Origin of the sequence: Parabacteroides sp. PM6-13 (genome assembly GCF_029892605.1) — a bacterium.
In the GTDB taxonomy this organism is placed as follows: Bacteria; Bacteroidota; Bacteroidia; order Bacteroidales; family Tannerellaceae; genus QVMG01.
In genome coordinates, this window is record NZ_JARXWF010000018.1 from 1 (window position 1) to 56,250 (window position 56,250).

Below are 56,250 nucleotides of genomic sequence, written 5' to 3' on the forward strand. Positions count from 1 at the left end.
CGATGTCATCGACAATGGAGATGCGGTAGGGATAACGAAAAAGAGCCGTATCCAACGTAATCACCTCCGCCTGTAGGTGGATCTCTTCGGGGAAAATGATCTCTTCCCCGGAATGGCGACCTCCTCCGGAGGCGCAACTGCCCAAAAAGGCCAAAAATAGCAGGAATAAAATGGGTTGTTTCATAGGGTGATTAAGAAGCTGTTTTGAATTTTATGAAATAATTTATTATTGGGCAAAGGTAAATGTGATTTGACAAATTGTCAAAAACGCGGGAGTATTTTTCCAAAAACGTAGGGGTATTTAAAATTAGTCCCGCGAGTAACACTTTTTAACGTATCATATTGTAAGGCAAAAGGGCGGTTTTGCTTACATTTTGTATTTGGGTGTTTTTGGGGGAAAGGAGAAGGGAGAAGGGAGAAAGGAAGAAAGGGAGAAAGGGTTGGCACAGGTGGCGCTGGGGTTATATTCAAATTGGAGGAAAATTGAAGATTTTACAACCATAAAGAATATAAAAGTAGTGACAAAATTTCTCCTCCTTAGCAAAGGAGGAGTACGGCGAGGTACGAGCCGGGAGGTGGTTTGATCTTATGTATATATGTCTATTTGCCAACAACATACCATACACAAAAAGTTACGCCAAACCACCTCCCCCTCTCTGCGTTCGGGTACTCCTCCTTTGCTAAGGAGGAGAAATTTTGATACTATTTTATCACTAAGAAACCTCCCTATCTTCCAAAATTTGATTTCAAAAGCGAGCGCAGTGAGCGGCCGCAGGCCTCTCTTTTGCCGGCAGTTTCAACTGCCGGTTGATGAAATTCCGACCTGTCCGGATACCGCTCTGGGTTTTAACCTGCTTAAAAGCAGTATGGCAGGGGTTGAAACCCACAGAGGTAAAGGCTTTGCCTACATCTTAAAACCGTTCGATAAATCGAACGGCAAAAGAGAGGCCTATGGCCACTCGCTGCGCTCGCTTTGGAAAATCTTCCCATCTTACAAAATCTGAAGACGCCCCCTTCTCCCTTCTCCTTTTTCCTTTCTCCTCGTTCCTTTCTCCTCGTTCCCTCGTAAATCTTCCGCCAAAAGCTGCTCGCCATCTTGTCGGCAAAAAGGATGAGATAACCGAATAATTTATATAAATTTGCCGTAAAATAAAAGTCAATGAGTATAGAGGTTAAAGAAGTCACTACACGGAAGGAACTAAAAGACTTTGTGAAATTTAATATCGATTTGTATAAAGACAACGCCTATGCGGTGCCTGAGTTGATATCGGATGAAATGGAAATTCTGGACAGGAAGAAAAATCCGGCATTCGAAGTGTGTGATGCTATTTGTTTTCTGGCCTATAAAGAGGGCAAAATCGTTGGGCGAATCGCGGGCATCATCAACCATCCCAGCAATGAGGTGTGGAAAGAGAAAAACGCGCGTTTTGGCTTTGTTGATTTTATCGATGACCCGGAAGTATCAGCCGCATTGTTTGCTGCCGTTGAGAAGTGGGCGCTATCGAAAGGCATGGAGGCGTTGCATGGCCCGTTGGGCTTCACCGATATGGACAACGAAGGCATGTTGGTGGAGGGTTTCGACCAGTTGAGCACCATGGCTACGATCTACAACTATCCCTATTATCCCGAGCACATCGAGCGCCTGGGCTTTGTGAAAGACCAGGACTGGCATGAGTTCAAGATCTATATCCCGGAGGAGGTACCCGAAAAGCATCTGCGCATTGGGGAGCTGGTGAAAAAGAAATATGGGCTCCAGGTAAAGAAATTCAAGAATGCCAAAGAGGTGATGCCTTATGCGCAAAAGATATTCAAGGCATTGAATGCTGCCTTTGCACCGCTCTACGGGTTTGCACCGCTGACCCAGAAGCAGATCGATTATTATGTCGCTAAATATATCCCCCTGCTTCGCTTCGAGTTGGTCACGGTTATTCTCCGTGAAGAGGATGATGAGGTGGTCGGGTTCGGTATTTCGCTGCCCAATATGTCGAAGGCCTTGCAAAAAGCGAATGGGCGTATGCTGCCGTTTGGCTGGTTTTATCTGTTGAGAGCATTGATGTCGAAGCCTAAACTGGTCGACCTCTACCTGGCCGGTGTGTTGCCCGAATACCAGAACAAAGGGGTGAATGCCTTGTTGTTTAATGACCTGATCCCGATTTATAAACGCTTAGGCGTGCCCTATGCCGAAAGCAATCCGGAACTGGAGACCAATAGCGCCGTACAGGCACAATGGGACTATTTCCGCAAAGAACACCATAAGACGCGGCGGGCATATATAAAGAGAATGAAGAATAAAGAATGAAGAATCAAAGATCGCTTAACCGAAGGCGTAAAAGCAATTAAGAGTGAATATTTTTTATGAATGAATTGAATGACATGTTGCAGAACGAAACTGCGTACAATGATGAAGATATAAAAACCTTAGACTGGATGGAGCATATCCGCCGGCGCCCCGGTATGTATATCGGTAAACTGGGCGATGGCAGTTATGCGGACGATGGCATCTATGTCTTATTGAAAGAGGTGCTCGATAACTCCATCGACGAATACATGATGGGCTACGGGAAGACGATCGAGGTGACCATAGAAGAGGGCACCGTTGCCGTGCGCGACTATGGGCGCGGTGTGCCCTTGGGCAAGGTGATCGACGTATCCAGCAAAATGAATACAGGCGCCAAATACGATAGCAAAGCATTCAAGAAATCGGTCGGTCTGAACGGGGTGGGTATCAAGGCGGTCAACGCGTTGAGCAGCTATTTCCAGATCACCAGCTACCGCGATGGCGAAGGGAAGCAGGCGGAGTTTAGCCGGGCGATCCTGACCGAAGAAAAAGATATTAAGCATACCGAAGAGAGTAATGGCACGATGACCTACTTCGTGCCCGACAAAGAGATCTTCCGCGACTACCAATACAAAGAGGAATTCATTGAGAATCTATTGAAAAACTATGTATTCCTCAATTCCGGCTTGACAATCCTCTTCAATGGGAAGAAGTTTTATTCGCGCAATGGGTTGGTGGATCTGTTGAACGAGAATATGACCACCGATGCCCTCTATCCGATTATTCACCTGAAGGGGGAAGACATCGAGGTGGTGATCACGCATAGCAACCAGTACGGAGAGGAGTATTATTCGTTTGTCAACGGGCAACATACCACGCAGGGCGGGACACACCTTTCGGCCTTCCGCGAGTCGTTGGGACGCGTTATCAAGGAGTATTACACAAAAAACTTTGAATATTCGGATATCCGCGCGGGTATCGTGGCGGCTATCAGCGTGAAAGTGGAAGAACCGGTCTTCGAGAGCCAGACGAAAACCAAATTGGGTTCCAAAGATATGGGGCCGCAAGGGCCGACGGTGGCTAAGTTTATCGGCGACTTTATCAAGAAAGAGCTTGACAACTACCTGCATAAAAACCCGGATACCTCGGAAGCGATGCTGAAGAAGATCACGGAATCGGAGAAGGAGCGCAAAGCGATTGCGGGTGTCACCAAACTGGCGCGTGAACGAGCCAAGAAGGCAAGCCTGCACAACCGGAAGCTGCGCGATTGCCGTTTGCACCTGAACGATGCGAAGGGCGACAAGAAAGAGGAGACCTGCATCTTTATCACCGAGGGTGACTCGGCCAGCGGATCGATCACCAAAAGCCGTGATCCGAACCTGCAGGCGGTGTTCAGCTTGCGTGGGAAGCCGCTTAATAGCTTCGGACTGACCAAGAAGATCGTCTACGAAAACGAAGAGTTCAACCTGCTTCAGGCAGCACTCAATATCGAAGAGGGCCTGGAAGGGCTGCGCTACAATAAGGTGATCATTGCCACGGATGCCGACGTGGATGGGATGCATATCCGCCTGTTGTTGATCACCTTCTTCCTGCAATTCTTCCCCGACCTGATCAAAGGGGGGCATGTGTATATCCTGCAAACACCTTTGTTCCGCGTGCGCAATCGCCAGAAGACCTGGTATTGCTATTCGGAAGAGGAACGCCAGGCGGCGATCAAGGCAGCGGGCAAGAATCCGGAGATCACCCGATTCAAAGGGTTGGGTGAGATATCACCGGATGAGTTCCGCAACTTTATCGGACCCGATATGCGCCTCGACCCCGTTACCATGAAGAAAGAGGACTCCGTAAAAGATATGCTTGAGTTCTATATGGGCAAAAACACCATGGAACGCCAGGTGTTTATCATCGATAACCTGGTTGTAGAAGAAGATATAGCATGATTAAACGTATCGCGCTTTTCCCCGGCACATTCGACCCGTTCACCGTTGGACATCAATCCCTGGTGAGACGGGGGCTGGAACTGATGGATGAGATCATCATCGCCATTGGCATCAATGAGAAGAAGCAGACCTACTTTCCGTTGGAAAAGCGGTTGGAGGGTATCGAAAACTTATACCGGGAGGAACCGCGTGTCCGGGTGATGTCATATGATTCGCTGACGGTCGACTTTGCCGAACAGGTGGGCGCCCGCTTTATCCTGCGCGGAATACGGACGGTAAACGATTTTGAATACGAAGAAAGTATAGCCGATGTGAACCGGAAACTCAGCGGAATCGAAACATTCCTGCTTTTCACCGAACCGGAACATACCCATATCAGTTCGAGTATCGTGCGCGAACTGTTGCATTACGGAAAAGACATATCCATGTTCGTCCCGAAAGAGACCGGACTTTATTGACCATTTAGGAATAAGAAAAATGAAGAGAATCGTATGTATGTGCCTATTGGGCGCCATGGCTTTTTCGGCCTTGGCCCAGAACCAGAATAATATGAATGCGCGTAAGCTGCAACTGGCCCTCTACGCTATTTCCAATCTATACGTCGATCCGGCGGATGAGAAGAAATTGGTAGAGGATGCCATCGTGGGCATGCTGGAGAAACTGGATCCCCATTCCAACTACATGGATCCGGAAGAGACCAAAGAGATGACGGAACCTTTGCAGGGCAATTTCGATGGCATCGGCATTCAGTTCAATATGTTGACCGACACGCTGTATGTGATACAGGTGATTCCCGGCGGACCGTCGGAGAAGGTAGGGCTGATAGCGGGCGACCGGATCATTCTGGTTAACGACACCTTGGTGGCCGGTGTGAATATGAAAACCAACGATATCATGAAGCGCCTGCGGGGAAAGAAAGGCACGGAGGTGACGGTCGACGTACAACGTGGACGTGATAGTGAATTGTTGAAGTTCCGCATTATCCGCGATAAGATTCCGGTGTACAGCCTGGATGCTGCCTATATGGTCGATAAGACCACCGGGTATATCAAGTTGAACCGCTTTGCTCTTTCATCGATGGAGGAATACAAAGAGGCTTTCGCTAAACTGCAGAAGAAAGGCATGAAGGATTTGATCCTGGACTTGCAGGGCAATGGCGGGGGATACCTGAATGTGGCGATCGACCTGGCTGATGAATACCTGGATAAAGGTAAACTGATTGTCTATACCGAAGGCAACCAACAGCCCCGTGAAGAGGGAAAAGCAACCCCTCGTGGCGACTTTGAGCAAGGGAAACTGGTTGTTCTGGTCGACGAGGGATCGGCATCTGCCAGCGAAATCGTAGCCGGTGCGATCCAGGACTGGGACCGTGGTGTGATTGTGGGGCGTCGTACGTTCGGCAAAGGATTGGTGCAAAAACCTATCCCGCTGCCCGATGGTTCGATGATACGCCTGACCGTATCCCGCTATTTCACGCCGGCCGGTCGTTCGATTCAGAAACCCTATGAGAATGGCAAGGGCGAAGACTATGCCCACGACCTGATCGACCGCTATAACCGGGGCGAGCTGATGAGTGCCGACAGCATTCATTTCCCGGACTCGATGAAGTTTACCACCTTGGTAACCGACCGCGTGGTGTATGGCGGCGGTGGCATTATGCCCGATATCTTCGTGCCGGTCGATACGACCAAGTCATCACTCTATCACCGCAAGGTGGTGGCTGCCGGCCTCGTCAACCGGGTGGCTATGAACTACCTGGATGAGAACCGCAAGGAGATGACGCGTAAATACAAAGACTTCAGTGTGTACAAAAAGGAGTTTGTCGTGCCGCAGCGTATGATCGACGAATTGATCCGGCTGGCCACAGAAGCAGATATCGAGTACGACGAGGAGCAATTCAACCTGGCCAAGGAATTGATCACCCTGCAGCTAAAAGCCTTGGTTGCCCGCGATATGTATGAGATGAACGAATATTTCCAGATCATCAACGACGAAAACGATAGTCTCCAGGCTGCCCTCCGACTTATTCATGAGGAAGGGGCGTATCAAAAAACGCTTGGCAATGATTAATTGTTAATTATTAATTATGAATTGGAACGAAGTGGAAATCGCTTAGCCGAAGGGAAAGATCAAATATCTATTTCTGCTCCTCTCCCCTCCTTTTGAGCAGTTCCAAAACGTAAACAAATAATTAATCATTAACCATTAACAATTAATAATTAAGATGTTCACTCTCTTCCTTACTTTCGCCAAAATTGGCCTGTTTACGATCGGTGGAGGCTACGCGATGCTTCCATTGATCGAGCGTGAGGTGGTGCGCCGCGGGTGGATCACACAGGAGGAGTTTATCGATCTTTTCTCGGTGGCCCAGTCGCTCCCGGGCGTTTTTGCTGTCAATATATCCATCTTTGTGGGGTATAAGATACGGCGGTTGCCGGGCGCTATGGTCTGTGCCCTGGGTACCATTTTGCCCTCTTTCCTGATTATATTATTCATCGCGCTCTTCTTCACACGCGTAGCCGACAATGAGATCGTCGAGCGAGTGTTTAAAGGCATACGTCCGGCGGTGGTGGCGTTGATTGCCGTGCCGGTGATTACCACGGCTCGCACGCTTGGATTGAAGGGGTGGATATTGCTTATTCCGGTGATTGCCGCGTCACTGATCTGGCTGGCAGGCTTCTCGCCTGTCTGGATTGTTTTGGCTGCCATACTGGGTGGTCTGGGGTATACCTTCCTCATCGGGGAGAAAATAAAGAAACATTGATATGATCTGGTTGGAACTCCTATATGTCTATTTGAAGATCGGCCTCTTTGGTTTTGGCGGGGGCTATGCGATGCTCTCGCTTATCCAGGCGGAGGTGGTCGATAAATATGGCTGGATCAGTCTGCAGGAGTTTACCGATATTGTCGCCATCTCCCAGATGACACCCGGCCCGATTGGCATCAACAGCGCCACCTATATCGGTTATACGGCGATCCATAACGCGGGTTATTCCATGTCGGTCAGCGTGCTGGGCTCGGCATTGGCCACCTTTGCCGTATGCCTTCCTTCGTTTATCCTCGTATTGGTGATCTCCTATTATTTTGTGCGCGTGAAGAACAACAAATATGTGGAAGCGGCTTTTGTCGGATTGCGCCCGGCTACGGTCGGCCTGATAGCGGCTGCCGCCCTGATGCTGATGAATCACGAGAACTTTATCGACTACAAGAGCTATATTATCTTCGCTGCCGCCTTTGGAATGACCTGGAAATTAAAGATTCATCCGATCCTGATGATCCTATTGGCTGGGGTGGCTGGACTGGTTTTATATAGTTAAGAATTAAGAGAAGCGTACACATGCAAGAAAAAATAGATCTCCCTGCCGATTTCGTGAAACGGATGAAAGAGCTGTTGTCGGATGAGTTTCCGGCTTTTGAAGAGGCATTGAATGATGCCTCGCCTGTCAGTATCCGGATCAATCCGGACAAACAAGCTCAAATGCCTGATATGAAACGGATTCCCTGGACAGAAACGGGGTATTACCTGCCTGAGCGGCTCTCGTTCACCTTTGATCCCTTGTTTCATGCCGGGACCTACTATGTGCAGGAGCCCTCTTCGATGTTTCTGGAGCAGGCGATCCGCCAATGGGTCGACAGGCCGGTCTGCTGCCTCGATCTTTGTGCCGCGCCGGGCGGAAAATCGACACACCTGGCAGCAGTCCTACCCGAAGACAGCCTGTTGGTCAGCAACGAGGTGATCCGTAGTCGCAGCCATATCCTGGCGGAGAATATAGCCAAGTGGGGGAATCCAAACTCCATCGTCACCAACAACGACCCCGAAGAGATTGCACGGTTGGGCGCCTTGTTTGATGTGATCGTAGCCGATGTGCCCTGTTCGGGCGAAGGCATGTTTCGCAAAGATCCGGCCAGCATAGCAGAATGGAGCGTGGCAAACGTGGCCCTTTGCGCTGCCCGGCAACGACGTATCGTAGGAGATATATGGGAGGCGTTGAAGCCGGGGGGACTGTTAATATACAGCACCTGCACATACAACACGGAAGAGAACGAAGAGAATATCCATTTCTTTGCGGAAGAGCTGGGCGCCGAATGTCTGTCGCTTACTATTCCTGAGGCGTGGCAGGTGACAGGTGCCTTGATCCACGACCATCCGGTCTACCGTTTTCTGCCGCACAAAACCCAAGGAGAGGGATTCTTCCTGGCCGTTATGCGTAAGCCGGAAGGCGATCTTCCTGCCCGTCGCCCGGCCAAAGGGAAAGAAAAAAGAGAGAAAAACAATGCCCGTCAAGCCATTCCTCCCCAGGTGCGGGAATGGATAAACGATATTGAAGCGTTTGAACTGCATATAAATGGAGACATTATCCGGGCTGTTCCGACGGCTTATAAAGAAGAGATTCAATTACTAACGTCCAAACTACGAACGATCTCCGCCGGCATAACCCTCGGAGAGGTGAAAGGGAAAGATATTATTCCGGCGCATGCCCTGGCACTAAGCGTCAGACAAAACAAAAACCTCTTCCCGATCACGGAGGTGAGTTGGGAAGAGGCTATCGCTTATTTAAAAAAGGAAATACTTGTATTGCCACCCGAGGCGGCGAAAGGTTATCACCTGATCAGCTACAAAGGCCATCCGTTGGGTTTTGTAAAGAACATCGGCAACCGGGCCAATAATCTCTATCCCCAGGAATGGCGCATCCGTAGCGGGTATATACCCGAAGAGATCAGACTCTTTCCAGCGTAGCTTTGAGGAAATCCCACACTTTGGCTACACTCGGGATATTCACACGTTCATCGGGTGAATGCGGGAATTCCAGATCAGGACCGATCGACACCATATCCATCGTAGGATAAGCCCCCTGGATAATACCACATTCCAGGCCGGCGTGCATCACCTTCACGGCAGGTTTCCGACCGTACAGCGCTTCGTAGGTCGCTTGCATGGCCTGCAGGATGGGTGAATTGATGTTGGGTTGCCAGCCATTGTAAGCACCGCCCTCTTCTACGCGGGCACCTGCCAGGGCAAAGACACTCTCCAGGCTGGAGCATACGGCGGCTTTTCTTGTTTCGGAAGAGCTGCGTACCAATATTTTTACTTCGATCAAACCTTCGGACGACTTCACGATGGCCAGGTTGGAAGAGGATTCTACCGTTCCCGGGAAATCGCTCAACATGCTCAAGACGCCGTTGCGGCATCCTACAATCGCGTTGATCAACGCATCCTGTATCTCTTCAGGGATAAGCGTCGTCGGCAATTCCACCTTCTCAGCGGCAAAAGAAACACCGTCTTCTACGCCTGCAAATTCCGAACGATAAAGATCCTGGTAGTCGGAAACCAGTTCCCAGAACACATCCGCCTCGTCTTCAGGCAGGGTCACAATAGCAAAGGCCTCGCGTGGGATCGCATTGCGCAGCGAACCACCATCGACCGAAGCCAGACGAACACCGTAGTCCATCACCGCCTCTTTGAGAAAACGGAACAACAGCTTATTGGCATTGGCTCTGCCCAGGTGGATATCCACGCCAGAGTGTCCGCCTTTCAAACCGGTCAGGCTCAGCTTCACAGCGACATCACCTTCCGGGATATATGGATCGTCTTTGTATTGGAATGATATATTCAAGTCGGCGCCACCGGCACATCCGACAAACAGTTCGCCCTCTTTTTCCGAGTCGCAGTTGATCATCGTTTCACCCTTCAGGAATCCGGGTTTCAATCCGAATGCGCCATCCATGCCTACCTCTTCATCGACGGTAAACAAAGCCTCTACCGGACCATGCGTCAACGAGTTGTCAGAGAGTACCGCCATCGCATAAGCGGCACCGATGCCATTGTCGGCACCCAACGTTGTATCGCGGGCGGTTACCCAATCGCCATCCACATAGGCGTCGATCGGATCTTTGCTGAAATCATGTGCCACCGAAGAGTTTTTTTGAGGCACCATGTCTAAGTGCGATTGCAAGATAACGGTTTTACGCCCCTCCATACCCGGAGTGGCCGGTTTACGAATCAATACATTACCGACTTCGTCCTGCAGCGTTTCCAAGCCAAGGCTCTTACCGAAGTCAACAACATAACGGGTTACAGCCTCCATTTGTCCTGTCGGACGAGGGATTTGTGTTAAGTCATAGAAGTAACCCCATACATGTTCGGGGGATAGATTTTTGATTTCAGCTGACATAAAAGTTCTCTTTAATGGTTTATATTGAACAGAGAGAAACTCTGTTACGCTTGTGTTTTATCATTATTCTTAATCAGAGGCAGAAACAGTATAGCTGCCAAGCCACATAAGCCGGTCCAGGCGGTCTGGATCGTATGCACCACCGCAGCAAAAGCAGCGGCATCGGTCTCTGCTACATTAAACAATACCAGGGTGGAGATGACCATAAAGTGCCAGGGGCCGATTCCGCCCTGCACAGGAATCGCCACGGCAATGCTGCTCATCGTAAAAGCAATCAATCCTTTGTGGAATCCCAGGTCGCGCGTAAAGTCAAACGCATAGAAGGTCACATAGAAATAAAGGAAATAGCAGGCCCAGATAATCACTGTCTGCACAAGAAATTTCGATTTATCCTCCAATAACCAAATGCTCTTTACGCCCTGCCATACGTTTTTCAGCATATCTTTCGCACGGCGTACCAGCGAGAAATTGCTCATATATTTGAACACAAACCAAACGGCGGCAATCACGATTAACAGGCAAACATATACCCAGAGCGAGGTAAAGATGGAATGGAAACTATCGAGTAGTTCCGGATTGCGTGCAGAGAAGTTCGTAAAGAAACTCAGGTTTGAAAAGAAAAGAATAAACGTAATCAGCCCTACTACCACGACATCACTAATGCGGTCGATCAACAGGGTTCCGAACAGCTTCGTAAAAGGGATCTTATCGTATTTGGTGACCACGCCACAACGCCACACCTCGCCCATACGCGGCAAGACAAGATTGACAGCATAGGTACCCAAGACAGCCACGACAGCACGCTTCTTACTATGAGGCGCCTTCAGGGAATCGATCAATAAACTCCAGCGCAAACCACGAAAAACATTGGCAAGCAAACCAAAGAGAAGAGAAAAGGCGATCACTTCATAACGAACACCACGGCGTATCACTTCCCAAATTGCTTTGATATCCATATTGCGGTAAATCAACCATAACAAAAGGCCCCCAAATACCAAGGGTATAACAATCTTTAGTGAAGTGCGCAATGTACTCTTTAAATTCATTCGAGCAAGGTTGTTATTAGATTTTGTTGTACTTTTGTACGCCCGCAAAGATAAACATTATATTTGAATACAAACATTTTACTCCCAAAAGAGCAATGAGAACGGTCAAACCCAAAAAGTCACTCGGACAACATTTTCTCAAAGATATGCAGATTGCCCGTCGCATTGCAGAGACACTGGAGAACTATAAAGAACAGCCTGTTTTGGAGATCGGACCGGGCATGGGCGTACTCACTCAATTCCTGTTGGAAGAGGGACACGATCTGACAGTGGTGGAGCTCGACTGGGAATCGGTCGACTACCTGCGGGAACATTTCCCGGCACTCGAAGGAAAGATTCTGGCAGACGATTTCCTGCAATTGGATTTAAGCCGCCTTTTCGATCGTCCTTTTTGCGTGATTGGCAATTACCCCTATAACATCTCCAGCCAGATATTCTTTAAGGTACTCGATTACAAAGACATTATTCCCTGCTGTTCGGGTATGATCCAGAAGGAGGTAGCCGAACGGCTGGCCGCCGGCCCGGGAAGCAAAACATATGGCATTCTGAGCGTACTGATACAAGCCTGGTACGATGTGGAATATCTATTTACGGTAAGCGAGCAGGTGTTCGACCCACCCCCAAAGGTAAAAAGCGCCGTCATTCGTATGACGCGCAACGAACGAACCAGCCTGGGTTGCGACGAGAAACTCTTTAAGACAGTGGTGAAAACCTCTTTCAATCAACGAAGAAAAACCCTTCGCAACTCTATGAAACCACTGTTGGGAAAAGATTGTCCGGATTACGCGTTGCCTATTTTCGACAAACGCCCCGAGCAACTATCCTTTGAACAATTTATCGAACTAACAAAAATAGCGGCAGCACACCTTGCTACCACACGCGATGAGCAATAGCTGTCTCTTCTAAATTTACGTAAAGCGATGATTGAACTAACAAAAGAATTCCTCGAAAACGTTGAACGGCTGATAGCCGATAAAGACGAGAAGCAGATCAAAGCGATTCTGGAAGAATTGCACCCTGCGGATATCGCCGAAATATATGAAGAATTGAATCTTCAGGAAGGTGCTTACCTCTATCCGTTGATGGAAGAGGATACGGCAGCCGAGGTATTGATGGAGCTCGACGAGGATGCCCGTCATCGCCTTTTGCGCGAACTGCCACCCGAACTGATCGCGCGTCGGTTTGTGGACAACCTGGAGACCGACGACGCCGTAGATCTTATCCGCGAACTGCCGGAAGAGAAACAGGAAGAGGTGCTCTCGCATATTGAAGACGTGGAGCAGGCAGGTGATATTGTCGATCTGTTGAAGTATGATGAAGACACTGCCGGGGGGTTGATGGGTACGGAGATGATCGTGGTGAACGAGAACTGGAGCATGCCCAAATGTATCGAAGAGATGCGCCTGCAAGCGGAAGAGATGGATGAGATCTATTATGTCTATGTGATCGACGATGATGAGCGCCTTCGCGGTGTCCTTCCGTTGCAGCGACTGATCACCAACCCTTCGGTTTCGAAGATCAAGCATGTGATGAAAAAAGATCCGATTGCCGTACACGATAACGACAGCATCGAAGAGGTGGCGCAGGCTATTGAAAAGTATGACCTGGTAGCTCTGCCGGTTATTGATAGCATCGGGCGGCTGGTTGGACGCATCACCATCGACGACGTGATGGATGAGATACGCGAACAACACGAGCGTGACTACCAGTTGGCGTCCGGTATCTCGCAGGATGTGGAGACCTCCGATAATATATTCCAGCAAACAGCTGCGCGTCTTCCCTGGCTTCTGATCGGTATGATTGGCGGACTGGGCAACTCGGTTATCCTCGGCGGGTTTACAAACAGCATCGCTTCGAATCCGAAGGTAGCTCTCTTTATTCCGCTGATCGGGGGAACGGGGGGGAATGTCGGTATACAATCGTCGGCTATCGTGGTGCAAGGTCTTGCTAACAAATCGCTCCGGCCGGAGAATATCTGGACACAGGTACTGAAGGAATCGGTCGTTTCACTGATCAACGCCAGCATTATCAGCCTGGTGGTTTTCATCTATAACTTCTTCACACTGGGCGACCGCGTCATCACGACCTCCGTATCGCTTAGCCTTTTTGCCGTCGTGATGTTTGCCAGTTTGTTTGGTACGCTGGTTCCTATGACGCTCGAAAAATTGAAGATTGATCCCGCCTTAGCGACCGGACCGTTTATCACCATTACGAATGACATTATCGGTATGATGATCTATATGTTTATCGTCGCCTCGCTGACAGGTGTCATTTAAGAGGTACCCATCTATCTACAAATTATAACCACCAACCGCTTTTTAGTAACAAAAATGAAGTAAATTAACAAAATAAACGATACATTTGCAACTGAAATTCAAGATTTGCTCACAAGATAACAAAAAATAGCATGAATTACTGGCAAAAAGATATCGAGACCATGGATCGCGATAGCCTGGACAAGCTGCAAGTGGAACGTTTGAAAAAGACCATCGCCCAAGCAGCTAATTCTCCTTTCTACAAAAAGCGGTTTGCGGAGAAAGGGATAACACCCGATTCTATTCAGTCATTGGAAGACCTGAAGAAACTACCTTTCACCACCAAAGACGATCTGCGCAACAATTACCCCTTTGGCTTGGCGGCTATTCCCCTGAAGGAATGCGTCCGCCTGCATTCATCCAGTGGAACGACCGGCAACCCGACCGTGGTGCTTCATTCCGCCAAAGACCTGGAGGAATGGGCTAATCAGGTGGCTCGTTGTATGTATATGGTAGGCTTGCGCGATACGGATGTGTTTCAGAACACCTCGGGCTACGGTATGTTTACCGGAGGATTGGGCTTCCAGTATGGCGCCGAGAAACTGGGAGCGCTGACCGTTCCTGCGGCAGCCGGAAACTCCAAACGCCAGATAAAATTCATCAAAGATTTCGGAACGACCTGCCTGCATATTATCCCCAGCTATGCCTCGCGCCTGGCGGAGATCATGTATGAAGAGGGGATCGATCCCAAACGTGACACCCAACTGAAAACGATCTGCATCGGAGCCGAACCACATTCGGAAGAACAACGCTTGCGCATCGAACAGTTATTGGGCGTCAAGGCGTACAATTGCTTCGGTATGTCGGAAATGAACGGGCCGGGCGTTGCTTTTGAATGTCAGGAGCAGAAAGGTCTGCATATATGGGAAGACTACGTGATTGTGGAACTGGTAAATCCGGAGACCTTGGAACCCGTTGCGGAAGGCGAAACCGGCGAATTGGTATTGACAACAATCAACCGGGAGGCGATGCCGCTTATCCGCTATCGCACGCGCGACCTTACCTCGCTGATCCCGGGCGCTTGTGCCTGCGGACGTACTCACAAACGCATCACCCGCTTCAAAGGACGTAGCGATGATATGATCATTCTCAAAGGGGTGAACCTCTTCCCGATCCAGATCGAAACGATCCTGATGCAATTCCCCGAGTTAGGAGGTAATTATCTGATCACACTGGAAACAATCAAAAACAGTGACGAGATGCTTATCGAAGTAGAACTGAGCGATCTCTTCACCGATGATTATAGCGTATTGCAACGTCTGACCAAGACGATCACCCGTCAATTGAAAGACGAGCTACTTCTCACACCACGTCTGAAGCTGGTAGCCAAAGGCTCTCTCCCTGTACAGGAAGGCAAAGCGGTACGAGTGAAAGACTTGCGTAAGTTAAACTAAACAACAATTATGAATTATGAATTATGAGAAAGAGCTCAGGAATGCATAATTTATAATTCATAATTCATAATTCATAATTCATAATTAACATGACAGTCCATCAGATCTCCATCTTCTTAGAAAACAAATACGGGAAACTAACAGAGGCGCTTGCCCTGTTGGGTAAGGACAATATCCGTATTATTGCCTCCACCATTGCCGACACAACGGAGTATGGCATCATGCGTATGATCGTGAGTGATCCGCAAAAGGCCTACACGATCTTCAAAGAAAACAATGTATCGGCCAACCTGACAGATGTATTGGCCATTGCGACCGATTCACACGCGGGCAGCTTTGCCGAAACGATTTGCCATTTCACACAGGCGGGCTTAAGCATCGAATATATGTATAGCTTCTCAGTGAAAGAGAAAGCGATACTGGTGTTGCGCACCAACAACCGGGAGACGGCACGTGAAGTGATCCGTCGGCAGAACCTCGGTTATATCTGTGAAAGCGATTTGATTAACCTTTAACACAAGTAAAATATGTTTGGCATAAATGATCCGGGCATTTGGATCGCCTACCTGATGGCGATCGGTTGCGTGGTGTTTTCCGTTTGGTTCGGAATAACCCATTGGAATAAAGAGAGTGATGACAATGATAACCCTGAAGAACCGGAAGCATGAGTAATTTAGTATTAGGCATTATTGTCATCATCTATATGTTCCTGATCGCCTTGTTTGGCTATATCGGGTATAAACGCACCAAAGACGCGAGCGATTTCCTATTGGGAGGCCGCAAAACCAATCCGATCGTTATGGCTTTGTCCTACGGGGCTACCTTTATCTCCGCTTCCGCTATTGTCGGGTTCGGGGGTTATTCGGCCACCTTCGGGATGGGTATACAATGGTTATGTATGCTGAACATGCTGATGGGGGTGATTGTCGCCTTCATCTTCTTCGGACGCCGCACCCGGAAGCTGGGTGCGAAGCATGGTGCCCGTACCTTCGCGCAGTTATTGGGATTGCATTATAAGTCGCGCACCATACAGGTATTTATCGCGGCGATCATCTTTATCGGTATGCCGCTCTATGCCGCCGTGGTAATGAAAGGGGGCGCTGTCTTTATCGAACAGATCTTCCAGATCGACTTGGATCTAGCATTGCTTATATTTACCCTGATTGTAGCCGCTTATGTGATTACCGGCGGTTTGAAGGGAGTGATGTACACCGATGCGATGCAGGCGTTGATTATGTTTTCCTGCATGGCCTTTATGCTCTTCTGGTTCTACCAGACATTGGATATGGGCTTCACCGAAGCCAACCGTGAACTGACCGCCCTGGCGCCTCACGTGCCGGAGCGCTTCAAAGCATTGGGACATCAGGGATGGACAGCCATGCCGATGGCGGGATCTCCGCAATGGTACACCTTGGTTAGCTCATTGATCCTGGGGGTTGGTATCGGATGTCTGGCACAGCCGCAATTGGTGGTTCGCTTTATGACGGTAGAAAGCACCAAGCAATTGAACCGCGGCGTGATGATCGGCTGCCTGTTTATCTTCTTCGTCGTAGGTGTTATCTATCATATCGGGCCTCTTTCCAACCTTTATTTCTGGGAACACGACGGCAAGGTGGCGGCAGATATGGTGAACGATATGGACAAGATCATCCCGTTGTTTATCGACCGAGCCATGCCCGACTGGTTTGGAGCGGTCTTTATGCTCTGCATCCTGTCGGCAAGTATGTCGACCCTGAGCGCGCAATTCCATACGATGGGAGGTGCTTTCGGTGCCGATATATTCCCGAAACTGGGACGCCGCAAAGGGGAGAATTCCTCGATCGGCGTACGTACCGGTGTGCTTTTCGCCATCCTATTGAGTTATATCATCTGTTATGTGCTTAGCGCAAACATCATTGCCCGTGGGACAGCGCTCTTTATGGGTGTCTGCGCGGCTACCTTCCTGCCGGCCTACTTCTCGGCCCTCTATTGGAAAAAAGCTACCCGCCAGGGGGCTTTAGCCAGTTTAGGTGTCGGAGCGTTTGCCAGTATCTTCTGCATGGTCTTCCTGCATAAGGCGGAAGCAGCACCGATCGGCTTGTGCAACTGGCTGTTTGGCAAAGAGGTATTGATCGATGTCTACCCTTGGTTCGCCATCGACCCGATCGTTTTCGCCCTGCCTCTATCGGTTCTTACGATTATTATCGTTAGCCTCACAACACAAAGAAAATGATGAATTATGAATTATGAATTATGATTTGACCTGTCATCTCATAATTCATAATTCATAATTCATAATTTATTTAAGGAAGTTGTCCATCACTTCCGCATGCTCTTCCAAGCTCTGAAGCAGCTTGAATTGTGCTTTGGTGCGCACCAGGTTATGCTCCGGATAATGAATTTTGTAATAGGTATCGCCGTTGATGTAGTCGGTCAGGAAACGAACTGTCTGCATATAGGTGAGCAAACGTCCGCCATAAGCCAATAAGGATATTTCCAACGGAGTCAGGAATGATCTTGCTTTCTCCAGATATCCTTTCGCGTATGCCTCAAAAACAGGCAGGTTCACCCCTACCCGATCCAGATCCTTGTCGTCTTCCGCCCCGGTATTCGCACCCGTACGGATGAAATCCCCAATATCAGAAAGCACGAATCCCGGCATCACGGTATCCAGATCGATCACGCAAAGCACTTTCCCATCCTCGTCGAACAGGATATTATTCACCTTCGTATCGCAATGGTTCACCCGTTTCTTCAATTTACCCTCGCGATAAAGTTCTTCCTGGATGCACATCGCCTTGGCACGTTTCTCGATCTCTCCGATCAACTCCTGCACATCCGCCACACGACCGGCCGCATCTACCGCAACAGCCTCGCGGAATTGCTGCAGGCGAAACTCCATATTGTGGAAATTGGGAATGGTTTCCCCTAAAGCGCCTTCCGGGATATCGGCCAACATCGACTGGAAATCGCCGAAAGCCAGCCCTGCCTCGTACGACTTCTCCGGTGTTACCTCTTCGTAGCTCTTGCTATTGGCAATCAACAGACAGACACGCCAGTAGCTATCACCATCGAAATAATACAGTTTATCGTCTTTGGTCGGCAGGAAGGTCAATACCTTACGATCGATATCCATCTCCCCTCTCCCCTCCAGCTTCCGGCGGATATGGGTCGTCACGATATGGATATTCTGTTGCAACATATCCACATTCGTAAAGATCTGATGATTGATCCGCTGCAGGATATACTTCGTTTGCCCGTCGTCGGTAGTTACTTTCAAGGTGTCATTGATATGTCCGTTTCCAAACGGTTCGGCATTCACCGCCTTCCCCTCCAGCGGAAACTGGTCGAGGATCTGTAAGAGTTCTTCTTTTGTTTTCATGTATTTTAGTCTTTAGCATTTGGTCGAATAACAATGACAAAGATAGTTTTTTTAGTCGAGAGAGAATACCGTTAAGTGTTTTTTGGGAACGATAGCCCAAATAAAACATTACCCCCAAAGAGCCGAATTGCTGTTTAAATCGTCCGCAATGGTGGTGAATGCTGTAATCAGCTTATAATCTTTCTCCAACGAAGCCACTAATTTCTTTGTAGAGCTATAATAATTCAGATAGGGCTTTGAGACGGTTATCATAAACTGATGTCCATATAATTCAATGCGTAAACGTCTCGTTATATCTTCCGGCAAAGAGATCAACACGTTTCTTATCGGTTCTGTTATAACCTCCCAGACTTCGGCAAACTCATCATCCGGCACCGGCGTATCAGAGGGCTCCTTTGCGGATTCCAGCAGTTGATCCTCATTCTTTTTCACCAATGCAGGAACCCAGACTGTTATCCGCGTATCATAACGCTTGGCAATATTTGCGACAAACATAACCCCCAGGAAAACCACATCATCAGGATCCTCCATATCTTTCGCTTTTTTCGTTGCTCTAATATTCGCAATAGAATAAAACGCTTTCCCGACAGATCCCTCTATTAATTCAAAGCTATTGTATTTGTCGTAATCGGTCAGGGAGGTATTCTGATTGGCTACATTTTCGGGGATTCCTTTACGCGCTTTATAGGCTCCTTCCCCCAGCAAGCCATTTAAGATCGTCGGAATGACCGTACCCGATATTGCCCCGTCCGTTTTCCGAAAAAAATAACTCAGAAAAACTTCGGTGATAACGAACACACCTCCTAATATAATAGAATTGAATGCCTGATCAGCCAAACACCCAATGATTACACAAATAAGCATCAGCGAATATAAAATACTTCTGCGGATTAATCTTCTCCGTTTCTTTTTATCCTGTCGAGCTTCAAATTCTTGTAAGGGTTGCTGTACTAAGAGCATCAGCTCGTCAAAAGTCGGTTTCGTTTTCATGATTTTATTGTTTTCAGTTAGTAAGTCAGAGTTTGTTGAAAGCAAATGTAAAAAAATATCACAAAAAAAAGAGGTTTTGGCCAATAAAACCAAAACCTCTTTTTTATTGTATGTTACCGACTGTTATGCCGGCAAAGACAAATCAATCAATTATTTCTTGTTGCGGTTGCCATAACGGCTCATGAACTTATCAACACGTCCGGCGGTGTCAACCAATTTAGCTTTACCGGTATAGAACGGGTGAGAAGTATTGGAGATTTCTATTTTTACCAATGGGTAAGTAACGCCATCGATTTCAATAGATTCCTTTGCATTGATCGTTGAACGAGTGATGAATACATCTTCGTTTGACATGTCCTTAAATGCAACCGGACGATAGTTTTCAGGATGAATACCTTTTTTCATTGCTTTATATCTGTTTAATTTATACTTCTGTTTTTAGCAGTCTGGTAACCGGTAAATTGGGTTGCAAAGGTATCGATTCCATTTGAACAAACAAAGAAAAGCGATTTATTTTTTCTTTACTTCCTGATTTTGTGTTATTTTAATGGTTTATTTTATGTTATATGACATGTTTTTAGCGTGATTCTTCTTATCTTTGTTCCAGTTTTTAAATCACCAACATAATAATCATACTACAATGGTAAGTTACAAAGATTTAGGTCTTGTGAACACAAAAGAAATGTTCAAAAAGGCTATGGAAGGCAAATACGCTATTCCTGCTTTCAATTTCAACAACCTGGAGCAAATGCAAGCAATTGTTCAGGCGGCAGTAGAAACCAAATCTCCCGTGATCCTTCAGGTATCAAGCGGCGCGCGTAAGTATGCCAACCAGACTCTTCTCCGTTACCTGGCTGAAGGAGCTGTTGCCTATGCAAAAGAATTGGGATGTGAACAACCGCAAATCTGTCTGCACCTGGACCATGGCGACTCTTTTGAACTTTGCAAAAGCTGTATCGATACCGGTTTCTCTTCTGTGATGATCGACGGTTCTCATCTTTCTTATGATGAAAACGTTGCCCTGACCAAGAAGGTAGTTGAATATGCTCACCAATTCGATGTAACAGTAGAAGGCGAATTAGGCGTATTGGCTGGCGTGGAAGACGAAGTAAGCTCTGACCACCACACCTACACCGAACCGGACGACGTGGTTGACTTCGTTACCAAAACCGGTTGCGACTCTTTGGCTATCTCTATCGGTACCTCTCATGGAGCTAATAAATTCACGCCGGAACAGTGTACCAAAGACGAGAACGGCAACCTGGTTCCTCCTCCATTGCGTTTCGACATCCTCGAAGAGATCGAAAAGAGAATTCCTGGATTCCCTATCGTATTGCACGGTGCTTCTTCTGTTCCACAGGAAGAGGTAGCTACCATCAACCAATATGGCGGTGCTATGAAAGACGCGATCGGTATTCCGGAAGAACAACTGCGCAAAGCAGCCGCTTCTGCCGTATGTAAGATCAATATCGACTCTGACAGCCGCTTGGCTATGACTGCTGCTGTTCGTGAAGTATTAGCAACCAAACCGGGTGAGTTCGACCCACGTAAATACTTGGGTGCAGCTCGCGACAACGCGAAGAAGCTCTACAAGCACAAAATCGAAAACGTGCTTGGCTCAGGCAGCAAATGCTCTTGCCAGGGTTAATCCGAATCAGGATATAAACGTTATTAAGATAAAAGCCCGTGAGCGATCTCACGGGCTTTTTTATGTTTTGGCGTTGTTTATTTCTCGATACGGATACGGGCATCCACCGCAAACAATCCTTTTTCGGTTGAAAGCAACGGATTGATATCCATCTCCTTAATCTCTGTCGCAAAACGAAGCATTGTAGAAAGGCGCACAATAATGTCGGCATACTGCTGCTCATCGACCCCTTTCTGCCCGCGTGTTCCTTTGATAATATCGTATCCACGTAAAGAACGAATCATCGAGAAGGTCTCTTCATAGGAAAGCGGAGCCAAACCATAAGAGACATCTTTCAATACCTCTACGAAAATACCTCCCAAACCGCAAAGCACCACATGCCCGAAGCGCTCTTCATATTTCGCTCCCAGGAACAATTCCTGCCCTTTCAGCATCGGCTGGATAAGAATACCTGTTACCTCCGGCAGTTTCATCATCCGATCGATCTCTAACAACAGATGCTCTTCACTTCGAATGTCCAAAGCCACCCCGCCGATATCGCTCTTATGCACAGGGCCTACCACCTTGGCAACCACCGGATAACCCACCGTTTTCGCAAAAGCAGTCAATTCTTCCCGATCCGACGAAGTAAACTCTTCCGCTAAAGGGATATTGGCAGCTTTCAATAATACGCGCACATTCTCAGGGCTCAAATAGCCATTCGGCAGCGTGTCGATAATGCGACGTATCTCCGGTATATCCACGCCATACAGCTGAATATCCGCGCCTGCCGGCTTGGGCGTATTGATAATCCGGGAAAGCGCCGCTCCCAGGGTCACCTCATCCGAGAAGTTCACATGTCCCTTCTTCACAAAGGCTTTCGTTTCGGGACCTGCCGTAACGATAGAAGGAAGAACCGGTAAGATCGGTTTTTTACATTCTTCCATCTTCTTATGCAACACTTCATAGGCGTCATACACCTTCACCAGTCCCGGGTTACCGAAGATAACCATCATCTGATCGATCTGATCGAGCCTATGTTCGCAAAAATCGATGGCTGCTGCCAGGTGTTCCGGTGTTCCCGTTCCGACAATATCGATCGGGTTGCCCACGGCCGCTCCGGGGAAAAGCTGTGATTTGAGTTCAGCTGCCAATTTTCCTTCGATAGGAGGCACGTTCAGATCACCTTTCGACAAGGCGTCGGCCAGCATCACCGCCGGTCCGCCGGCATGCGTAATGATCGCGCAATTCTTGCCCTTCACCTCTTTCAGGGTAAAGATACTGGCGACCGTGGTCAACTCCTCACGGCTGTAACAGCGCACAATACCCGCCTTACGGAACAAGGCCTCCACCGCTGAGTCCGAACTGGCAATCGCTCCGGTATGCGACGAAGCGGCACGCTGTCCGCTATCGGTGCTTCCCGACTTGATAGCTGCGATCTTACATCCTTTGCGTATCAACGAAGAGGCATGGAACAACAATTTATCAGGATCTTTCACCTGCTCGATATAAAGCATCTTTATTTTGGAGGAGAGAACCGGATCAAAGGTCTTGTCCATATGGGCCAATACCTCTTCCACCCCAATCTGTTTGGAGTTACCCACCGTCCATACGGAAGCGAAACGCAAGCCTTTGGGCAACGCCGATTCCATAATAAAGAGAGCCGTTCCGCCCGAACTGGAGATAAAATCAACTCCTTCAGGGTGAAACTCCGGAACAGGCCGGGTGAACACCCCATGGTAGTTCACATTCATCACACCGATACAGTTGGGACCAATCAGCGAGGCTCCTCCCCTATTGGCAGCTTCCAACATCTGGTTTTCAAGCACAGCCCCCTCTTTGGTCTCTTCACCGAATCCGGCAGAGATCACAATGATGGATTTCACATTTTTCTGGTTTACCAATACATCGACTGTTTCCGGACAGGCTGATGCCGGAATAGCCACGATAGCCAGATCGGCTTCCGGCACTTCGTTGACCGACGGATAAGCTTTGATGCCCTGTACATCCGCCTCTTTCGCGTTCACCGCGTAGATCGTTCCTTTATACTTCCCGTCTAATAAGTTGCGCATCAGACGGCCACCCGGCTTATGCACATTGTTGGATGCCCCAACGACAATAATGCTTTGCGGGTTAATTAATCCTTGGTTAATCATATCATTTTGCTCGTTTAGATAGTTCGATATGGGACAAATATACTATTTTCTTTGTCAAAAGAAGCGTTTTTAACCCGTTTTATATCCATTCTGTCAGATGTTAAAAAACACAGATGATAATCACCAAGCAAAAGGCAGTCTTGATTTTCATTTTGTAAGTAAAAAGCCTATTTTCTTTACAAAACAATATAGTCAAAAGAGAGATCGATCGATTGAACCGCTACATAAACAGAATCAGAATCAGCTGGGCGGTGATCACCCGCGTAAACATCGAGAGGGGGTAGACCGTGGCATAGGAGACAGCGGGTTCATCGCCTTCGACGGTGGAATTGGCAAAGGTGAGCGCCATCGGGTTGGCCATACTTCCGCAAAGCATGCCCACATTCTGCGCGTAATCGAGACGGAACAGGCGGGAAGCGGCTATGCCGACCAGCATCACAGGCACCACGGTCAAGGCAAACCCCAGGGCAATCCAAAGAAGTCCTTCCGGGCGAAAAACGGTTTCAAAGAAATGCGCTCCCGAGTCGATACCCAAGCCCGCCAGGTAGATCACAATGCCCAACTGCCGCAACATCAGGTTGGCACTCATGGTGGTGTAGGTTGCCAGATGCAAACGCGGTCCGAAGGCTCCCATCAGAATACCCACGATGATCGGCCCACCGGCAATACCGAGCTTCACCGGCATACTGATGCCCGGCAGGCTAATCGGAATGGCTCCCAATACGACACCCAACGTAATACCGATAAAAACAGCCAAGAGGTTGGGACTATCCAACCGTTTGACCTCATCGCCCAGTATCTTCCCCACGTTCGCCACTGCTGCCGCTTCACCGACAATGGTCAGGCGGTCGCCAATCTGCAAACGCAAATCGCGGGAGGCCAACAGATCGATACCGGCACGGTTCACCCGGGTGATATTGATACCATATAGATTGCGTAGGCGCAATGTGCCGAGCTTCACCCCGTTTACCTTCTCCTGGGTCACCACGATGCGCCGCGACACCAGCTTGCGATCCACCGCGTCCCAGTCGATATCCTCCCGGTTCCAATCCGCGCTCTCCTGCCCGCCAAACAGGGCACGTATGATATCCAGATCCTCTTTGGAAGAGATCACGAGCAAATGATCACCTTCGTGCAGTTGGGTCTCCGAGGTCGGAATGCTGACACTGCCATCGCGCCAGATACGGGAGATCACAAATTTCAGCTTACCCGAACGCATCACCTCCTGAATACTCTTCTCGTAAATCGCCGGGTTAGACACATTAAACTCCGTCACCGTCGCTTTGGGTGCTTTTTTCATTTTATTTTTTTCCGCCTCCTCTTCAGAGAAAAACATTTTTTTCAGAAAGACAATCGCCAAGATAACCCCTACGACTCCCAGCGGATAGGCCACCGCACAGCCCAATGCCATCTCGGTCACACCCCGCGCATTCTCCGGCTCCAGCTGATAGAGCGTTTGCTGGGCAGCCCCCAGTACAGGCGTATTGGTCACCGCCCCGGACAGAATACCAACCATAGTCGGCAGCGAAACAGAGGTGATTTTACTAAAAAGAATAGTCAATAACAATCCAAGGAAGATAACACTCAATGCCATCAGATTGAGTTGCATACCCCCCTTCTTGAGCGAGCCGAAGAAACCCGGCCCGACCTGTAAGCCTAAGGAATAAACAAAAAGAATGAGTCCGAAGCTCTGAGCGAAATAGAGCATATTCTTGTCGACCGTCACCCCGAAATGCCCGGCAATGATCCCCGCGAAAAAGACAAAGGTAATGCCCAGCGAAATACCAAATATCTTCACCCGAGCAAACAACAACCCTACCGCCGAAACCAACGACAAGGCCACAACCGCCTGCAACATAGGCGAATCAAACAGCGAAGCCAATATATTCTCCATCCTTAGTGTTCTGTGTTAGAGGGTGTAAAGATACGCAAAAAGGGCTATCCTTTCGGATAGCCCTTTTAAATTATATTGATAAATGCCTATTACCAACCCGGGTTTTGAGCATTTTTCAAATTCGGATTCAATTGAATATCAATACTCGGAATAGCCCATACGAACTTATCAGCTCCCGCAGCTACCTGTTTGTCTTTGTTGCCGGGAATAACAGCATCGTCTTTTTGCGCTGCCCCTCTACTCAGAGGCATATTCCAACGTTTCAGGTCAGACAAGCGAACACCTTCTCCCATTAACTCTTTGGTACGCTCCTCTTTCACAGCGTCCAAACTTAATGCACTTATTTCTTCCAACCCACGTGCTACTCTCAGTTCATTTAAACGTTTCAAGCCTGCTGCGTTTGAATTATGAACGGCGGCTTCTGCTACGATCAGGTATAATTCAGCCGATCTGAATAACATCGGATAATGTCTGGTATCACCGGATGCTGAGAAACGAGTGGTCCGGGGGTATTTATTGAACACATAAAGATCTGTATATACGGCAGCCTCAATTTGCACATCGGCATTCAATAAATAAGCAGCTTTACGGTGGTCTCCATCACCATACAGATCAACAACCCATTGTTCCGGCAGATAATCAGGCATATATGTCTTTTCACTATTAGAATAAGAGGTATAGTTTCCATTTGTATTCATACCTTCTTTTACCTCATCACCATATAGATGCATGATGATTTCCGTTCCTTGATCGTCTACCCACAAGGCAACAAAATCTTCCTCTGTTGTTGTTAACGGATATTTGCTCGAAGAAATCACTGACTCGGCAGCAGTTATCGCCTTATCCCATTGGTGGGTATAGAGGTACATTCTGGCTTCAAAAGCGGTTGCTGCATCGGGAGTAAAACGCATATTCGATCCACCGGCCAATGCGGTGGCAGTCGCTTTATCCCAGTCTACTTTAGCAAACTGAGCTTTTGCAGCAGCTATGTCGGCAAAGATTTGATCATATACCTCTTGAACAGAAGAGCGAGGCGGTTTATTATCAATATCAAATTCTAATAAGACGGGCACACCCGGATCGCTGGCAGCTGATGCCGGTTCGTAATCTTTCGCAAATCTTTCAATCAATCTGGAATAAGCAATAGCCCTCATCATGTATGCTTCTCCTAAATACTGCGCCATCAAATTTTCTTCACTTTCATTTTCAAGGGTGACCGTTTCGTGATTGGCAATGATATTATTGACATTGGTTATAAGCAGATAGGCAAATTCCCATTGAGCTTCCAGGTCATAGTCAGTGGAATTGAAGTTATCCCAGCTATAAGGAAGTCCATATCGGTTACCATACGAGAGTGTCGCGTGGAAAATATCTGATTGTATATCCTGGGTCATCATGTGGCGGCCATACGTTCCAGCTCTAAGTATAGAATAGGATCCGTCAGTCAGTTTTCTAACGTCAGACACCGTTTGCATCCCCTGTGACAATTCTATTTCAGAATAAGGGAAGCGATCCAGATCACAGGAATTAAATCCCAATGATACAGCTGCAGCCGTTAGTGTAATTAATATAATCTTTTTCATATTTGTCAATGTGTTTAGTAATTAAAATGTTAACTCCACTCCTATAGAGAATTGTTTCGTATTCGGATTTACTCCTAATGTCAGGTTGTTATCCACCTCAGGGTCTGGTCCGGTGTAGTTTGTAATGGTAAACAAGTTACGAGCAACACCATAAATCCGGGCTCCACGAATAATACCTGTTTTATTCAACAGGGATTTCGGCAGGTCATAAGCCAGCGTTAAATTCTTCAAGCGCATAAAAGATGCATCTTCAATCAGTCTGGAGTCAAACTGTGTAAATTGGTATTGCGTACTTGGGAATCTTGTCTGATCTCCTGGTTGTTGCCAGAAATCATTCACCACTCTTGATTGATTGAAACCATTGAAAGACTGCGGGTTTTCGAAGAAATATTTATCATTATTAATCAAATATTTACCTAACTGATACGTAAAGTCTGCTTGCAATGATAAACCTTTGTAACCTACATTGAAACCGATACTACCCTGTACAGGAGCGTAATATTTCTTGCCTGTATTCTGAATAGTAGCGTCGCTCATCGATGTTGAGACCCTATTCGGATCTTTAGTCGGCACCGTTGGGTCTTCTCCCGCCAGATACCATTGAGGCTGTCCTGTTTCTGAATTTACACCAGCCCAGATAGGATAAGCAAAAGATACCGGATTGCCTACTGACCAATAAACACCATAGTTTGGCATATACCAATATTGTCCATCATTGGTTGCTTCCGGGAATAATTGGGTAATTTCCTGTTTGTTATAACCAATTCGGAAATAGGGGCTAAAATTAAAGTCGCTTGTCTTCACTACATCGGCATCAATAGAAACTTCAATCCCTTTATTGTTCAATTTAGCCGTATTTTTCATTACTTCCGATACCCCAGAGGTATAAGGATAAGGTACAGCTACCAACACATCTGAGTTGTTTTTGTTATAGAACTCCACTTCGACTTTTAAACGTTCATCAAACAGACCGGCATCAACAGCAACAGTAAATAATGCCTGTTTTTCCCAACCCATATACGGATTACCTACTTTAGAAATGGCCCAACCGCTGCTTTTCATATAGTCGGCATTGAATGAAGCATTCGCATAATAGTTTTCATAACTAGTGCCAAGCAAGGAATAATAGGCATAGTTATCACCGATATCGGAAATACCCTGTGTACCGTATGAACCCTTAATATCAAGATGTGATAAGAAATCTACACCATCCATAAAAGCTTCTTCTTTCATTTTCCACATAGCTCCGACGCTCCAGAACATACCGCTACGATTATCCTTCGGGAAGCGCGATGTTTGGTCATTACGCAAAGAGAAATCCAAGAAATACCTATTGTTGTAATTGTATTCTGCGCGTCCGAAGAAAGATAAATAGGCATATTCCGTTTTGGTAGAACTTACCTCTTGAGCAGCTGTCGTATGACTCAACAATGTCAGGCGGTCATCCTGTAGACCTTCGCCATATCCATAGAAACGGCTATAGTAATATCCGATCCATTCGTGTCCTCCCAAAACGGAGAAATTATGAAGTGAATTGATCTTCCATTTATATTCAGCCGTATTGGTGAATGTGAAAGTGGTTGCGCGATAAAAGTCTTCTTGTATATATCCATTATTCGGAGCACCTGCATAAGACGGTAATCTTTTTTGTGTAACACGTCTGTCATATACATCTGTCGCTAACTGAGTTCTGATTTTCAGATTTTCAATCGGATTTAACTCAAGGAAAGCATTTCCGTTCAAGGTTATCCTATTATTGTCATAGGGGTTTTTGTCTGTTAAATAGGTGGTAGAGTATCTGTTCCATCCGGGAATCAATCCATAATACTCCTCACCGTTTTCGTCGTACGGTGTGTAGAAAGGTTGCGCCAACACCGCTATACCACGGTTCGTACTATTTGTTCCGTAAGGACTTGATTCTGATTCGTCAAATCCACCCCCTAAATTCATACCAAAAGTCAACCAGTCAGTCAGGCGTCCGCTCATATTTGCTCTGACGGTGTAACGATCATATTTTGAACGAGCGGCAAGACCTTCTGAGCTGAAGAGACCAACAGAGGTAAAATAATTCAGTCTTTCGTTTCCTCCTGAGATCGACAAACTGGTTTCATACGTCGGAGCACTGTCTTTATAATAATATTTTCTCCAGTTTGTATTATTATGACCGTATGTGCTTTCAATGCGATCCGCTGTAGCTTCTGACTGCAATCCGGATTTTCTCCAGAATGCTAATAACTCAGATGTACTCATCAGGCTATCGAAAAATTCTGTATTAGCCATGCTGCTACTGGTGTATTGTCCTCTAAGGGTAATGGTTGGTTTAATGTCTTTACCTCTGACACCTTTTTTCGTTGTGATCACAATCACACCATTTGCTGCGCGAGCTCCATAAATAGAGGTCGCTGATGCATCCTTTAATACGGAGATCGATTCAAAGTCGGAAGCATTCATCGCCATAACAGCAGAAGAAGTAACAGGAGCTCCATCCATGATATACAAAGGAGCCGTACTGGCTTCCAGGGATCCGACACCTCTAATCTTAATCGTAGAAACCTGGCTAGGTTCTCCGCTGGAGGTAAACACCTGCATACCAGCAACTTTCCCTTGCAAAGCATCGAAGACATTGGCTGTCGGCTTGTTCTCTATGACCGCTTTATCGACCACGGCTACAGAACCAACCACCGTTCCTACTTTCTTTTCTGAGCCATAACCTACTACGACTACGGCATCCAAAAGCTGAGAAGCTGTGTTTAGCACTACTTTCATGTTGTTGCGGGCAGGCAGTTCAGCGGTTTCCATCCCTAAATAAGAGATAACCAATGTAGCTCCCGTTGAGGCTACAATCGAGAATTTCCCGTCACTGTCCGTAATTGTACCTGTATTGGTACCTTTTACCTGAACCGTAGCCCCAATAACCGGTTCACCATCTTCTGCCGAAGTAACCGTACCGGTCACACTGCTAGTCTGAGCGTTTGTAATTCCTATCCCCATCACGAGGCATAGGAGTAAATAAGTCAATTTTTTCATCATAAATACACTCTTTTTATTAAACTTATATATAGATAATCTCTCTCTCCATTATTCTGACATAGTCTTAAAGAACTCCATTTGGTTTGTACTGCCGGTATAAACATCTTTAGATATGTGTGATAAAGCAGATATTTATCCCTTATGTTAACCTTGAAAATCCTCATCGGACTGTCGGTAACTATCGCAAAAATAATAATTTTTTGTTTAAATAAATATTTTGACGCATTATTTTGTTAAATTCTTTAAAAAAAATACGAAATTTAGCTTAGAGACTGACATTCCGAAGGTTTCTAATCGTAACTTGCCTTATTTACAAGAAAAAAACAAAAAGAATTCCACCCCACTTTTCATCCGAAAAAGAAGAGAAGATAGCTTTGAGGTTATTTTATATAATAAGGTATAGAGAAAAGGGGCATAAGAGAGAGCCGAAATGCGGATAGGTGGGAAAGACTACTATTTTGACAAGTCTTTAAAGTCCTTAGGGTCATTAAGGTCTTTAAAGTCCTTAGGGTCCTTAAAGTCATTAAGGTCATTAAGGTCGTTTTGCTTTACACCTTCACTAAGTGAATTTGACAATTTGTCAAAATCGCCCGACTATTTTTCCAAAAACATAGGGGTATTTAAAATTAGTCAGGCGAGTAACACTTTTTAACGTATCATATTGTAAAGCAAAATCGACTTTTTGCTTACAAAATGATAATCGAAGATAGCCCCTCGTTTATCCGTTTTTTTGCCTGTCAAATCCGAAATGGCTATCAGCTGCATAATACCCAAGAATACCTCAGCAAGACACAGCTTAACGCTCGCCCGACATTCCGTCAGACGAGCCCGCGTTATGGTAAGATTTTTTCTTCTAAATAAGCCGAAGAGCGGAGAGAAGAGAAAAAGGCAAAGGGTGGAAGAGGTTACAATACCTCTTCCACCCTTTCTAATGCCATGCCACGGGAGCCTTTGATAAGGATGGTGTAGCCTTGCAGGGGTTGTTCGCGCAGGGCAGCCATAAGGGCTTCGGTGGTCTGATAATGATTGTATTTTTCACCGCCTGTGCGTGAGAAGTGTTCGCCACAAAGGTAGATCTTATCGAATCCGCCCCATGCGAGCTGCTCCACGATCTCGGCATGAAGATTATCGCTCTCGGCTCCCAACTCGAACATATCGCCCAAGATCACCGCTTTAGGCGTGGCCGACATGCCGGCAAAGTTATCGAGAGCCGCTTTCATGCTGGTGGGATTCGCATTATAGGTATCGACCAACAGGGTGTTATGGGCTGTTTTCTTCAATTGTGAACGTTTATTGGAAGGCGCGTATCCTTCGATGGCACGGTTGATGCGCGCGGAAGGGATTTTGAAATAACGACCGATCGTGACGGCGGCCAGGGCATTATCTATATTGTAGTCGCCGATCAGTTGTGTCTCCACCACATTATTTTTTCCCTGTTGCTTCCATTGGAAGACCAGATAGGGATCGCTCCCGATAATCTGCCCGGAGGCAAACGAGCTATCGCCATAGCCATAGGTGATCTGTTCGATCCCTTGAGCAATAGCGCGCAAGGGTTTGTCTTCTTTTTTGACAAAAACGATTCCTTTCGTCCGGCGTATGTAGTCGTAGAGCTCTCCTTTTGTTTTCAATACATTCTCGAACGACTCGAAGCCCTCCAGGTGGGCACGCCCCACATTGGTGATCAGCCCATATTCGGGTTGCGCAATCTCCACCAGCTCTTTGATATCGCCGGGATGGCTGGCGCCCATTTCGATCACCGCCATTTCATGTTCGTGGTTCAGGCGCAACAGCGTAAGCGGAACCCCGATCTGGTTATTCAGGTTTCCTTCCGTATATAATAGATTGAATTTCGTAGAAAGGACTGCGGCAATAAGCTCTTTGGTCGTGGTCTTGCCGTTCGTGCCGGTGATAGCAAGCACTGGCACCCCCACCGCTTTGCGATGACGCTGGGCTAAGAGTTGCAAGGCTTTAAGCACATCATCGACCAAAATGGTCCGCTCGTTCTGATAATAGTCAGGGTTGTCAATGACGGCATAATTACTTCCTCCGGCTAAGGCTTTCGCGGCATACTGATTGCCGTCGAACCGATCTCCTTTTAAGGCAAAGAAGATGGAACCACGGGGACAATGCCGACTATCCGTTGTAACAATCGGGTTGTGGATAAATAGTTCATAGAGTTCAGGTATTGACATAATCAAAATCCTCCGTATAAATCTTTCGTTGTTATTTTCTGACAAATGTAACAAAACTTCATTCGATATAGTTCATTCTTCCGAAAGAAAGTTCTTTTTATAGGCTTTGTGTAGTGATTGGAAAATCGTACTTTTGTGCAAAACGAAAAGAGATGATTGATAAGACGCTCAATCTAAATGGCAAATTAGTTCCACTGACTACTCCGTTGGTTATGGGCATCCTCAATGTGACGCCCGATTCTTTTTATGCCGACAGCCGGAAGCAAACAGAGAAATCGATCGAAGAGCGCATCCAAACCATCTATCGGGAAGGGGGCGAGATTATCGACCTGGGAGGCTATTCTTCTCGCCCGGACGCCGTAGAGGTGACCGCCAAAGAGGAGATGCAACGTCTGAGATTTGCCCTCGACATTATCAACAAACACTATCCGGACGCCATCGTATCGGTCGACACTTTCCGTGCGGATATCGCTCGGGAATGTGTAGAGAAACATGGCGTAGCGATCATCAACGATATCTCCGGCGGAGAAATAGACAAGACGATGTTCCAGACGGTAGCCGAACTGAAAGTTCCCTATATCCTGATGCACATGCGGGGAACGCCTCAAACCATGCAGCAGTTCACCTCCTACCGGGATATGATGGAAGAGATCCTTCTCTACTTCTCCGAAAAAGTCGATCAACTGCGCCTGTTGGGCGTAAACGATATTATCCTGGACCCCGGTTTTGGCTTTAGCAAAACGGTGGAACAGAATTATGAGCTGATGGCTCATCTCGCTGAGTTTGCCTCGTTCGACCTGCCGCTATTGGTGGGCATCTCCCGCAAAAGCATGATCTACCGTTTCCTGGATGGGACACCTGCGGAGAGCCTCAACGGAACCTCCATACTCAACACCTACGCCCTGTTGCACGGCGCCAATATTCTCCGTGTGCACGACGTAAAAGAAGCGGTCGAGGCCGTTAAAATCGTTAAACAATTGGTAATTGATAGTTGATAATTCTTCATTCATAATTCATAATTAGCACCATGTGGATAGACTTCGGCATAAAAGACCTTATTGATGTATTGATGGTAGCCTTTTTCCTCTACCAGATCTATAAACTGATGAAGAATTCCGGTTCCCTGGCATTGTTCAGCGGCATCGTTTCATTCTTAGTCATTTGGATTCTAATCTCCCAGGTATTGGAAATGAAGCTAATGGGGTCTATCCTGGATAAGTTTATCAGTGTCGGCTTCCTGGTTTTGGTCATTTTGTTTCAGGACGAGATACGACGTTTCCTATTAGCCGTCGGTTCACATAAAGGTTGGAAATTCATCAGCAATCTCTTTTCGCGCAAAGGTGATGGTGAGGAGAGTAAGGTAAAATATGTTGCGCCGGTGGTATTGGCCTGCATGAATATGGCGCGCAAAAAGACCGGTGCCTTGATCGTTATCCAGCAGGATGTCGACCTTTCGGTCTATATTCATACCGGAGAGATGTTTAATGCGGATGTGAATGCGCGCCTGATAGAAAATATCTTCTTCAAAAACAGCCCCTTGCACGACGGTGCTATGATTATTGCCGACAACCGGATCAAGGCCGCCGGTTGTATCCTTCCCGTAGCTCAAAACGCTACGCTGCCCAAAGACATGGGACTTCGCCACCGTTCCGCATTCGGTATGTCGCTCGAAACAGACGCGCTTATCGTGATCGTTTCCGAAGAGAGAGGAAAAATATCGGTTGCACAAAACGGAAAAATAGCTGTGAATGTATCCGCAGAAGACCTTCAACAAATTCTTTCCGGCGAAAAGGAGGTGGTTAACTTTAGTTAAATCTTCTGAAATTGCCAACTTGCGTTGATAATTTATTGCTCATTTTGCAAACTCAATATAGCAGAATGAGTACCTTTGTGGCCTAATCAGGCTTACTTTTATTAATAAATATAAAAAAATCTCATTTGCCATGGATTTAATGCAAGACATTATCGAACGCGCTAAAGCTAACAAACAACGCATCGTGCTTCCGGAAGGAACGGAAGAAAGGACCCTTATCGCAGCAGATCAGTTGCTGCGCGATGAAGTAGCTCACATTATTTTATTGGGAAACCCGGAAGAGATCACCGCCCTGGCGTCTCAGTACAAATTGGAAAACATTAACAAAGCAACGATTGTCAATCCGCACAACCATGCCAAAAAAGAGGAATACACCCAATTATTGGTCGAACTTCGCCAGAAAAAGGGCATGACTCCCGAGAAAGCAGCGGTGTTGGTAGAAGATCCTTTGTATTTGGCCTGCCTGATGATCAAAGCAGGTGATGCCGACGGTGAAATCGCAGGTGCTCAGAACACGACCGGAGATGTGTTGCGTCCCGCGCTTCAGATTATCAAAACAGCACCGGGTATCAGCGTTGTTTCCGGCGCCTTCCTGATGTTCGTTCAGGACAAGAGCTACGGAAAAGATGGCGTATTGGTATTTGCCGACTGCGCTGTGATGCCGAATCCGAATGCAAAAGAGCTGGCGGAGATTGCTGTTGCCACGGCACGCACTGCACGTGACATCGTAGGTGTAGACCCACGCGTAGCTATGCTCAGCTTCTCAACCAAAGGAAGCGCATCGCACGAGATGGTAGACAAGGTAGTAGAGGCGACTCGTCTGGCACAGGAAATGGCCCCGGAATTTAAGATCGATGGCGATTTGCAGGCGGATGCTGCGCTGGTTGCTTCTGTCGGATCGAAGAAAGCGCCGGGAAGCGAAATAGCCGGCCAGGCCAATGTATTGGTATTCCCTTCACTCGAGGTGGGTAACATTGCCTATAAATTGGTTCAGCGCCTGGGCAATGCCGAAGCGGTAGGTCCGATCCTGCAAGGCATGGGAGCACCGGTGAACGACCTGTCACGCGGTTGTTCCGTAGATGATATTTACAAAATGGTAGCGATTGCCAGCAACCAGGCAATAGGACTCAAATCAGCTCAATAAACAACGGATCTAAAACAATCAAAATAGAATGAAGATATTAGTATTAAATTGCGGAAGTTCTTCCGTGAAGTACAAACTGTACGACATGGATAGCCAGGATGTCATGGCACAGGGAGGTGTTGAAAAATTAGGTTTACCGGGATCATTCCTGAAATTCACCCTGCCGAACGGCGAGAAGGTCGTATTGGAAAAGGATCTACCCGAGCACACGATTGCCATCGAGTTTATCTTGAGCATTCTCACCGATGAGAAATATGGTTGCATCAAATCATATGAAGAGATTGATGCCGTAGGTCACCGTGTCGTTCATGGCGCGGAAGAATTCAGCAGCAGCGTACGGATCACGCCGGAAGTAATCGGCAAAATGGTGGAATGTATCGACCTGGCTCCTTTACATAATCCTCCCAATCTAAAAGGGATCCGTGCGATGGAAACCTTGTTGCCGGGCGTACCTCAGGTAGGTGTGTTCGACACGGCCTTCCATCAGACCATGCCCGACTACGCCTATATGTACGGACTTCCCTATTCCTATTATAAGAAATACGGCATACGCCGCTACGGTTTCCACGGGACGAGCCATCGCTACGTGTCGAAACGGGCTTGCGAAGTGTTAGGCGTGCCTTATGAAGAACAACGCATCATCACGGCTCACATTGGCAACGGAGGCTCTATCGCTGCCGTAAAGAACGGAAAGAGCATCGACACCTCTATGGGACTTACGCCGGTAGAAGGACTGTTGATGGGTACCCGTTGCGGTGATATCGACGCCGGTGCACTGTCGTTCCTGATGGGCAAAGAAAACCTAGACGCGAATGGCTTGTCGGATCTGATCAACAAACGCAGTGGTGTTTGGGGATTGTCGGGTATTTCTTCCGATATGCGTGAGATAGAAGCAGCCGTAGCCGAAGGAGATCGCCGTGCCACACTGGCATTGAATGTCTACAACTACCGCATCAAGAAATATATTGGAGCTTATGCTGCCGCTATGGGCGGTTGCGACATCTTGGTATTCACCGGTGGTGTAGGCGAGAACCAGTGGGCGACACGCGAATATGTATGCCGTGATATGGAATACATGGGCTTGAAATTCGATGTAGAGAAAAACGATGGAATGCGTGGGGAAGAGATGGTAATCAGCACGCCGGACAGTAAGGTAACGGTGATTGTCGTGCCTACGGACGAAGAATATACGATTGCTTCCGATACGTTGGAAATCCTTCAGAATAACTAATCCTTCTTCACAGCTTACAACAAAACATTAGGATTAGTGTTTAAGCTGCTCTGGCCGATGCCGGAGCAGTTTTTTTATGTTGACTTCTGACTTCTAAGAGGCGAAGCGGCTGATAACTTCTTGACTTCTTTGACTTCTACACGAGGAATACAGAGCAGGCCTCACGCTACGCTTCCTCTTCAAACTGCTTCAGGGCAAGCGTCTCGCCATCCCATTCCACATAAGAGAAAAGATGCATCCAATCGCCAACCACCAATACGCGGGAGGTGCGGCTAAGCATCAGGTCGAGCATGATATGACGATGACCAAAAAGGAAGAAATTAATGTCAGGGTGGGTTTTCAGGTATTCTTTAGCAAAAGCAACCAGGTATTCCGCCTCTTCACCGGCATAGGTTTCACTGTTCTTTTCTTTGAGCCCCTTTTTGCGGCTGTTCAGCGACCAACCCAAGGCAAAACCAAATGTCCAGCGGGGATGAATGCCACCATACAGCCATTGAGCAAAGCGGTTACGGAAAAGCGCACGAATAAAACGAAAAGAACGGCTACGATAATCCACCTCATCGCCATGCGCCAAAAAGAAGTTCTTACCCAATAGCTCGACAGTGACCGGTTCCCGGTGGATAATAGCACCTATCTCCTTCGGCAGATAGTCGAACATCCAGATATCATGATTGCCAATAAAGATGTGTATTTTTATGCCGCTGTCGGAGAGTTCCGCCAGCTTTCCGAGGAAACGGGTGAAGCCTTTGGGCACCACATATTTGTATTCGTACCAGTAATCAAACATATCGCCCAATAACCAAACGGCAGAAGCATCCGCTTTGATACTATCCAACCAACGCACCAGCTTCTTTTCAACAGCCAATGGGTCTTTGTGGAACCGGGCGCCCAGGTGGGCATCGGCTGCGAAATAGATCTTCTTACACACACCTTCCATGACGATCCGTTTAGAGGAAACCCAGTTCCAGTTTGGCCTCTTCCGTCATCATATTCTTATCCCAGGGCGGTTCGAAAACCAGATTAACATCGACGCTCTTCACCCCTTCTACCGATTCGACCCGCATGCGCACATCTTCCACAATGAAGTCAGCGACCGGGCAACCGGGTGCCGTGAGGGTCATATCGATCGTCACATGCTTATCGTCATCGATCTCTATCTTATATATCAATCCTAAGTCGTACACATTCACCGGTATCTCCGGGTCGTACACCGTCTTCAGCATCGATACGATCTTTTCTTCTGTCTGGAGGAATTCGTTATCCATAACCTTATCGTTTTATACATGCAAAGATATAATTTATTATCACAATCGCCCCTCATCGGCATAGCTGTAATAGCTGTTGTCGGCTATAATGATATGATCCAACAGGGTGATACCTATCAGCTGTGCGGATTTCTTCAGGCGTTCAGTCAACAGATCATCGTGGGGGCTTGCTACCCTGTTTCCGGAAGGATGGTTGTGGTAAAGAACAATGCCGGAAGCCAGGCTGATGATAGCCTCTTTGAGGATCAAGCGCAGATCGGCCACCGTTTCCGTTGTCCCACCCTGGCTGACCTTCACCTTCCCGATCACCTTTCCCGCGCGGTTGGTCAGCGCTACCCACAATTCTTCGTGGGGCAGATCGCAGAGCAGGGGATGCATCAACTGATAAGCATCCTGGCTGCATCGGATAAGTGATCGTTGTTGCACATCCGAAGCCCCACGGCGTTTGCCCAGTTCCAGGGCGGCAATAATCGCCACCCCTTTGGCCTCTCCTATTCCTTTGAATGTAGCGACAAGCTCTTTCACTGTCAGCTTTCCCAGGCTATTCAGATTATGATCCACGTAAAGCAGTATCCGTTTAGCCAGATCCACCGCCGACTCTTCCGCATGCCCCGAACCGATCAGAATGGCAAGCAGTTCCGCGTCCGTGAGCATAGCGGCGCCTTTGGAAAGCATCTTCTCCCGTGGGCGGTCTTCTTCCGCCCATTTCTTGATAGAAATAGACTGGTTTGTTTTCATAGTAGGTGTTGGTTTTAATTTGTAAAAAAACGAGATCTCTCCGTCGATTACTCTTTCGAGCGGCCGACATACGAGCCGTCACGGGTATCGATTTCGATCTTTTCGCCTTCGTTGATGAAAAGAGGAACGCGCACTTCAGCACCTGTCTCAACCGTAGCCGGTTTCAAAGTGTTGGTAGCCGTGTCTCCCTTTACGCCGGGTTCTGTATAGGTCACTTCCAATACCACATGTGCCGGAAGTTCACAAGTCAGGATCGTCTCGCTAGCAGCATGCACCATCGCTTCTACCATATCTCCCTCCTTCAGGAACTGAACACCGGTAATGCTTTCGCCCGGGATAGAGATCTGTTCGAATGTTTCCGGATGCATAAAGTTATGTCCCATTTCATCTTTGTAAAGGAATTGGTACGGACGGCGTTCGATACGCACCTCTTCTACCTTCACACCCGAGTTCCAGGTTTTATCCAACACACGCCCTGTGGTTACGTTTTTCAGTTTCGTACGCACAAAAGCCGGGCCTTTTCCTGGTTTCACATGAAGAAATTCAACGATAAAGAAATAGTTTCCATCAATATCGAGACACATTCCGTTTCTAAAATCAGCTGTCGTTGCCATATAAGTCTATTATATTTTAAATGAATAATTTTCAGATAGGCTGCAAAGGTAGTGTATTCCTGCTAAATACGCAAGAAGGAGAGCCGGTCGAAAAGCGAAAGAGATACCGTTTTAAACAACAAAAGGGGAACCGACATCACGTCGCCACCCCTCCCTTAACTTAAACGCCAAAACTAAATCTAAACAAAAAACACAAATAATGATATCTTTTACTTATTGTTATTCCTATTTTGCTCTCTCCGGTGTTCGTCGCCTCTTGGACCACCCTCTCTCATCAACTGCCGAGCGAACTTCATTTCCGCTTCCCGGTATTTGTAGAGTTTTTCCGGAGCAAGTATTTTCTTAAACCTTTCGTAATACTCTTTTTCCAGCTGCGCCTCTTTCATGGCTACTTCAGTACATACATCGGTAGCTTTTGTATATTCTTCCGGAGTTGGATTTTCTTTTTTCTCAATTCCTCGGGAATACATCCGGCACTCATGCCCTACTTCAAACTTTTTCCTGCGCAATTCATCACATAACGGAATAAATGCCGCTGCTTCTTCCGGGGTCAACCCCATTTCTGCTGTAATGAACGCATTTCGCTTAGCCTCAAAAGCCTCTCGCATAGCATTTCTGTCATTCCGTTGTTTCTGATCATTTTGTTGCGCACTAAGATCAAAAGAGAATAACACAGAAATTGCGACAAATGTAACAATAAATATTTTATTCATACAAATAATATTACAAAAATATGTAAAAAGCCCTGTTTTATTATCATTTTATTCAGAAAACTGCATTTCTTCTGCCAAAATATAGCTTGCGTATGTGTTTTCTATATAATCCCAATATTCCTCTTCTTCGTCATACGATTCTCCTTCCGGATAGAACGAGTCGGTTACGGTCGTGTGCACCAACAAAGAATCCGTAGTACCCCCTTCGTCCGTATCTGTTATTCCCACCAAGGCGCGGAAAAACAAAAGCAAACCTAAGAAGACGGCCGCCATATAAAGCCAGGGACGAATGCGAGCCATCATGGTTACTTGCTTCGCCTCTTCAATCTGCTCCGGCTGTTCCGGCAGCTGACTCATAATCTGACTCGTTAGGTTCTCCAGGTAACCTTCAGGCACAGAAAATGGATTCTTGTCCTTGAATTGATCCAGTTTGTTTTCTTTCTTTTTCATAAGAAGCTATCTTTTCTGCATGTATGACAATCAACAAACGAAATGGTTTAAACATCTTTTACTAAAAACTCCTCGATTTTCTTCACCGCATGATGATAAGAGGCTTTTAGGGCACCAACCGATGTGCCCAGGATTTCAGACATATCATCATACTTCATTTCTTCATAATATTTCATCTGAAACACAAGCCGCTGCTTTTCCGGCAGAGACAATATGGCCGCCTGCAGCTTCATCTGCGCTTCATCGCCATCAAAATACTCATCACCCTTCAGGCGTTCCAACAGAAAAACATCCGTATCATCGATGGACACATTATTTTGGGCGCGTTGCTTATTAAGGAATGTAATACATTCGTTAATCGCAATTTTATATAACCAGGTCGACAACTTGGCATCACCCCGGAAATAATTAATATTCATCCACGCCTTCAGGAAGGTGTTTTGCAGTAAGTCATTCGCATCGTCATGATCCAATACCATCTTACGGATCTGCCAATACAACTTCTCCCCGTAAGCGCTCACCACCTTTGCGAAAGCATGCCTCTGCTGATCCGGATCACGCAACTGCTTCACAAGTTCATCTTCAATATATGGCTGCATTATCTCTAATTTGGCATAAATATATACTTTTTAATTGAAGCATGAGGAATAAAGAATGAAGAATTTTTAAGAGACAATTCCTCATTCTTCATTCTTTATTCATCATTCTTCATTTTTCTTCGCCTCATTCCATATACGATCCATTTCCTCCAAAGGCATTTCCTTCAGGGATCGTCCGCATTGATTGGCGTAAGCTTCCAGGTAATTAAACCGCTTGATAAATTTTTGATTCGTACGTTCCAGGGCATTATCCGGATTGATCTTATACAGACGCGCTGCATTGATCAGGCTAAAGAAAAGATCGCCAAACTCATCCTCCATGCGATTTGCATCCATCGCAGCAATCTCGGCCTTCAACTCACCAATCTCCTCCTGCACTTTATCCCACACCTGTTCGCGTTCATCCCAGTCGAAGCCCACATTCCGGGCTTTATCCTGTATGCGGTGCGCTTTCACAACCGAAGGAAGTGCCGCCGGCACCCCTTCCAAGACGGTCTTATTGCCACCTTTTTCTTTCAGTTTTATCTGCTCCCACGACTGCTCCACCTGTTGGGGAGTTTCGGCCTCGTCGGTACCGAACACGTGAGGATGGCGGAATATCAATTTCCGACATAAAGCGTCACACACCTCTTTGATATCGAAAGCCCCTTTTTCCTCGCCTATCTTGGCATAAAACACGATATGAAGCAGAAGGTCACCCAGTTCTTTTTTGATACTCTCGTTGTCATCTCGTATCAGAGCATCACAGAGTTCATAAGTCTCTTCTATCGTATTGGAACGCAGGCTCTCATTGGTCTGCTTCCGATCCCACGGGCACTTCTCCCGCAGTTCATCCATAATGTCGAGTAGTTGCCCGAAGGCTTTCAACTGTTCTTCTCTTCGATCCATAACTTTTCTAGTGAAGAATGAGGAATGAAGAATGAAGAATTTTAAGAGATAATTCATCATTCTTCATTCCTCACTCTTCATTTATTTCTTGTATTGTTTCAACCCCTCCTGCAGGAATTGTAAATATTGCGGCACACGCTCATCAAACGCATAAGAAGGCGCAAGCGGCTTTCCTTCATTATCCAACAGGACATAGAAAGGCTGTGCATTAGCACCGAACTTACTCCGCTGCAGATAACTCCATTTATCCCCTACCGTTTTCAGTTTGCGCGTGCGTCCATATTCTTCAATCTCTATCGTTTCCGGCAAACGGGTCTTATCATCAACAAATAAGGTAATCAAGACATAATCATTCTCCAGCATCTGCTTCACGCGAGCATCCGTCCAGACCGATGCCTCCATCTTCCGGCAATTCACACAGCCATAACCGGAGAAGTCGATCATAACCGGCTTACCCACCCGCTTGGCATAGGCCATACCCGCTTCATAATCGTCGTAAGGCGCATGCACCTCATTATCATACAGGTTGAAATCCTGCGTATACAAGGGCGGAGCAAATGCGCTAATAGCCTTCAGCGGCGCACCCCAAAGCCCCGGAACCATATAGATAGCAAAAGCAAAAGAGATAATAGCCATAAACAGACGCGGAACAGAGACATGTTTCAGGTCGCTATCGTGATTGAATTTAATCTTTCCTAACAGATAGAAGCCTAACAGGGCAAAAATAACGATCCACAATACCAGGAACACCTCCCGGTCGAGGATGCGCCATCCGTAAGCCAGGTCGGCAACTGAAAGGAACTTCAACGCCAACGCCAGTTCCAGGAATCCCAAAACTACCTTCACCGAATTCAGCCATCCGCCCGACTTCGGCATACTCTGCAGCATGTGCGGGAAGATAGCAAAGACACTAAACGGAATAGCCAACGCCAGGGCAAAGCCAAACATACCAATGGCCGGTCCGAACAGGGAACCCATGGCGGCCGCCTGCACAAGCAACGTACCGATAATCGGTCCCGTACAAGAGAAAGAGACCAATACCAAGGTGAAGGCCATAAAGAATATGCTCAACAGCCCCGTAGTCGAATCGGCCTTCTGGTCCATCTTATTTGTCCAGGAAGCAGGCAATACGATCTCGAATGCTCCAAAGAAAGAGACAGCGAAGACCACCAACAACAGGAAGAACAATATATTAAATATCGCATTGGTCGAAAGATCATTCAACGCGCTCGCTCCAAATAAAGCCGTGATCAACAGACCCATCACCAGATAAATCACAATGATGGCTATCCCATAGGTATAGGCGTCGCGTCGCGCTTTTTTCTTATCCTTCGTGCGCTTCAGGAAGAAGCTGACCGTCATCGGGATCATTGGCCACACACAAGGTGTCAATAGCGCAATCAATCCTCCTAAAAAGCCGGCTAAGAATATCCATATCCAAGAGGTGTCCGTTGCCGATACAACCGGATCACCATACGCCTTCAGCTCTTCGACCACCGGTTCCCACAAACCACTATTGTCTGTCAAGCCGGAAACGACATCCGTTTGCTCTGCCGGTGCCAACGAGATCGGTTTGATCTCCACGACCTCTTCCTTGCCAGCTTCGGCGGTAACAGGCTCATCCACCGTCGGCTCTTCGATGGCTTCTGCTACAGCATCCATACGAATTGATTTACGATCAAAAGCAAAGTCTATCCGATCGGGAGGCAGACAGGTCTCATCGTTACAAGCCATATATTCTACCTCACCTACCAATTTAAACTTCTTGGCATCGGTCACCTTTATCGGCTGCCGAAAAGAGAAAGAACCACTATACCAGCGAAGCTCCATCTCAAACATATCATCGTAAATCGTGGTCGGTTCAACAGAAGGAGTCGGACTACCTATCAATTCCACCCCCTCTGCCGTTTCAAAAGTAAAAGAGGTAGAGACGGGTCCGCCCTCCGGCAGATTCATATCATATACATGCCAACCCGGTTCACTGGAAACAGTAAAGACAAGTGTTTTTTCAGCCGTTCCCGGGTCGTCCAGTTCTATTTTCCATTTGATCGGATCCAATATTTGCGCCTGGGTCATGAAGGCGATAATAGAAAACAATAAAATGCCAGTTAACTTTTTCATGTTCAGTCTACTAATGTTTGTTTTGCGTTTGTTTTGTGTTTATTTTGTCAAAGTATTAAATGTACTTGGTGTTTGTGTTTCAAAACTCATCTCCGCTCCTGTTCCCGGATGCACGAAGGTAAGCTTAGAAGCATGCAGCATCAGGCGGTCTGCCGGGTTATTTTCCGAACCGTTTCGTCGGTCTCCGACAACCGGATTTCCTAAAGCGCCTAATTGATTGCGAATCTGATTGTGCCGGCCGCTCTCCAGGCGAATCTCCAACAAAGAAAACATCTCATTGCTTTTGACCACCTTATAACGAGCAATAGCCTCATCACCATCATCTTCTGCCACAACAACCGATCGCAGATTCGTTTCATCAACTGCGTGAGAAGAATGCAACAAATCGCTCTCCTTCTCCGGGCGTCCTTCTACCACAGCCTTATAGACCTGCTCGGTCACCAAGCGGTTCCAACCCGATTGAAAAGACTCCTGAATACCGCGGTTCTTGGCAAAGACCATAACGCCCGAGGTATCTTTATCCAGGCGGTGCAACATAAATATCTTATTCCGGGGATCCATCTTCTTCACATAGTTGCTCAACAGATGAACTACCGTACGCTCTTTCTCGCGCACATTGGCAACCGAAAGCAATCCCTCTTTCTTGCGGACAACAATCAATTGATCATCTTCCCACAAAATACTCAACTGAGGATGATTGAACGCCACCTTTCCACGTTCATAACTGATACCAACCACATCTTTCGGTTCAAGAGGTGTATCAAATTGCGTGGTTACTTTTCCGTTTACAGATATCTGCCCATGCCCCAGCATCGCTTTCACAGAACTCTTACTCTGCTGATTGAGCTCCTGAAAAAGGAATGATAGTAGTGAGTTTTTTTCTTCAACAGTGACACGTCGCGCACGAGGGGGACGGTTCGGATTATATTCTTTCTTTGCAGATCTTCTTCCCATACATTATTTGTGATGATATAGCCTACAAAGATAGAGGAAAATTAAATAGTATGTTTATCTGTTATATATTCTTAGGATTTTGTCGACATACCCATACTTAGAGCCCGAAAAGACTTTAACGTGGATAACCCGTGCAGTATTCGTTTGCACCTCGCTATTCCCCGTAGTCCGAAAGGACTTCTACGTGGATAACCCCGTGCAAGCCGTTCAGGCGCAGCTCGGGGTTGAAAGGAAGCTAACTCCTCCAACTCCGAAAGGAGTTCAACTATCCACCCAAAACCATTTTTCATCCAGATCCACCCCTTCTTCTTTAAAGAAACGCCTGATTTCCTCCTGAAAACTCTCTCGCTTATGATGCTCCTGTTGGTTTTTGATGTAGTCAATAAGAGTGTTTCGCTCTTTGTATGAATAGGTCAAGGCACAATACTTTATGCCCCAACCATCAAAACCTGGGAAGAGGCCTGATTCCTTCATCCACTTGCCAGAGGACACCTTTATCTCTCTAATATAATCAGCCAAAGCGACTGAAGGGTGCAGGTCAGATAGAATATGAAGATGATCTTCCATGCCATTAATACGGAATAAAACACATTTTTTGTTTTTGATAATACCCCAAATGTAGTTGTATAAATCAACTACATGTTTTTGGTTTATACTCTTTCGGCTTCCTTTCGTGCGGAAAACGATATGATATAATATTTGTCGGTAGGCAGACATAGTTTAGGTTTATTTTAATGGTTAGTATTAACGTTAAACTCCTTTCGGAGTTAAGTAAGGATTGGTCATATTTACCTCGAGCTGCGACTTTGTCTTGCACGAGGTTATCCACGTAGTAGTCCTTTCGGACTTTCCGTTACATTCACATTATTCCAATCGAAAAATCAAATCCTCTCCAACACTTTCTCGATAAGGCCGGTTAAGCTGTCTTTGTATTGCGTGTTCATTTCTTTGGCGACGCGTCCGGCAATGATGCAGCAGACTGTCAATGCCCGATGTCCCATCAGGGCGGCCAGGCCTGCCAAAGCGGAGCTCTCCATCTCAAAATTGGTAATCTGCCGGGATTGATAGGTAAAGGCTTCGATCTTTTTGTTCAGTGCGGGATCGGCTAAAGCGAGGCGCAACTCCCGTCCTTGGGCGCCGTAGAATCCATTGGTCGCAATGGTTACTCCCCGGACGATATCGTCTTGTGCGATCTGCTCCGTCAAAGAGGGATTCGCCGGAACCACATAGGGCTGCAGCTCCTTAATTTTCCATTCCAACTGTTGCAACAAAGCTGCTTCAAACGCCTTGTCGCGTACAGCTTCATTTTTATCATAGAAATAGATCACCCCATCGAAACCGATCGACCGTTCGGCAGCCACGTAGGTCCCGATTGGAACAAAAGGCTGCAAGCCTCCGGAGGTACCGATCCGAACCAGCGTCAGTTGTCGGAACCCCGGCTTCACAGTTCGGCTTTCCAGATCGATATTCGCCAGGGCGTCGAGCTCTGTCAGGACAATATCGATATTATCCCCACCAATGCCATGGGAGACCACCGTAATGCGCTTCCCTTGGTAACGCCCCGTGATCGTATGAAACTCGCGACTGCTTACGTCGCACTCCACCTCCTCAAAATAGGAGGCTATCGTTCCAACCCTTGCCGGATCGCCCACCAGGATCACCCGGTCAGCCAGTTGTTCAGGCTTCAAATGCAGATGGAAGGCACTTCCATCTGCATTGATTGGCATTTCTGAAGCGGGAATAACACGCGTCATAAACTACTCTTATTTAATCGGTTTATTCGGATTCTGTGCCGGCTTAGCGATCGAGTCGCGCATGCTGGTATCCGCTTCTATATTTTTCATTTTATAGTAATCCATAATCCCCAGGTTACCGCTACGGAAGGCTTCCGCCATAGCTTTAGGCACTTCGGCTTCGGCTTCGATCACCTTCGCGCGAGCCTCCTGCGCTTTTGCCTTCATCTCCTGCTCCATCGCAACAGCCATCGCACGACGTTCTTCCGCTTTCGCCTGAGCAATATTCTTATCCGCCTGCGCCTGATCCATCTGAAGCACCGCACCGATATTCTTACCTATGTCGATATCCGCGATATCAATAGACAAGATTTCGAAAGCCGTACCGGCATCCAGTCCTTTGCGTAATACCAGTTTAGAGATGGTATCCGGATTTTCCAATACGGTCTCATGGTTTTCCGAAGAACCGATCGACGACACAATACCTTCGCCTACACGAGCCAGGATAGTCTCTTCACCGGCACCCCCAACCAATTGTTTGATGTTGGCACGTACCGTTACACGCGCTTTGGCGATCAACTGAATACCATTCTTCGACACAGCCGTTACCGGAGGTGTATCGATTACTTTCGGGTTTACCGACATCTGCACCGCTTCAAACACATCACGTCCTGCCAGGTCGATCGCTGTTGCCATCTGGAACGATAGGTCGATGTTTGCTTTAGAGGCCGAAACTAAGGCATGCACCACACGCTCCACATGACCACCGGCCAGGTAGTGTGCTTCCAGTTCGTCGCGTGTCAGCGATTTCAGTCCGGCTTTATGGGCTTCGATCATAGCGCGCGCGATCACTCCGGGAGGTACATTACGGATGCGCATCAGAAAGAGCTGAAGTAAAGATATATTTACCCCAGACACTTTGGCCGAGATCCACAACAGGAACGGCACATAGTAGAAAAACAAGATTAGCAGGAATATCGCTGCTATCAATAATACAATAGGCATGTACATGTTTTTACTTTATTAATGATTAATACTATTATTTTATCTCTTCATTTTTGGGCACAACGATCACATTATAACCGTCTACCCGAACCACCGTCACTTCGGTCTGCTCGTCGATAAACTCTTCACGCGACTTAGCCTCTACCGTGATCCCTTTTATCAATGCCTTACCGATAGGCGCCAGGCGCGAGAGTGTAAGGCCTTCGTCGCCCACCTCGATGCCCAACTCACGGGTAGAGGTGATCTTTGAATCAACATCCGCATGAAGGGCTACCTTCCGGAACGAATTGGAGCGCAACAGCCAAAAGAATATGGCAACAAAAACAACCGCCGAAACAACCAGGGTGATATGTCCGATCATCGGACTGATCGTATAGGCATAGATCACACCGCCAACAGCGAACAATCCTCCCCCTATACCGGCCAATGTGATGCCGGGCAATAGAAACACTTCTATCAGAATTAACGCGATGGACAATCCCATCAGAAAGGCAATAATGACTATATCCATACTTTAGATTTTATTATCGTGTGTTGTTTTTTCTCAAATAGAGTATTTCCGCATTGCGCGCTTTCTTCTCCCAGCCTTCGGGTTGACTATACAATTGAGCCAATTGTTGTTCGCTTTGCAGGATCTGTGGTTGCAAACGCTGCTTTTGCGCGTTATCGCCCGCATGATATTCCTCGCGTAGCTCATCGAGCTTCTCTTCCAGCTCTTTAATCTGCCGGTTCAGCGCCACCACCTTCTCATAAATGCTACGGGCTTCCGGACTCTGTATCTCTTCAAGCGTATAATAAACAAGGTCATTGGTGATAACAAACTCAAAATCCTTCTTGATTTCTTCCCGGCCATAAGGTATCTCCTCGTAAGCCAGCTCGATCAGGTCGGCATAATCCTCTCCCTCTTTCCAGGTGACACGGATATCGGCCAGCATCGCCCGGGCTCTTTTCATCTCGGTATCTTCGCTTTCCACGCGCTTGCGCTGCTCATTCGGGATAAACAGATACACACATACCTTATTTTCCGGCTGATAACGATCAGACACAAACCAGCCCAACTTCTTCGTATCGTCGAACACGATCATATAATCGTTAGCGAACGAATTATAGGGCATACCCAACTGCTCCGGCGTCAGATAGGTATCGCTGTTCATATTGTAACGGGTCACAAAAATATCATAGCCACCCAACGAGCCGTTTCCTTTCGAGGCATAATAGATCGTCACCCCATCGGTCAATACAAAAGGATAATTATCATCCCCGTCGCTATTGACATTCATGGGCAATTGCTTCTCATCACCCCAATGATCCATCAGGTAGGATTGGGTAAAAAGACAGAGCGCATTGTCGTCCGTCTCCCGGGCATAATAGATTTTATCACCCTTCTGATTCTTATAAACCACCGAGGGGACAGCCTGTTCCGCTTCGAAGAAATCAGCAAACAGCGTCAGCGATCCACTCTCTTCACTCAGCGCATAAGCCTTCAGGAAACCCTCTTTATCGACTACCACGCTATCGATCACCTGCACATCTTCTACCTTATCCAACATCCGTTGCGCATTCTCCGCCCGGTTCTTTTTCAATTGGAAAGGCTCGACATCCTGCTTTTTCTTTGTCAACTGCCCGATATAGTCTTCATACATCTCCACGGATTCCTCGAACCGGTAAAGCGCGAAATAGACCTCTGCCAAATAGCGGGAAGACTCCATCACCTTGCGACGCACACCGACCTGCAGATAGGTCTCTGCCTTCTCCAGATCACCGGTTTCATAACAGCACACCCCATACCAATGGTTATACGAGCCATTGTTGGGCGATTGTTTCACCAACCGTTCAAAGGCAGGTTTTGCCTCTTCGTATTTGCCTTCGTCATATAGTTTCTTGGCCTGATCCAGGCTCTGTGCCTGCACGGACGCACTGATACAGGCGACTCCCACTATGTATAATATCTTTTTAATAAAGCGGTTCATCGTTTCAGGTTCTAACATTTTGTTAAACTGCTTTCAAAGATAAGAATATTTTTATATGCACAATCCGTAGCGGTATTCAAATAACCCCCAACGCCCCTTTCAAATCCTCTACCATCTTCTGGTATTCTTCGTCTGTCAGATATACTTTTTGTGGATTCATCACAAACACACCACCATAATCCGGACCATCCACATACTTGGGTGCCAGGTGCATATGCAGGTGAGGCAATTTATCCGAATAGGCGCCATAATTGATTTTCGCCGGATTGAAGAGCTGCTTCATCGCCCGGGCCACCCGATTGACATCTTCCATATAAGCCAATAACTCTTCGCCTTTTAACTCATACAACTCGACCGCATGCTCTTTATAGGCCACCACACATCTTCCTTTATACGTTTGCTCCCGGAACAAAAAAACCGTTGAAGCCGGCAGGTCACATAGTTTAATCATCAGACTCTCCTGTGTTTGAATATCATCACAATATAGACATGTTTGTTTCATGTTTTCGTTTTTTAGGTGTTTTACATCGGGTAAATGTAAGCAAAAACTGACAGATTACAAATTGGAAATCTTCGAATTGGGGAAAATGTAAATTTACAAATTGTCAAAATCGCACGACTATTTTTCCAAAAACGTGGGGGTATTTAAAATTAGTCCCGCGAGTAACACTTTTTAACGTATCATATTGTAAAGCAAAATCCACTTTTTGCTTACACTTTGTATTTTAATAATTCAGAGCGCGTGGTGCGAAAACAAACAGGAAAATCGCTATTTTTGCTCTTCAATTCATCCTATTATTATGGCAAAGGAAACGACGGAAGAACGCCTTGTGCGCAAGATAGACGCAAAGCTTATCAAGGCCATACGTACCTATGGACTTATCAACGACGGCGACCGCATCTTGGTGGGGTTATCGGGCGGGAAGGACTCATTGGCGCTGGTCGAACTATTGGGCAGACGTTCTAAGATATTCAGTCCCCGGTTCACGGTGGTGGTAGCCCATGTGGTGATGGAAAATATTCCGTACGCCTCGGATATCGACTATCTGCGCTCTGTGGCTGAGGCACATGACCTTCCTTTTATCGTGCACCGCACCTCGTTCGATCCTTCGACCGACAAACGCAAATCGCCCTGTTTTCTCTGTTCCTGGATGCGCCGCAAGGCCTTGTTCGACATAGCCAAAAAGGAGAAATGCAACAAGATAGCTCTGGGACATCACCAGGACGACCTATTGGAAACGCTTTTGATGAATATGACGCATCAGGGAGCGATTGCCACCATGCCTCCCCTACTCCGGATGGAGAAATTCCCCATGGATATTATCCGCCCCTTATGCTTGATTACAGAAAAAGAACTGATCGCCCTGGCGGCCGACCGGGCATACCGGAAACAGACGAAGAACTGCCCGTACGAAACCACGTCCAGCCGCTCCGACTTCAAAGAGATACTAAAACGCCTCGAGGAAATCAACCCCGAGGCGCGTTATAGTCTTTGGAAAAGCATGCATCATATCCAGCCGGATTACTTGCCGGCGCCTACGGCTTCGACTTTATAGCCCAACTTATCCAACTGATTCAGGATACCCTCTTCCGCCACCAGGTGGGCAGCTCCTACAACAATCATACTCGCCTTGTCGGACATGATCCGCGGTAGTTGCTCCATCCATTTGGCGTTGCGATTATCCAACAGGGCCTCTTTTCCCGCCAGGCCATACACATGACAGGGGTTGCTGGTATCATAATAGGAATCATTGTAGAGCTTATTCAGATTGCCGGAACGGTAATCTTCGATAAAGGTTTTCATTTCATCAACCGCACCATCCATATGTTCAATGCTACACAACAGGCTCTCCATCTGCATCCGCTGTGGCGTTGCGTCGAACAGCGCAAAGATCTGATCTTCCACCGTCTCCAAGCCGACAACCGGCTTGCCTGCCTCCTTGGCTACTTGCTGCATATAGGTATCAATACCGACAAAGGTGGTAGGGTTGTAGGTCGGATCGATCTGGGTGTACAACATTATCGCGATAGCGGGAGAGATCATACCGGGCTTCACACTGCCCATCTGATCGAGGCCTGCACCGATAAGCCCTTTAAGTCCTTCATCCAGGCGTTTGTATTCATCGTCGGACAATAATTTCTTATAGCTTTCCTCTTCCGGCAACATGGCGGCCTGCATCAATTTCATTTGCGCCGATGCCATATCGAGCATATCGATCTCGCCCACTACCTGAGCCGTAGCCTGCATCGCATCGCGCAGTCCGGGAATGCTATCCACAAAGGTTTCCGGAAAGAGATGGAAGGTACCCAACACATACGAGGGGCTTTCCAGGCCATTCCCGGAGACTTCCCATAAGAGCGCCCCGTTGAAGCGGGAGTTGGTTTGAGCACTGGCCGAGAGGCCGAAACACACACAGAGAAGAATCAATAATACCTTTTTCATCACATTGTTTTTTTAATGAGTATTCTTTTGTTTTATGCTTACCTAATCTATTAGACGCATCCGCCTTTGAAATATCACAATCCTCCGTAAAAAAATAAAAAAAGACAGATGAAACACTCCATCTGCCTTTCCATTTTTCTTTTGCTTCTCAAAAAATATAGCTTGCTTTTAACATACAAATGATTCCAATTCGGCGGCTTTTACTCTGAATACTTTTCCGTTGCGAGAAAAAACGAGTTCCCCATCCTCTTTCTTCTTCTCTTTTACCAATCGCTGGAATGCTATTGTTGCTCCTTTTACTATATTCTCTTCGAATTCCTTTACTTCTTGTTCACTCATATTGTTCAAGTCTATTGTAAATAATCGGATTGAAAATCTCTTTTCGTTCATCCCTGAATCCTTTGGCTATAATCTCCATCGAAGTCATGGAATTGTCTGTTATCATCCAATAGTCACTAACGGGTAGGTATAGTTTGAAGAGGTTTTTAATGCCTGAGGCATATCTCCGGCGCACAGTATTTTCCGGCACATTATGCCCTCCGGACTCTACACGCATCTTCACACGCTCAACAGCCAAATCCGGCGTATTCAACCAAAAATACAAAAGCGTAACATAATAACCTTCCCTTTGAGCCTCCCGAATCAGATTTGCAACAGACCGGGTGGCCAACGTAGTTTCCATAGCGAATGTCTCGCCTGCTGCTATTAACTCTTTAATACGTTTGTACATGATACGACTGGCTTCCACGGCTACGGCGATACTGTCTGCATTAAAAGGGGAAAGCCCCTTGGCTATCTCGTCGGAGTTCACAAACTCTTTACATTTCAGCATTTCTGGTAGAATTGTAAAGGATGCGGTTGTTTTACCTGCTCCGTTGCATCCAGCGATTATGTACAAATACGGCACTACGTTGCTACTTTATAACGCGACAAATATATAACAATACTTTTAGTATGCAAGCATTTTATTTCTCAAAAAAGGTGAAAATGCGCAGTTTTTGTACTTAAAACCGCAAGATTCGTCATGCGAACTGCGGGAGTTCGTTCAAAGTCATCAAAAAAGGAGATCGCGCATAATGGTGTCGGAGAGAAAGATTCCGGCGCGGGAAAGACGGAGATTGTCACCCTCTTCAATCAATAACCCCTGCCGACAAAAAGGGATAGCTTCTCGTTGGCAATGAGACAGATAAGACTCACCAAAGCGGGCAAGAACGGAAGAGTAAGAGAGGCCCCACATCGTGCGCAAACGGGTAATGATATAGTCATTATATTGCTCGGTCAGCGTCAGCCGTTCCACTTCAAAGTCCGGTTTCCCTTTTTCTATTCCTTGCAGATAACGGGGCAGAGAGGCGACATTCCAGCCACGCTCTTTCCCATTATAGGAATGGGCCGAAGGGCCTGCTCCCAGGTATTCCTTATCGTTCCAATAGGAGCTGTTGTGCTTAGAGAGATAACCCGGACGGGCAAAGTTGGATATTTCGTATGACTCATAGCCCGCCTCTGTCAAAGAATCGATAAGAGCAGAGAAGAGCTGCAGGCTCACCTCTTCGTCCACCGCCTGAGCCTTCCCCTCTTGCCACAGCCGATAAAGGGGAGTTCCCTCTTCATAAATCAGGTGATAGGCCGAGAGATGCGGAATATCTAAGCGCAGAAAAGCCTCGAGGTTGGCTTGCCATTTCGCGGCAGTCTGCCCGGGTAGGCCGTAGATCAGGTCGATACTGAGATTCGTAAACCCATATTCGCGACAATGTTCTACCGCCTGAACAGCCTGTTCAGCCGTATGCCGCCGGTTCAGAAACAACAAATCATCCGCATCAAAACTCTGCACGCCCAGACTGATCCGGTTAAAGGGCAAAGCAGAGAGGGATTTGACATAGACGGCGGTCATATCATCCGGGTTAGCCTCGAGTGTCACCTCTTTCAGATTGGACAAATCAAAATGTTTCGTGATCGATTCAAAAAGGATAGCATAATCGGAAGCGCTCAACTGCGAAGGTGTCCCACCACCAAAATAGATTGTTTCCAACGGTTTTCCCTCCAGGTAATCGCATCGCAAGGCAATCTCATGGGTAAGCGCTTTCAGATAGGCCTCCTTATAAGACATATCCGTATTAGAAAAGAAATCACAATAAAGACAACGCTTGGCGCAAAAAGGAATATGTATATAAAGCCCGGCCATCGATTACACCAGCCCCATCTGTTTGGCTTTCTCCATCATAAACCGATGAGCCGCTTCATATTCATTCGGAATAACGCCATCGAGGATCGCGTTCTTGATGGCCTCCTTCAAGGTGCCCACAGGCTGGGAAGGGGGAAGGTGGAAGGTTTCCATAATCTCCTCACCCGATATGGGCGGCTGGAAATTACGCACACGATCTTTTTCTTCGATCTGCACCATCTTTTCACGCACCAGGCGGAAGTTATTCAGGAAACGCCGCACTTTATCCGGGTTCTTGCTGGTGATATCGGCCTCACAGAGTTTCATCAGATCGTCGATATCATCGCCGGCATCAAACAAGAGGCGACGAATAGCCGAGTCGGTCACTTCATCATCCGCCAACGCAATAGGGCGCATGTGCAGGCTAACCATTTTCTGCACATACTTCATCTTCTCGTTCATCGGCAGCTTCATCCGGCGGAAGATAACGGGAATCATCTTCATACCCATAAAGTCATGATTATGAAAGGTCCAGCCAAGGCGGTTATCCCAGCGTTTGGTGGTCGGTTTGGCTATATCATGCAACAGGGCACTCCAGCGAAGCCACAGATCATCGGAGGTCTTACTCAAGCGATCCAACACCATTAGGGTATGGGCAAAATTATCTTTATGACCGATCCCCTCTTTGGTTTCGGTCTTCTTCAAGGCGGTCAACTCCGGCAGGATAATATCCAACAAACCACATTTATCTAACAACTCGAAACCAATAGAAGGTTTGGGCGCAAGAATAATCTTATTCAATTCGTCTATAATACGTTCTTTGGAGATGATCTCGATACGCTCTTTGTTCCGTTCGATCGCATCGAAGGTATCCGGATCGATAAAGAAGCCCAATTGGGTAGCGAAGCGGATGGCTCGCATCATGCGCAACGGGTCATCGCTAAAGGTAATATCCGGATCGAGGGGGGTACGGATTGTCAGGGTCTCCAAGTCGTCTAAACCATCAAAAGGATCGACCAATTCCGCATAGCGATCTTTGTTCAGGCAAAAGGCCATGGCATTGATCGTGAAGTCACGCCGGTTCTGATCATCGGCCAGGGACCCATCCTCCACAATGGGCTTGCGGCTGTCGCGACTATAGGACTCCCTGCGGGCACCGACAAATTCCAGTTCTATATCACCCAGCTTCACCTGCGCCGTACCGAAATTCTTAAACACAGAAAGGGAGGCAGAGCGCCCCAGTTTGGCAGCCACCGCTTTAGCTAAAGCTATGCCGCTGCCCACGGTTACAATATCAATATCTTTCGAAGGACGGCGCAAAAAGATATCCCGGACATATCCGCCAATCACATATGTTTCCAGTTGTAATGCATCAGCCACCTCCGACACCAGACGGAATGCCTTTGTAGAAAGATGTTTCTCTATTTCTTCCTGTTCTATATAATACATGTATTAATTTCTTCTCTTTTGAGGTACAAAGATAATGAAAGCTGAGCGCAATCAAGCTTGCTTGAATTGCCAAAGCGCATCCTATCTTATGCAAAGATAATGAAAGCAGCGCGCAGCGCCAAAAGACTCTAAGAACTTTAACGACCTTACAGACTTTAAGACCTTTAAGGATCTTAGGAGCCTTAAGGGCTATACGCCTCCTTCAGTATAATAAAGGATCTTAGGGGCTTTAATGACCTTAAAGGATTTAAGGACGTCAAGGACTATAACAGCTTTAACAACCTTAGGAATTTCAAGATTCTTAGGGTTCTTAGGAACTTTAAGCACTTCAACTGGCTGAAAGCCACCCCAGCCCTAAAGGGGGCGAGTTCCGGAGGAACGATGATAAAAGCCCATGGGTAAGCAGGCTGAAAGTCTGCGCCACCCTGGGTATCACGACAATACAACAAGTGAGTTCTGAAGGAACGATAGATATTCGTGATACGCGACAAGTATAATCAACCGGGAAAATCCGCTGACCCTTAATGACCTCCAACCCCTTTAAACCAAAAAAAGAGCCTGTTCAATTAAGAACAAGCTCTTTTCAGATTAAATCGGCAGCTACCTACTCTCCCACCTTGTGAGCAGTACCATCGGCGTGGTGAGGCTTAACTTCTCTGTTCGGAATGGGAAGAGGTGGATCCCTCACGCTATAACCACCTAAATGCCTTTTAATGGTTAATGGTTAATTACCATACACACATTGTAGTATAACATCTTGGACTCAATAAAGTAAACTGTTTCGCTTTACTTCCATAAAAAGTATATAAACCTATATCAGAAAAGTCACGGGCTATTAGTAACGCTCGGCTACATACATTACTGCACTTACACCTGCGTCCTATCAAAGTCGTAGTCTACAACAACCCTTAAGGGAGATCTAATCTTGAGGCTGGCTTCGTACTTAGATGCTTTCAGCACTTATCCAATCCGAACGTAGATAC

Annotated in this window: 50 protein-coding genes, 2 rRNA genes and 1 pseudogene; 19 read left to right on the forward strand and 34 right to left on the reverse strand. The window is 47.0% G+C overall.

Features of this window, described 5'->3' with window-relative positions; genetic code table 11:
* Nucleotides 1–184, reverse strand: a pseudogene (locus M2134_RS14265) (hypothetical protein); the annotation flags it as partial.
* 975 nt (nt 185–1,159) lie between these two features.
* On the opposite strand from M2134_RS14265, the gene M2134_RS14270 reads away from it, so the two are divergent.
* From M2134_RS14270 to M2134_RS14300, 7 genes are all read left to right on the forward strand, one after another.
* Nucleotides 1,160–2,299, forward strand: a complete 1,140-nt coding sequence (locus M2134_RS14270) for a hypothetical protein (RefSeq protein ID WP_280752113.1) — start codon at nt 1,160–1,162, stop codon at nt 2,297–2,299.
* Between the two features lie 56 nt (nt 2,300–2,355).
* The gene (locus M2134_RS14275) at nt 2,356–4,218 is read left to right on the forward strand and encodes a DNA topoisomerase IV subunit B (RefSeq protein ID WP_280752114.1); all 1,863 of its coding nucleotides are present in this window, start codon (nt 2,356–2,358) and stop codon (nt 4,216–4,218) included.
* Nucleotides 4,215–4,676 (forward strand): pantetheine-phosphate adenylyltransferase, encoded by a 462-nt coding sequence (gene coaD / locus M2134_RS14280; RefSeq protein ID WP_280752115.1) that lies wholly within the window; start codon nt 4,215–4,217, stop codon nt 4,674–4,676. Before M2134_RS14275 ends, coaD begins: the two co-directional genes overlap by 4 nt.
* Nucleotides 4,677–4,695: 19 nt before the next feature.
* Entirely contained in the window at nt 4,696–6,288 is a 1,593-nt protein-coding gene (locus M2134_RS14285; RefSeq protein ID WP_280752116.1) for a S41 family peptidase, read from the forward strand.
* 154 nt (nt 6,289–6,442) lie between these two features.
* Nucleotides 6,443–6,982, forward strand: coding sequence for a chromate transporter (locus tag M2134_RS14290; protein WP_280752117.1), 540 nt, complete (start codon nt 6,443–6,445; stop codon nt 6,980–6,982).
* 1 nt (nt 6,983) lies between these two features.
* Entirely contained in the window at nt 6,984–7,535 is a 552-nt protein-coding gene (locus M2134_RS14295) for a chromate transporter (protein WP_280752118.1), read from the forward strand.
* A 32-nt stretch (nt 7,536–7,567) separates the two neighbouring features.
* Nucleotides 7,568–8,956 (forward strand): rRNA cytosine-C5-methyltransferase, encoded by a 1,389-nt coding sequence (locus M2134_RS14300; protein ID WP_280752163.1) that lies wholly within the window; start codon nt 7,568–7,570, stop codon nt 8,954–8,956.
* Here the strand turns inward: M2134_RS14300 and M2134_RS14305 are convergent.
* Together M2134_RS14305 and M2134_RS14310 are read right to left on the reverse strand one after the other, a co-directional pair.
* Nucleotides 8,937–10,391, reverse strand: a complete 1,455-nt coding sequence (locus M2134_RS14305) for an aminoacyl-histidine dipeptidase (protein WP_280752119.1) — start codon at nt 10,389–10,391, stop codon at nt 8,937–8,939. The two genes, M2134_RS14300 and M2134_RS14305, sit on opposite strands and share 20 nt — an antisense overlap.
* Before the next feature lie 44 nt (nt 10,392–10,435).
* Entirely contained in the window at nt 10,436–11,437 is a 1,002-nt protein-coding gene (locus M2134_RS14310; RefSeq protein ID WP_280752120.1) for a lysylphosphatidylglycerol synthase transmembrane domain-containing protein, read from the reverse strand.
* A 95-nt stretch (nt 11,438–11,532) separates the two neighbouring features.
* On the opposite strand from M2134_RS14310, the gene rsmA reads away from it, so the two are divergent.
* The 6 genes from rsmA to M2134_RS14340 all read left to right on the forward strand — a co-directional run bounded on the left by rsmA (nt 11,533) and on the right by M2134_RS14340 (nt 17,358).
* A complete protein-coding gene (rsmA, locus tag M2134_RS14315) occupies nt 11,533–12,330 on the forward strand; it encodes a 16S rRNA (adenine(1518)-N(6)/adenine(1519)-N(6))-dimethyltransferase RsmA (RefSeq protein ID WP_280752121.1) in 798 nt (265 codons plus the stop codon).
* Between the two features lie 27 nt (nt 12,331–12,357).
* On the forward strand, nt 12,358–13,713 hold the full coding sequence (gene mgtE, locus M2134_RS14320) for a magnesium transporter (RefSeq protein ID WP_280752122.1): 1,356 nt from the start codon (nt 12,358–12,360) through the stop codon (nt 13,711–13,713).
* Between the two features lie 131 nt (nt 13,714–13,844).
* Nucleotides 13,845–15,146: a phenylacetate--CoA ligase gene (locus M2134_RS14325; RefSeq protein WP_280752123.1), complete on the forward strand. Its 1,302-nt coding sequence runs from the start codon at nt 13,845–13,847 to the stop codon at nt 15,144–15,146.
* Nucleotides 15,147–15,235: 89 nt separating this feature from the next.
* Nucleotides 15,236–15,661: an acetolactate synthase gene (locus tag M2134_RS14330; RefSeq protein WP_280752124.1), complete on the forward strand. Its 426-nt coding sequence runs from the start codon at nt 15,236–15,238 to the stop codon at nt 15,659–15,661.
* A 12-nt stretch (nt 15,662–15,673) separates the two neighbouring features.
* The gene (locus tag M2134_RS14335; protein WP_280752125.1) at nt 15,674–15,814 is read left to right on the forward strand and encodes a symporter small accessory protein; all 141 of its coding nucleotides are present in this window, start codon (nt 15,674–15,676) and stop codon (nt 15,812–15,814) included.
* Nucleotides 15,811–17,358: a sodium:solute symporter family protein gene (locus M2134_RS14340; RefSeq protein WP_280752126.1), complete on the forward strand. Its 1,548-nt coding sequence runs from the start codon at nt 15,811–15,813 to the stop codon at nt 17,356–17,358. Before M2134_RS14335 ends, M2134_RS14340 begins: the two co-directional genes overlap by 4 nt.
* A gap of 66 nt (nt 17,359–17,424) precedes the next feature.
* On the opposite strand, the gene M2134_RS14345 is transcribed toward M2134_RS14340, so the two are convergent.
* From M2134_RS14345 to M2134_RS14355, 3 genes are all read right to left on the reverse strand, one after another.
* Complete coding sequence (locus M2134_RS14345) at nt 17,425–18,507, reverse strand: aminoglycoside phosphotransferase family protein (RefSeq protein WP_280752127.1); 1,083 nt, start codon at nt 18,505–18,507, stop codon at nt 17,425–17,427.
* Between the two features lie 108 nt (nt 18,508–18,615).
* Nucleotides 18,616–19,497: a hypothetical protein gene (locus tag M2134_RS14350; protein ID WP_280752129.1), complete on the reverse strand. Its 882-nt coding sequence runs from the start codon at nt 19,495–19,497 to the stop codon at nt 18,616–18,618.
* A gap of 150 nt (nt 19,498–19,647) precedes the next feature.
* The gene (locus M2134_RS14355; protein ID WP_280752130.1) at nt 19,648–19,902 is read right to left on the reverse strand and encodes a type B 50S ribosomal protein L31; all 255 of its coding nucleotides are present in this window, start codon (nt 19,900–19,902) and stop codon (nt 19,648–19,650) included.
* A 235-nt stretch (nt 19,903–20,137) separates the two neighbouring features.
* On the opposite strand from M2134_RS14355, the gene M2134_RS14360 reads away from it, so the two are divergent.
* Nucleotides 20,138–21,145, forward strand: a complete 1,008-nt coding sequence (locus M2134_RS14360; RefSeq protein ID WP_280752131.1) for a class II fructose-bisphosphate aldolase — start codon at nt 20,138–20,140, stop codon at nt 21,143–21,145.
* Between the two features lie 77 nt (nt 21,146–21,222).
* Here M2134_RS14360 and M2134_RS14365 read toward each other — a convergent pair whose 3' ends face one another.
* The 5 genes from M2134_RS14365 to murF form a co-directional block, all read right to left on the reverse strand.
* Complete coding sequence (locus tag M2134_RS14365; protein ID WP_280752132.1) at nt 21,223–23,280, reverse strand: acetate--CoA ligase; 2,058 nt, start codon at nt 23,278–23,280, stop codon at nt 21,223–21,225.
* Between the two features lie 220 nt (nt 23,281–23,500).
* A complete protein-coding gene (locus M2134_RS14370; protein WP_280752133.1) occupies nt 23,501–25,174 on the reverse strand; it encodes a putative transporter in 1,674 nt (557 codons plus the stop codon).
* Between the two features lie 89 nt (nt 25,175–25,263).
* Nucleotides 25,264–26,757 carry a RagB/SusD family nutrient uptake outer membrane protein gene (locus M2134_RS14375; protein WP_280752134.1) on the reverse strand — a complete coding sequence of 498 codons (1,494 nt, stop codon included), beginning with the start codon at nt 26,755–26,757 and terminating at the stop codon, nt 25,264–25,266.
* Nucleotides 26,758–26,778: 21 nt separating this feature from the next.
* Entirely contained in the window at nt 26,779–29,787 is a 3,009-nt protein-coding gene (locus M2134_RS14380) for a TonB-dependent receptor (protein WP_280752135.1), read from the reverse strand.
* Nucleotides 29,788–30,692: 905 nt separating this feature from the next.
* Complete coding sequence (gene murF, locus M2134_RS14385) at nt 30,693–31,979, reverse strand: UDP-N-acetylmuramoyl-tripeptide--D-alanyl-D-alanine ligase (RefSeq protein WP_280752136.1); 1,287 nt, start codon at nt 31,977–31,979, stop codon at nt 30,693–30,695.
* 152 nt (nt 31,980–32,131) lie between these two features.
* Between murF and folP the strand changes: the two genes are divergently transcribed.
* The 4 genes from folP (at nt 32,132) to M2134_RS14405 (ending at nt 36,167) form a co-directional block, all read left to right on the forward strand.
* Nucleotides 32,132–32,974 (forward strand): dihydropteroate synthase, encoded by an 843-nt coding sequence (folP, locus tag M2134_RS14390; RefSeq protein WP_280752137.1) that lies wholly within the window; start codon nt 32,132–32,134, stop codon nt 32,972–32,974.
* Between the two features lie 32 nt (nt 32,975–33,006).
* Nucleotides 33,007–33,792 (forward strand): diadenylate cyclase CdaA, encoded by a 786-nt coding sequence (gene cdaA, locus M2134_RS14395; RefSeq protein WP_280752138.1) that lies wholly within the window; start codon nt 33,007–33,009, stop codon nt 33,790–33,792.
* A gap of 130 nt (nt 33,793–33,922) precedes the next feature.
* A complete protein-coding gene (pta, locus tag M2134_RS14400; protein WP_280752139.1) occupies nt 33,923–34,936 on the forward strand; it encodes a phosphate acetyltransferase in 1,014 nt (337 codons plus the stop codon).
* 28 nt (nt 34,937–34,964) lie between these two features.
* Entirely contained in the window at nt 34,965–36,167 is a 1,203-nt protein-coding gene (locus M2134_RS14405; RefSeq protein WP_280752140.1) for an acetate kinase, read from the forward strand.
* A 166-nt stretch (nt 36,168–36,333) separates the two neighbouring features.
* Here the strand turns inward: M2134_RS14405 and M2134_RS14410 are convergent, their stop codons facing one another.
* The 16 genes from M2134_RS14410 to M2134_RS14485 all read right to left on the reverse strand — a co-directional run bounded on the left by M2134_RS14410 (nt 36,334) and on the right by M2134_RS14485 (nt 49,719).
* On the reverse strand, nt 36,334–37,104 hold the full coding sequence (locus M2134_RS14410) for a UDP-2,3-diacylglucosamine diphosphatase (RefSeq protein WP_280752141.1): 771 nt from the start codon (nt 37,102–37,104) through the stop codon (nt 36,334–36,336).
* A 10-nt stretch (nt 37,105–37,114) separates the two neighbouring features.
* A complete protein-coding gene (locus tag M2134_RS14415; protein ID WP_280752142.1) occupies nt 37,115–37,432 on the reverse strand; it encodes an SUF system Fe-S cluster assembly protein in 318 nt (105 codons plus the stop codon).
* Nucleotides 37,433–37,471: 39 nt separating this feature from the next.
* Nucleotides 37,472–38,170: a DNA repair protein RadC gene (gene radC / locus M2134_RS14420; protein ID WP_280752143.1), complete on the reverse strand. Its 699-nt coding sequence runs from the start codon at nt 38,168–38,170 to the stop codon at nt 37,472–37,474.
* Between the two features lie 47 nt (nt 38,171–38,217).
* On the reverse strand, nt 38,218–38,784 hold the full coding sequence (gene efp / locus M2134_RS14425) for an elongation factor P (protein ID WP_280752144.1): 567 nt from the start codon (nt 38,782–38,784) through the stop codon (nt 38,218–38,220).
* Between the two features lie 209 nt (nt 38,785–38,993).
* On the reverse strand, nt 38,994–39,497 hold the full coding sequence (locus tag M2134_RS14430; RefSeq protein WP_280752145.1) for a hypothetical protein: 504 nt from the start codon (nt 39,495–39,497) through the stop codon (nt 38,994–38,996).
* 48 nt (nt 39,498–39,545) lie between these two features.
* Complete coding sequence (locus tag M2134_RS14435) at nt 39,546–39,947, reverse strand: hypothetical protein (RefSeq protein WP_280752146.1); 402 nt, start codon at nt 39,945–39,947, stop codon at nt 39,546–39,548.
* Between the two features lie 47 nt (nt 39,948–39,994).
* Nucleotides 39,995–40,546: a sigma-70 family RNA polymerase sigma factor gene (locus M2134_RS14440; RefSeq protein WP_280752147.1), complete on the reverse strand. Its 552-nt coding sequence runs from the start codon at nt 40,544–40,546 to the stop codon at nt 39,995–39,997.
* 102 nt (nt 40,547–40,648) lie between these two features.
* Nucleotides 40,649–41,434 carry a nucleoside triphosphate pyrophosphohydrolase gene (gene mazG, locus M2134_RS14445; protein ID WP_280752148.1) on the reverse strand — a complete coding sequence of 262 codons (786 nt, stop codon included), beginning with the start codon at nt 41,432–41,434 and terminating at the stop codon, nt 40,649–40,651.
* A gap of 81 nt (nt 41,435–41,515) precedes the next feature.
* Nucleotides 41,516–43,555, reverse strand: coding sequence for a cytochrome c biogenesis protein CcdA (locus M2134_RS14450; RefSeq protein ID WP_280752149.1), 2,040 nt, complete (start codon nt 43,553–43,555; stop codon nt 41,516–41,518).
* 39 nt (nt 43,556–43,594) lie between these two features.
* Complete coding sequence (locus tag M2134_RS14455) at nt 43,595–44,509, reverse strand: RluA family pseudouridine synthase (RefSeq protein ID WP_280752150.1); 915 nt, start codon at nt 44,507–44,509, stop codon at nt 43,595–43,597.
* Between the two features lie 261 nt (nt 44,510–44,770).
* Entirely contained in the window at nt 44,771–45,226 is a 456-nt protein-coding gene (locus tag M2134_RS14460) for a transposase (RefSeq protein WP_280752151.1), read from the reverse strand.
* Nucleotides 45,227–45,390: 164 nt separating this feature from the next.
* Nucleotides 45,391–46,263: a nucleoside phosphorylase gene (locus M2134_RS14465; protein ID WP_280752152.1), complete on the reverse strand. Its 873-nt coding sequence runs from the start codon at nt 46,261–46,263 to the stop codon at nt 45,391–45,393.
* 9 nt (nt 46,264–46,272) lie between these two features.
* Complete coding sequence (gene floA / locus M2134_RS14470; protein WP_280752153.1) at nt 46,273–47,253, reverse strand: flotillin-like protein FloA; 981 nt, start codon at nt 47,251–47,253, stop codon at nt 46,273–46,275.
* Between the two features lie 28 nt (nt 47,254–47,281).
* Nucleotides 47,282–47,758, reverse strand: a complete 477-nt coding sequence (locus M2134_RS14475; protein WP_280752154.1) for an NfeD family protein — start codon at nt 47,756–47,758, stop codon at nt 47,282–47,284.
* Between the two features lie 13 nt (nt 47,759–47,771).
* Entirely contained in the window at nt 47,772–49,217 is a 1,446-nt protein-coding gene (locus tag M2134_RS14480) for a tetratricopeptide repeat protein (protein ID WP_348525049.1), read from the reverse strand.
* Between the two features lie 76 nt (nt 49,218–49,293).
* A complete protein-coding gene (locus M2134_RS14485; protein ID WP_280752156.1) occupies nt 49,294–49,719 on the reverse strand; it encodes an HIT family protein in 426 nt (141 codons plus the stop codon).
* A gap of 298 nt (nt 49,720–50,017) precedes the next feature.
* Between M2134_RS14485 and M2134_RS14490 the strand changes: the two genes are divergently transcribed.
* A complete protein-coding gene (locus tag M2134_RS14490) occupies nt 50,018–50,773 on the forward strand; it encodes an ATP-binding protein (protein WP_280752157.1) in 756 nt (251 codons plus the stop codon).
* On the opposite strand, the gene M2134_RS14495 is transcribed toward M2134_RS14490, so the two are convergent.
* From M2134_RS14495 to M2134_RS14525, 7 genes are all read right to left on the reverse strand, one after another.
* On the reverse strand, nt 50,740–51,660 hold the full coding sequence (locus M2134_RS14495; protein ID WP_280752158.1) for a TraB/GumN family protein: 921 nt from the start codon (nt 51,658–51,660) through the stop codon (nt 50,740–50,742). The genes M2134_RS14490 and M2134_RS14495 overlap by 34 nt on opposite strands.
* Nucleotides 51,661–51,828: 168 nt before the next feature.
* Nucleotides 51,829–51,999 (reverse strand): hypothetical protein, encoded by a 171-nt coding sequence (locus M2134_RS14500; RefSeq protein WP_280752159.1) that lies wholly within the window; start codon nt 51,997–51,999, stop codon nt 51,829–51,831.
* A complete protein-coding gene (locus M2134_RS14505) occupies nt 51,992–52,567 on the reverse strand; it encodes a zeta toxin family protein (protein ID WP_280752160.1) in 576 nt (191 codons plus the stop codon). Before M2134_RS14505 ends, M2134_RS14500 begins: the two co-directional genes overlap by 8 nt.
* A gap of 147 nt (nt 52,568–52,714) precedes the next feature.
* Complete coding sequence (gene hemW / locus M2134_RS14510) at nt 52,715–53,839, reverse strand: radical SAM family heme chaperone HemW (protein ID WP_280752161.1); 1,125 nt, start codon at nt 53,837–53,839, stop codon at nt 52,715–52,717.
* Nucleotides 53,840–53,842: 3 nt separating this feature from the next.
* The gene (locus M2134_RS14515; RefSeq protein WP_280752162.1) at nt 53,843–55,267 is read right to left on the reverse strand and encodes an HD domain-containing protein; all 1,425 of its coding nucleotides are present in this window, start codon (nt 55,265–55,267) and stop codon (nt 53,843–53,845) included.
* 591 nt (nt 55,268–55,858) lie between these two features.
* Nucleotides 55,859–55,970, reverse strand: a 5S ribosomal RNA gene (rrf, locus tag M2134_RS14520).
* A 112-nt stretch (nt 55,971–56,082) separates the two neighbouring features.
* Nucleotides 56,083–56,250, reverse strand: a 23S ribosomal RNA gene (locus M2134_RS14525); the annotation flags it as partial.

Bases quoted from the DNA above. Each gene is read 5' to 3' on its own strand.
- M2134_RS14455 (WP_280752150.1), bottom strand. From the start codon at position 44,509: ATGGGAAGAAGATCTGCAAAGAAAGAATATAATCCGAACCGTCCCCCT.
- M2134_RS14440 (WP_280752147.1), bottom strand. From the start codon at position 40,546: ATGCAGCCATATATTGAAGATGAACTTGTGAAGCAGTTGCGTGATCCG.
- M2134_RS14335 (WP_280752125.1), top strand. From the start codon at position 15,674: ATGTTTGGCATAAATGATCCGGGCATTTGGATCGCCTACCTGATGGCG.
- M2134_RS14430 (WP_280752145.1), bottom strand. From the start codon at position 39,497: ATGAATAAAATATTTATTGTTACATTTGTCGCAATTTCTGTGTTATTC.
- coaD (WP_280752115.1), top strand. From the start codon at position 4,215: ATGATTAAACGTATCGCGCTTTTCCCCGGCACATTCGACCCGTTCACC.
- M2134_RS14325 (WP_280752123.1), top strand. From the start codon at position 13,845: ATGAATTACTGGCAAAAAGATATCGAGACCATGGATCGCGATAGCCTG.
- M2134_RS14305 (WP_280752119.1), bottom strand. From the start codon at position 10,391: ATGTCAGCTGAAATCAAAAATCTATCCCCCGAACATGTATGGGGTTAC.
- M2134_RS14380 (WP_280752135.1), bottom strand. From the start codon at position 29,787: ATGATGAAAAAATTGACTTATTTACTCCTATGCCTCGTGATGGGGATA.
- M2134_RS14415 (WP_280752142.1), bottom strand. From the start codon at position 37,432: ATGGATAACGAATTCCTCCAGACAGAAGAAAAGATCGTATCGATGCTG.
- M2134_RS14355 (WP_280752130.1), bottom strand. From the start codon at position 19,902: ATGAAAAAAGGTATTCATCCTGAAAACTATCGTCCGGTTGCATTTAAG.
- M2134_RS14295 (WP_280752118.1), top strand. From the start codon at position 6,984: ATGATCTGGTTGGAACTCCTATATGTCTATTTGAAGATCGGCCTCTTT.
- M2134_RS14360 (WP_280752131.1), top strand. From the start codon at position 20,138: ATGGTAAGTTACAAAGATTTAGGTCTTGTGAACACAAAAGAAATGTTC.
- floA (WP_280752153.1), bottom strand. From the start codon at position 47,253: ATGTACATGCCTATTGTATTATTGATAGCAGCGATATTCCTGCTAATC.
- M2134_RS14405 (WP_280752140.1), top strand. From the start codon at position 34,965: ATGAAGATATTAGTATTAAATTGCGGAAGTTCTTCCGTGAAGTACAAA.
- M2134_RS14375 (WP_280752134.1), bottom strand. From the start codon at position 26,757: ATGAAAAAGATTATATTAATTACACTAACGGCTGCAGCTGTATCATTG.
- efp (WP_280752144.1), bottom strand. From the start codon at position 38,784: ATGGCAACGACAGCTGATTTTAGAAACGGAATGTGTCTCGATATTGAT.
- cdaA (WP_280752138.1), top strand. From the start codon at position 33,007: ATGTGGATAGACTTCGGCATAAAAGACCTTATTGATGTATTGATGGTA.
- M2134_RS14495 (WP_280752158.1), bottom strand. From the start codon at position 51,660: ATGAAAAAGGTATTATTGATTCTTCTCTGTGTGTGTTTCGGCCTCTCG.
- hemW (WP_280752161.1), bottom strand. From the start codon at position 53,839: ATGGCCGGGCTTTATATACATATTCCTTTTTGCGCCAAGCGTTGTCTT.
- M2134_RS14410 (WP_280752141.1), bottom strand. From the start codon at position 37,104: ATGGAAGGTGTGTGTAAGAAGATCTATTTCGCAGCCGATGCCCACCTG.
- rsmA (WP_280752121.1), top strand. From the start codon at position 11,533: ATGAGAACGGTCAAACCCAAAAAGTCACTCGGACAACATTTTCTCAAA.
- radC (WP_280752143.1), bottom strand. From the start codon at position 38,170: ATGAAAACAAACCAGTCTATTTCTATCAAGAAATGGGCGGAAGAAGAC.
- M2134_RS14475 (WP_280752154.1), bottom strand. From the start codon at position 47,758: ATGGATATAGTCATTATTGCCTTTCTGATGGGATTGTCCATCGCGTTA.
- murF (WP_280752136.1), bottom strand. From the start codon at position 31,979: ATGTCAATACCTGAACTCTATGAACTATTTATCCACAACCCGATTGTT.
- M2134_RS14435 (WP_280752146.1), bottom strand. From the start codon at position 39,947: ATGAAAAAGAAAGAAAACAAACTGGATCAATTCAAGGACAAGAATCCA.
- pta (WP_280752139.1), top strand. From the start codon at position 33,923: ATGGATTTAATGCAAGACATTATCGAACGCGCTAAAGCTAACAAACAA.
- M2134_RS14485 (WP_280752156.1), bottom strand. From the start codon at position 49,719: ATGAAACAAACATGTCTATATTGTGATGATATTCAAACACAGGAGAGT.
- M2134_RS14515 (WP_280752162.1), bottom strand. From the start codon at position 55,267: ATGTATTATATAGAACAGGAAGAAATAGAGAAACATCTTTCTACAAAG.
- M2134_RS14450 (WP_280752149.1), bottom strand. From the start codon at position 43,555: ATGAAAAAGTTAACTGGCATTTTATTGTTTTCTATTATCGCCTTCATG.
- M2134_RS14270 (WP_280752113.1), top strand. From the start codon at position 1,160: ATGAGTATAGAGGTTAAAGAAGTCACTACACGGAAGGAACTAAAAGAC.
- M2134_RS14290 (WP_280752117.1), top strand. From the start codon at position 6,443: ATGTTCACTCTCTTCCTTACTTTCGCCAAAATTGGCCTGTTTACGATC.
- M2134_RS14490 (WP_280752157.1), top strand. From the start codon at position 50,018: ATGGCAAAGGAAACGACGGAAGAACGCCTTGTGCGCAAGATAGACGCA.
- mgtE (WP_280752122.1), top strand. From the start codon at position 12,358: ATGATTGAACTAACAAAAGAATTCCTCGAAAACGTTGAACGGCTGATA.
- M2134_RS14365 (WP_280752132.1), bottom strand. From the start codon at position 23,280: ATGATTAACCAAGGATTAATTAACCCGCAAAGCATTATTGTCGTTGGG.
- M2134_RS14350 (WP_280752129.1), bottom strand. From the start codon at position 19,497: ATGAAAACGAAACCGACTTTTGACGAGCTGATGCTCTTAGTACAGCAA.
- M2134_RS14480 (WP_348525049.1), bottom strand. From the start codon at position 49,217: ATGAACCGCTTTATTAAAAAGATATTATACATAGTGGGAGTCGCCTGT.
- M2134_RS14345 (WP_280752127.1), bottom strand. From the start codon at position 18,507: ATGAAAACAAAAGAAGAACTCTTACAGATCCTCGACCAGTTTCCGCTG.
- M2134_RS14465 (WP_280752152.1), bottom strand. From the start codon at position 46,263: ATGACGCGTGTTATTCCCGCTTCAGAAATGCCAATCAATGCAGATGGA.
- M2134_RS14340 (WP_280752126.1), top strand. From the start codon at position 15,811: ATGAGTAATTTAGTATTAGGCATTATTGTCATCATCTATATGTTCCTG.
- M2134_RS14275 (WP_280752114.1), top strand. From the start codon at position 2,356: ATGAATGAATTGAATGACATGTTGCAGAACGAAACTGCGTACAATGAT.
- folP (WP_280752137.1), top strand. From the start codon at position 32,132: ATGATTGATAAGACGCTCAATCTAAATGGCAAATTAGTTCCACTGACT.
- M2134_RS14370 (WP_280752133.1), bottom strand. From the start codon at position 25,174: ATGGAGAATATATTGGCTTCGCTGTTTGATTCGCCTATGTTGCAGGCG.
- M2134_RS14460 (WP_280752151.1), bottom strand. From the start codon at position 45,226: ATGTCTGCCTACCGACAAATATTATATCATATCGTTTTCCGCACGAAA.
- M2134_RS14285 (WP_280752116.1), top strand. From the start codon at position 4,696: ATGAAGAGAATCGTATGTATGTGCCTATTGGGCGCCATGGCTTTTTCG.
- M2134_RS14330 (WP_280752124.1), top strand. From the start codon at position 15,236: ATGACAGTCCATCAGATCTCCATCTTCTTAGAAAACAAATACGGGAAA.
- M2134_RS14500 (WP_280752159.1), bottom strand. From the start codon at position 51,999: ATGAGTGAACAAGAAGTAAAGGAATTCGAAGAGAATATAGTAAAAGGA.
- mazG (WP_280752148.1), bottom strand. From the start codon at position 41,434: ATGGATCGAAGAGAAGAACAGTTGAAAGCCTTCGGGCAACTACTCGAC.
- M2134_RS14310 (WP_280752120.1), bottom strand. From the start codon at position 11,437: ATGAATTTAAAGAGTACATTGCGCACTTCACTAAAGATTGTTATACCC.